Origin of the sequence: Proteiniphilum sp. UBA5463 (assembly GCF_002427225.1) — a bacterium.
Lineage (GTDB): Bacteria > Bacteroidota > Bacteroidia > Bacteroidales > Dysgonomonadaceae > Proteiniphilum > Proteiniphilum propionicum.
Genome location: NZ_DIQL01000062.1, coordinates 8,735 through 66,405 on the forward strand (window position 1 = coordinate 8,735; position 57,671 = coordinate 66,405).

The window sequence follows — 57,671 nt, forward strand, 5'->3', positions numbered from 1 at the left end:
ATCTTCTCTTCTCCCTTACCGGTTGTATTTGTTATTTTGCTCAACTCATCGAGTTCAAGGAAGTCAAGGCCGTATCCAGTAGCTCCCAGTGTATTGCCGAAGCCACTGCGGGTTTCCGCAAGACCGAAAAGGTTGATTTTGTGTTTGTCAAACATTTTATCGTATGTGAAACTGGATTGTGTTACTATATTAGTGGAACTATGTGCACTTTCACTTAGGGTGGTGTTTCCCGAATTATTCTCAAACGGCACGTAGCCGATCGTCTCGGTTGAAGTGCTTGGTAGTGCTCCAATCAGTGTCTGAAAGGGTATGGTGAGCGTCTTGTTAAACTGAAAAAACCTGTCATATGCTCCCATAAACTTCATGCTGAGCCCCTCCATCCAAGGTGCATCATAATTGAGTGAAAAGTTGGTTTGGATGGTTGTGTTTCTGGGCCTGCTGTATCCAGACTCATAGATTGCTGCAATGGGGCTAACAGGCGATGAAGCGGTACGCGTGGAGGTATAGTACTCCTTCCCGTCTTCGTCTGTTATTTTCATTGGCAGATAGGGAAGTGCACGCACAGCCTGCTGGGGAATGTTGTGCCAATCATTGGGGTTCGCTGAATAGCTGGGTCTGTTATGTTCGTCCAGGCGTCCGGCAACATTCATCACCATTGTGATGTTGCTTGTAAGTTTTGCATCAATGTTAGCCCTCAGGTTATAACGGGTATAATTGAATTCATCCACATTCCCTTTTTGCTGAAATGCACTGATAGCTGAGAAGAATCTTACTTTCTCGGTGCCTCCTGTTGCACTTACATTGTGATTCATTGTTGACCCGATGCCGAATACTTCATCGTACCAGTTAGTATTACCCCATCCATCAATACCGGACTTCATTTTTTCAACCTGAGCTGAAGTAAATACAGGCTCATCGCCATCCATTTCCCTAGCCATGTTGTACCAGTAGGCATATCCCGGCCCGTCGAGCCACTTGATCTGATTGGCATTTTGACTAACTCCGTATGAACCGTTGTATCCTATACCCAGTTTCCCTTCTTTTCCCCGTTTGGTTGTGACAATAACTACGGAGGTTGCATTCAAACCATATACAGAGGCTGATGTGGCATCCTTAAGAATCGAGATAGACTCAATTTCATTGGGATCAATTTCATTGATGCTTCTTATCACGCCGTCCACTATGTAAGTGGCGCCTTCTCCCCTTACAAGCAGAGATGCTGCGTCCTGTCCAGGTTGTCCTGACTGTTGCAGCATGGTTACACCGGCTACTCTGGCACCAAGCACGTTTGTAACCCCCACAACCGGAGCCTTTATGAGCTCGGTATTGGATAAAGTGGAAACTGCACCCGTTACGCTTGTTCTCTTTTGTGTTCCGTAGCCCACAACAATTATTTCGTCCAGCAGCTCAATGTCTTGTTCCATGGTGACGGAAAGATAGTTTCTTCCGTTCAACGGGACCTCTATTTCTCTAAAACCCACGTAAGAGAAGACAAGGGTGCTGTTGGATGAGGGTGCAGATATAGTGAACTCTCCGGCCATGTCTGTAACGGTTCCCTGACGTGTATCTTTTAATACTACATTCACGCCAATCAAGGTTTCCCCTGTCGCATCAACAACCTTTCCTTTCACAGTCACCTGTGCATAGGATATGACAGCTGAGAAAAAGTAGAGAGATAAAAACAGAAATCGCAAGGATCTGTTTTTCTCCTTTAGAGATCGTTTTTTACTTTCCATTTGCTTCTTTTTTTAAGTTATTACTGTTTAATTAGTTTTGAAATGATGTCGTTTTTTGTGAAATATTTTTTTGCCGATGATACGCGCAAAGAGCGATTAAATCTGTTTTTCTGCCTTTGAGAAACTTCCTTAGAAGACTTTTTACTCCCTGGCTGTTTTTCGTTGCATTAATGACTTTTTTCGTTTCATACATAGGGGCGATCCTTGTGATCCCAGAGGTAACTTCCCCGTTTTTTTCTATTAAGATCCAAAGACGTCTTGTCCTGTGGTGGTTGAGACGGAGAAGGGCGGATTTTCGAATAATTTGCCCCCGCATTAACGAAAAGTATTGTTAAAATTAGTCATATTTATATTATTATAATTGGTGTTGAGAGTTGGATGAAACCAAAAAATTGTATAAATACATACAAATAAAATAACAAATAATTTAATATGCAAATTATAAGTAAATAAATTTATTATATAATCAACAATTAACAATGTTTAACGGCCGCAGCTTTAATGATTGATAAGGATTATTGTTAAAATATACAAGCCAAAACTTAATTAGATATTATAGACAATCGGTCTGAAGCCAATCGACGAATTGGTAGTTTAATGTTATTCTCTATAAAATATAGTGTTCAGGTTGTTGGTTAGAAACAGCTCAATTATTTTACAGTGTGTTGGAAATTACATTGCAATATTGATTCAGGTATCCAAATCGATTGACGCATCATTGTTTGATGTGCTAAACAGTTAATTGCAGCATTGGGATTACAGTAATAGGCTTTCAGCCTCTTCCGGGGAGCCCGGCTTGCCCACGTCTATCATCTTAAGGTTTACAGGTGTGTAACCGGCCACTCTTACCTTACTGCATATCGACAGGTAGAAATCTATGATTGAGAATTTATCCGGAAAATGTTGCATATAGCTGAGAATAGAGGTATTAAGAATATGAATCCCCGAAAAAGCAAGTTTATTGTAATTATCCGGGTTGATATCTGGAAAATGAGATTTCGTCTCCCCGTTAGTTTTATTGAGCCACCCTTTCAGTTGTAAGCTGTCGTCAAAGAGCAGATAACGTGATGTGGGGCGATCGCTGACCACTAAGGTGGCCTCTGAATTGTTCAGTTCATGTATTTTGTAGAGGCTTCGCAAATCTATATTGGAAAGGATGTCAACATTGTGAATCAGAAAAGGCTTATGATCATCAAAAAACCAGGAGGCTTTTTTGACCCCTCCTCCTGTATCGAGCAATCTATCACGTTCATCGGAAAATTCAATGCGGATATCAAAATAATCATTTGATTCCACAAAATCGATTATTTGATCAGCAAAATGGTGAATGTTGATGATGATCTCATCGAAACCGGAACCTTTTAATTTCTCGATCACATGCTGAAGCAGTGGCTTCCCTCCGACCCTGACCAAAGCTTTTGGCATGGTGTCCGTCAGGGGCTTAAGCCGTGTTCCGAGCCCTGCAGCGAAAATCATTGCTTTCATTATTTTTGAAGTTTGATGTTTGAATTTTGTGATTTAATCATATTAAAATCGTTCTGATTGGTGTTAATATATCAACAATACTGGTTAATTTCAACTCCCTATAAATCGTATTGCTCTCGTAGTTCTCTTAACGGTTAATTGATTCCTTGATAATGTCCCCACTTCTCATACGCCATCTTATCTTTTTCTGAACTCCTGCTCCAGGTTCTGTTCACGATGTACAAGTGAAACTTTTATGCCCCACGTTTTAGCAATATGCTCCGCCATATGCTGCGCTGCGTAAACCGAACGGTGTTGCCCGCCTGTACAGCCGAAGGATATCATCAGGCTGGTGAAGCTCCGTTCGATATAGCGCTTTACGTGTCTGTCCACTATAGGGTAAATATTGTTTAGAAAGTCTACAATCTCACCATCCTCTTCCAGAAATTTAATTACAGGCTCATCAAGGCCGGTTACATTATTATACCGTTCGTATTTGCCCGGGTTGTTAATGGCACGGCAATCGAACACATATCCCCCGCCGTTGCCCGACACATCGTTCGGTATCCCTTTTTTATAGGCGAAGCTGAAAATGCGCACTTCCAGTTCGTGTTTTTGAGTATCGGCAAACTGTTTCAGGTCAACCATCTCATTCAACATGCCACAGAGATATGGATATTCATCAAATCCCTCTTTCAGAAGTTCGCGCAGGTTATTCAGAGCGAACGGTACACTCTGGATAAAATGGGGCTTTTTCTCGAAATATCCTCTGAATCCGTAAGCTCCAAGCACCTGCAATGTGCGGAAAAGGACAAACTGACGTAGCTGTTTCGTGAAATCGGCTTCATTCACCGGGAAGTATTTGTTCAGAGATTTAATATATGTTTGGATAAGCTCATCTCTTAATTCATCCGGGAAACTGGCTTTTGCCTGCCATAGGAATGAAGCAACATCATAATAGACAGGACCTTTTCGACCACCCTGGAAATCGATAAAGTATGGATTCCCATTCACCAGCATCACGTTTCGTGACTGGAAATCACGATACATAAAGGTATCTGTTTCGTTTTTGAGAAGTGTATCGGCAAGCTTTTCAAAATCGTTCTCCAGCAGATCCTCCAGAAAATCCATGCCAGTTGTTTTCAAAAAGTTATATTTGAAGTAGTTCAGATCCCACATTACCGACCTGCGGTTAAATTCTGGGAGGGGGTAGCAAATATCGAAGTCGAGTCCCTGAGCTCCTTTGACCTGAAAATCGGCAAGCATGGCGATTGTTTTGTGCAGCAGCTCCTTCTCTTCGTGACTGAAAACACCCGTAAGCCTCCCCCCTTTAATGGCATCGAACAGAATATCATCGCCCAAGTCCTGTTGAATGTAGAACATTTCATCATTGGAAACAGCATGTACTTCGGGAGTATTCAACTTTTGCCTGCGAAAATGACGCGATAATTCAATAAACGCACGGTTCTCTTCTTTCGATTGCCCTGCAACACCAATTAGAGAAACGTCACCCTGTTTTAAGCGGTAGTATCTTCTGTTAGATCCTGATGATGGGAGAGGTTCTATTTCCGGATTGTATCTTCCCGTATGATCTCCGAATAACTTTACTAACTCTTTCATTACTATTATATTAGTTTTCCAGTTCTTCCAGCCAGGTATTTGCTTCTGCATCGCTTGGCATGCGCCAGTCTCCTCTGGGTGAAAGATTCACCGAGCCCACTTTAGGGCCGTCGGGCATGCAGGAGCGTTTGAACTGCTGGGAAAAAAAGCGCTTGAAGAACAGTTTCAGCCATTTAGATATTTCTTCTGAGCTGTAACTGGTGGCAAAAGCCTGATTTGCCATAAACAGTATACGTTTGGGTGAATCACCGTAACGCAGGATGCGATGCAGGAAAAAGTCATGCAGCTCATAAGGCCCCACGAACTGTTCAGTTTTCTGTGCTATTTTGCCTTCACTGTCAGCCGGCAGCAGCTCGGGACTGAATGGCGTATCAATTACGTCCCGCAGGATTTTTCCTGTCCGGTCGTCCATCCCTGTTTCAACGATCCATTCCACAAGCGTGGATACGAGCGTTTTCGGTACGCTTGCATTTACAGCATACATCGACATGTGATCACCGTTATAGGTTGCCCAGCCGAGTGCAAGCTCCGACATGTTCCCGGTTCCTACAACCAATCCGCCTATCTTGTTCGCATAATCCATCAATATTTGTGTCCGTTCGCGTGCCTGGCTGTTTTCATATGTCACATCGTGATCATCTATATCTTGTCCTATATCACGAAAATGCTGAGTAACCGCATCTTTGACCGGGATTTCCTTTACGGTTACACCTGTCGATCTCATCAGTTCAATTGCGTTGCCATAGGTGCGGCCGGTAGTTCCGAATCCGGGCATAGTGATACCAACAATATTCTCGCGTGGCAGACCCAGGATATCGAATGTTTTGATGGTAACCAGCAAGGCGAGTGTTGAGTCCAGTCCACCCGAAACGCCGATGGTTGCCTTTTTTATCCCCGTATGAAGCAACCGCTTCGCCAGCCCGTGTGTTTGAATATTAAAAACCTCTGAAAGGCTCTCATATCTCTTCTCTTCCGAGGGAACAAAAGGATGCGGGTTGAAAACTCGATACATCCTGCCCGGGAAAACAGGGGATATATTACAGTCGATCTCGGTGACACTATCTATGTTTGACATGGCGAAGTTGCTGTTTTTCATCCGGTCGTGCCGAAGTGCCCCGATGTCGATATCAGCGATAATCAGTTCACTCTCCGGAGAAAACCGTTTCGACTCCGCCAGCATGGTGCCGTTTTCGGTGATGAAGCAGGCGCCTGAAAAAACCATGTCGGTGGTAGATTCACCCCAGGTGGCTGAGGCATATATATATGCTGCATTACATCTGGCCGACTGTTGCAGTACAAGCGACTTCCGGTATCTGTTTTTACCTACCAGCTCGTTGCTCGCTGAGAGATTGAAAATCAGCTCGGCCCCCTGCATAGATAATTTTGATGAGGGAGGGGCAGGCATCCATAAATCTTCGCAAATCTCTATCCCGAAAGCAGCGAAAGGAGTCCTGAAAACTACCCCGGAAGAAGCTAGGGGTATATTTTTATAATCAATTTTTACTGAGGAAAGATGCAAATCTCCTGCCGGGGCAAACCATCTCTTTTCGTAAAATTCATTTTTGTCGGGAATAAATGTTTTTGGGATAATACCTATCACCCCTTCTTGCGACAATACCGCAGCAACATTGTAAAGCATGCTCCCTATCCTCATGGGGAGCCCGACAATGACGACTAGCGACGGCCTCTCTTTCATAAAAAGCGTCAAATCGCTTAATGATTCAAGTGCTTTCTGCTGCAATACCGTCTGAAAGAAGAGGTCGCCACAACTGTAGGCTGTGATACAGAGTTCGGGGAAGCAGAGAATCTGCACATTTTCCTTTCCGGCACGTTCTATCACCGATTTTATTTCGGCTGTGTTGTAACCGCAGTCCGCTACTTTAAGTTTTGGTGATGCGGCCGCTACCCTTATAAATCCGAAATCATTTATATTCATAATTTAACTAATTTAAATTAGAATGGCATGTACAATTACTTTTTCATAAGTTGTTTAATCCTTATCCTCTTCTTCGACAAATATTGCACGTCACTCTGTTTTATCTTCCATTGAGTTAATCTATTATTACAACAAAGATAAATAAAATGATAGATATTAGTCTAAATATTTTACATTCTTGTTATAGAGGCACTCATCGATATAGATTCCTCAAGCCTGATTAAATATTGTATTTACAGCATTAAGAATTCCCGGGAACTCCTGAAGCAATTTTTGCATGGAGCCGAAGACTAGTGAAGCGCCTGCGTCGGTCAGCACGGAGTCGGGTAGAGGCCCCGTATTTACAGCGATTGTAAAAATCCCCGCTTTCACGGCTGCTTCTATACCTAAGGGAGCATTTTCTATGACTATAGCCTGGTTGGGTGATAGGTTGCCTCCTTTCTTCAGTCCCAGGAGAAATGGCTCCGGATGAGGTTTCCCGTTAACTACATCGAATGCCGTGACCATTGTCTTACGAGAGAAGATACCGGGAAAATGAGTATCCAGACGCCCTAACAGGGCCGGCTGTCCTGAACCTGTAACCAGAATAGGCAGCAATCCTGCAGCTTTCACATATTCGAGCACCTCTTTTGCTCCCGTCATGGTTGCCCCGCTGTTATATTGTTGGAACAGTTCCGATTTACGGGCGTAAATTCTCTTCTCTTCCTCCTCTGTTGCATCACGCTGCAGGTTCCTTTGAAAAATGATGTCGATGGTTGATTTCCCAATTCTTCCTTCATGAAGATAAAATTCATTAGGCTCGTGTCTTAGATTCAGCTCATCCATCGTTTGCTGCCACGACTTATCGTGTGCGGGCATGGAATCGTATAACACTCCATCCATATCGAAGATTACAGCTTTCATATCGAACCTGCTGTAATGATGGCTTTCAAGATAATCTTTTATAATTTTTTCAATCATAATAAATAAAAAAACCGCGAGGCCGCTTGAATGCGGCCAGGCGGTTTTCAAATGGGTTATTGAATTATAGTTTCGATTTTATTGCTTTGGTTTCAGCTTCATAGCCCGGCTTCTCCAGCAGAGCGAACATATTCTTTTTGTAAGCTTCCACTCCAGGCTGATTGAATGGGTTGATACCCAGTAGATAACCACTTATGCCGCATGCTTTCTCAAAGAAGTAGATAAGTTGTCCTATATACTTTTCGTTCAATTCGGGTATCTCGATCAGCAAGTTTGGAACATCCCCGTCCACGTGAGCAATACGGGTCCCCAGTTCTGCCATTTTGTTCACTTCGTCCACCCCTTTTCCTTCCAGGTAGTTAAGCCCGTCGAGGTTGATGTCGTCGTGAGGAATCAGCACTTTTGAATTCGGTTTTTTTATAGAAATCACAGTCTCGAATATAGTACGTTCACCTTCCTGAATCCATTGTCCCATTGAGTGCAGGTCGGTAGTGAAATCCACGGCAGCTGGGAAAATACCCAGATTCTCCTTGCCTTCACTTTCACCGAAAAGCTGTTTCCACCATTCGGAGAGAAAATGCAGTTTAGAATGATAGTTCACCAGGATCTCAATTTTTTTGCCCCGTTTGTACAGTTCATTACGTATAACCGCGTAAATGGCAGGAAGATTAAAGTCGAAAGAGGTGGCTGGCCCCGTAGCATTCTCAATATCAGTGGCACCATCAACAAGTTCCCGTATATTAATCCCTGCAACGGCTATCGGCAGCAATCCCACAGGGGTCAGCACAGAGTAACGCCCCCCCACATTGTCGGGAATGACAAAAGTTTTATATCCTTCAGTATCGGCTAATGTGCGCAGTGCACCTTTGGACGCATCAGTTATTGCAACAATACGTTTTTTAGCTTCTTCCTTTCCTGCTTTTTTCTCCAGCAGATCCTTAAGAAGCCTGAAGGCGATTGCCGGTTCGGTGGTAGTCCCCGATTTGGAAATATTTATAATGCCGAACTGTTTATCATCAAGCCATGTCATCAACTCAGCCAGATAATCTTCACTTATATTATTACCCGCGTATAGAATAACCGGGCTTTTGCGCTTCTCTTTTTCCAAAAGCCAGTCGAGTGAGCACGATAGAGCATCGATCACTGCGCGGGCTCCCAAATAGCTCCCTCCTATGCCGACTACCACAACAGCTTCGCAATGGCTGCGCAGAACGGCAGCTGTATCTTCAATCTCTTTTAACACCTCGTCAGTAATGGAGGTGGGGAGAGTAACCCATCCCAGAAAATCGCTTCCTTCCCGTGAACCGTCATAAAGAGCCTGATTGGCGGCAGATGCACGGTTTGCATGTTTCAGGATATCTTCTTCAGAAAGATAATTGGACACATGCTTAATGTTTAATTGAATAATATCCATAACAGATCTGTTTAATAATATTGTAAACTGTATCGTCAAATTCTGGTTATTACGATTATAGTGTTAGTGAACTAAATCGATTAACTCCCGTGAAATTGTCCGATGAACTCCTACCAATAACGCTGTTGAATAAAAAATCAGAAATAGTCGATCAGTTTTTTAATGGCTGCCTGGGGCTGGAGCTTCTCGTACAGGATCTGGTAAACTGTCCTGGCAATAGGCATATCAATCTTAAAGCGGTCATTCAGTTCATAAATACATTTAGCCCCGTAATAGCCTTCTGCTATCATCTCCATCTCCAGCTGAGCCGTTTTCACTGAATAGCCTTTTCCTATCATTGTGCCGAGTGTCCTGTTCCGGCTGAATTGAGAGTAGCCGGTCACAAGCATGTCACCCAGATAATGCTGCTCGGTAATATTCCGTTCAATGGGCACAACACCGTCGAGAAATCGCGACATCTCCTTTGCACAGTTACTCATAAGTACTGCCTGGAAATTATCGCCGTAAAGAAGTCCCTGGCAGATGCCGGCCGCAATGGCGTAGATATTTTTCAGTACGGAAGCCAGCTCAATACCGACCACATCATTAGATATTCGCGCTTTCAGTATCCTTGAAGAGATGGCTTCGGAGAGCAGTGTTGCTTTAGTCTCATCCTTGCTTGCTACAGTAAGAAACGACAAACGTTCCAGAGCAACCTCTTCTGCGTGACAGGGGCCAGAAAGAACTCCTATATTTTCAAATGGAATTTTATAATTATCAGCAAGGAATTCGCTCATCACCATATTGTCGTTCGGTATAATTCCTTTTAATGCCGAAACCATAAACTTACCCCGGAAGGTGCTGTTCCATATCCTACGAAAATATTGTTTCACGTAGGGCGATGGGATTGCAATGATGATTGTATCAGAATCTTTGATAGCCTTCTCGAAATTGGAGTAGAATGTAATATGCGCCAGATTGAACTTTACATTTGTCAGGTAATTGGGATTATGTCCCAGCTTGTAAAATCCTTCAATCTGATCGTCACGGCGTATGAACCAGTTCATTTGCTTTTGGTTCATCAATACAATTTTGGCTAGTGCTGTTCCCCAAGTACCGCCTCCCAAGATGCAGATTTTGCCGATAGAATCCATGATGTATTTTTTTTCAGTATGTCAGGCATTAAAGTCCAGATGCTTTTGCTATCCAACTTTTCACCTCATCGGGTGTTGGATTATCTAATCCCATTTTGAACTTTTTATTCATCCCGCATAAATCCTGGTGTAGCTTGTTGGGATTGACCTCTTTCAGGCTTTTAGCTTGAAGGTAACCTGCTTTTTGAACCACAGCCACCCACTCTTCAGGAATGCCGAGATCAGTAAATATGGAGGAGCTGTCTCTCTTGACAGTCTTTTCAGGACGCATCATAGGGAATAGAAGCACTTCCTGGATGGCAGTCTGTCCGGTAAGCAACATGGTGAGCCTGTCCATTCCTATACCCATTCCCGATGTAGGTGGCATGCCATATTCCAGTGCACGAATAAAATCCTGATCGATGAACATTGCCTCATCATCACCCTTTTCAGATAATCGAAGTTGTTCTTCAAACCGTTCACGCTGGTCAATAGGGTCGTTCAATTCGGTATAGGCATTTGCCAGCTCTTTCCCGTTGACCATCAACTCAAACCGTTCGGTCAACTCGGGATTTTCCCTGTGCCGTTTACAAAGAGGGGACATCTCTATGGGATAATCGATGATGAAGGTAGGTTGAATATACTTCCCTTCGGCTTTCTCGCCAAATATTTCATCGATCAGCTTGCCTTTTCCCATTGTTTCATCCTGCTCCACACCAAGTTTTTTGCATACATCACGGAGCTGGTTCTCGTCCATCCCGCTGATATCAATCCCGGTATGCTCCCTGATGGCATCTATCATTGTAACACGCTTATATGGTGCTTTAAAATCAATTTCGGCATCACCTACATTCACCTTGGTGGTCCCCAGCACTTTAAGGGTGACACTCTCCAGCATTTGTTCTGTAAACTCCATCATCCACTTATAGTCCTTGTAGGCGACATATATTTCCATGGCGGTGAACTCAGGATTGTGAGTGCGGTCCATGCCCTCGTTGCGGAAGTTTCTGGAGAACTCGTACACCCCCTCAAATCCTCCCACGATAAGCCTTTTCAGATACAACTCATTGGCTATTCTGAGATAGAGATCTATATCGAGTGCATTCATATGGGTAGTGAATGGCCGTGCAGCTGCTCCGCCGGGGATGCTTTGCAGTACGGGAGTGTCAACCTCCAGATAGCCCCGCTGATTGAAAAACTCACGCATAGCATCGAACAGAAGAGTCCGTTTCACGAATATCTCCTTTACATTGTCGTTAACCAGCAGGTCAACATATCTCTGACGGTAGCGTAACTCCGGATCGGAGAACTTATCATATACCACACCGTCTTTCATTTTTACAATGGGAAGTGGCTTCAGAGACTTCGATAACACCGTGAACGTTTCAGCATGTACCGAGATCTCACCAGTCTGCGTTCGGAAGACAAATCCTGTAATGCCCACTATATCACCTATGTCGGTGAGTTTCTTGAATATGGTATTGTATAGGTCCTTGTTTTCTCCCGGGCAGATATCGTCTCTGGTTATATACACCTGGATACGACCTTTCGAGTCCATCAGTTCAATGAAAGATGCTTTACCCATGATGCGGCGGGTCATTATACGCCCCGCGATACTTACCTGACGGCGAACGTCTTCGTCTCTGAACTTATTTTTAATATCTGTGGAATAGGCGTTCACATCATACAAGGCGGCGGGATAAGGTTCCACTCCCAGCTGTCTTAATTCATCCAGACTCTGCCGGCGTATGATTTCCTGTTCGCTTAGTTCTAAATTTTGCATGTTCTGATTGAATGGTTTGTGCAGCAATGCCCAAATTTTTCACAAAAGTACAAAATTATTCACTAATACACATCTTTTATTGCAACTACATAAATATCTGCACAAATTTGTTTCTGTTAAAAATTTGGATATTTGTACAATCTCCTACTCTTTCTCGCGACAACATAATACGAACGAATTACTATTCTGTGTATCACTTAACGAAAAAAATGCTCGCCGCAGCATAGTTCAGGCTGGCAGGAAACGGCAGATATTCATGGTGGTTATATCTTATTTGGGATTCGTGGAAATTGTCAGAAAATAATTAAAGAAAAATTTCTTTAATTCAATTGTGTTTATTACATTTGCTGGAGGAAACAATATGGATTAACACAGAAAGCGTCAATTCAATATTGCTGCCTGTTTCATTGTTTATACATTTTAAAAATATGTCTTATGGAAACGCTTACCAATACTTCTGTTTCCGGAAAAGCCCTCGATGAGATCATTGAAAAATACCGGGGAAAACCCGGCATGTTGCTTTCTGCCCTGGAAGAGATACAAGAGAAAAACGAACTGAAATTTCTTCCAGGTGAAACGTTGGCTGAAATATCAAGTAAATTGAATATACCCTATACGCAGGTATATAGTGTAGCCACATTTTACTCCTACTTCAATCTCAAGCCTCAGGGCAAACACTCTGTTGTTGTCTGTAGAGGTACAGCTTGTCATACTAAAGGGTCGAAAGCACTTTTGGATGATGTAGCAGCCATTTTGGGTTTCAGGAGAGATGTGGATGGTGCTGACTCTAAATACACCACTCCCGACAATATGTTTACGGTAAAAACTGTAGCTTGCTTTGGACAGTGCGCTCAATCGCCAGTTGTTGAGGTGGATGGGGCTATTTACAGTAATGTGAATTCTCAGAAGTTGCTGAAAATCCTGAAAAGGGTAAAAAGGGAAAAACTGACAAATACAGGCAAGCCATATGAAACCGTATGAAATAAAAATATTGCAAGATCAAAACAGGGAGAGAATTCTTCCTCTCGAACCAATGATTCTGATAGGGATGGGTACCTGCGGTATAGGCAACGGAGCCGATACTGTTTATCGTCATTTAATCAATCAGATAGAAAGTGAAGGTGTCGATTGTAAGCTCAAACAGACGGGATGTTTCGGTTTCTGTTCACAAGAGCCGCTGGTAATGCTATACAAGCCGGGTAAACCGATGCTGGCCTACTGCAAAGTACACGAAAAGGATATAAAACGTATCATCGAAAGCATTAAGAGTGATAAGATCTGCCGGAATAAGCTTTTGTGCAGAATAGACCTATGGGATTTTCTCACTTCAAAGGTGGAATTCGGAAGAGGATACGAAGATGTGCCTCATTGGGATGAGATCCCGTTTTTCAAGGGACAGGTAAAGGTGGTGCTGCGCCACGCAGGGTTTATCGACCCTGAGGAGATCCTCGACTATATTGCAGTAGGAGGATATAGCGCCCTTGCCAATGTGCTCTCGGGTATTGAACCTGAAGAGGTGATAAGCGAGGTTGTGAAATCGAAGCTTCGCGGACGGGGGGGCGCCGGATTCCCTACAGGGTTAAAATGGTCGATCATGCAAAAGCAGGAATCAGCCGGTAAATATATTATCTGTAATGCCGATGAAGGCGATCCGGGTGCTTATATGAACCGAAATGAAATTGAAAGTGACCCGCACATGCTAATAGAAGGAATGCTTATTGGTGCATACGCAATGGGAGCCGATAGAGGCATTGCATACGTCAGAGCTGAATACCCTCTCGCCGTGAAACGATTAAAAAAAGCTATTGAACAGGCAGAGAAACTTGGCCTGATAGGTGAAAATATCCTTGATTCAGGCTTTAGTTTCAGAATGGACGTCGTTGAGGGCGCAGGAGCGTTTGTTTGCGGTGAAGAGACGGCGTTGATTGCATCTATTGAAGGAAACGCCGGACGCCCGTTGCCCCGTCCTCCATACCCTGCGGAAAAGGGTCTGTATGGGAAACCGACCAACATAAACAATGTGGAGACGTGGTGTAATGTGCCGGTCATAATTGAGAAAGGAAGCGATTGGTTCAGAGGTATCGGGACTGAGAAAAGTACAGGTACAAAAGTATTTTCGCTGGTCGGCAAGGTGAAGAATACCGGATTGGTGGAGCTCCCGTTAGGCTCCAGTCTGGAGCAGTTCGTATTCAGTATCGGAGAAGGGACAGGCACCACCAAAAGAGTGAAAGCAGTACAGATAGGAGGCCCTTCAGGAGGCTGCATACCACTGGAATATTTTTCTACGCCCGTAGATTACGAATCGCTGAACAGCATAGGTGCTATAATGGGCTCGGGAGGCATGGTTGTGATGGATCAGGACAACTGTATGGTTGATGTTGCACGCTATTTCCTTGAATTCAATTCAGGGGAGTCGTGCGGAAAATGTACACCCTGCAGGGAGGGGCTGGCTCAGGCTCTCGCCATTCTTACCCGCATCACGGCGGGACATGGCACTGAAGCGGATTTGGCTATGCTTGAGCTGCTTGGTGGTGTTATAAAGGATTCATCACTTTGCGCACTCGGGCAGACCGCCCCAAATCCCATAATGACCACTTTGAAATACTTCAGGCATGAATATGAGGAGCATATAAGGGAAAAACGTTGCCATGCAGGTACATGTGAATCGTTGTTTATGGCGCTTTGCGAAAACAGCTGCCCCCTACATATGAATATTCCTGGATATATAGAACTTATAAAAGAGGGCAGGTGGGAGGATGCTTTTGAACTTACACTGCGAGATAATCCACTGCCTGGCACCTTAGGAAGGATATGTCACTTTCACTGTCAGATGCGATGCCGCCGTGAGATGCTTGATCAGCCTGTTTCACAGGGCGAGATTCACCGCTATCTTGCTGATACCATATACCAGCTAGGTAAAGAGGGGGAGATATACCGGAATCTGGCCAAAGAGAAACTGCCATCTACCAGGAAAAGGATTGCCATTATTGGCGCAGGCCCCGCAGGTCTTACAGCTGCATTTTATCTTGTGCGACTTGGCCATGAAGTCACTATTTACGATGCCATGCCAGAGGCAGGTGGAATACTGCGCTACGGTATTCCGCAGTACCGTTTACCTAAAGAGCTGCTGCAAAAAGAGATAAAAGTGGTCAGAAAACTGGGTGTTCAGTTTAAAATGAACCGGAGGTTGGGAGAGAATCTCTCACTTGAGGAGTTGAAAAAAGAGTTCGACGCTGTTTTTATAGCTATAGGAGCGTGGAAAGATGTTAAAATAAATATTCCGGGGGTAAATGCGAAGGGGGTATTTGCCGGGACCGAAATACTGAAAAGCATGGCAATGGGTGAAATTCCACAAGCCGGGCAGCATATTGTGATCATCGGTGCGGGAAACGTGGCTTTAGATGCTGCCCGCTCTCTCCTGCGACTGGGTAAAGATGTAACAATTGTATACCGTCGGGAAAAGAACGATATGCCTGCAAATGCCATTGAAATACTGGAATCGGAAGAGGAAAAGATAGGTTATTGTTTTCTCTCTTCACCTATAGAAATTATTACCGGCCAATCAGGGCAGGTGTGTGCACTTCGTATTGAAAGAATGAAACCGGGAGGTGTCGACCGGTCAGGAAGACGAATGTCTGTAGCTACGGGTATATTTGAAGAGATACCCTGCGATTCGGTTATACTTGCAATCGGTGAACGGGTTGGTTCCGAGAGTTTGGCGGACTCTTTGGAGGTGGGCAATGATGGCAGAATAAACGTCAACCGGTTTAGTTTTCAAACTTCCGATCCTAAAATATACGCTGGCGGTGATGCTGTCAGCGGCCCAGCTACTGCCGCCGAAGCAATGGGTATGGCAAAGATGGCTGCTGCTGCTATAGACAGAGTGTTGATGAACGAAGATAGATTTCACCTTCTGTCACGCAAGTTCGACTATGGAGATAAAGTGCCTGTGAATCCCAGGCCGTGTACCGGGAATGTTGCCAGAAAGCTCTCTGTAAGAGACCGGGTGAACAATTTTAATGAGATTTCATTCGGGTTTACAGGTGAACAGGCACGTAATGAAGTGGAGAGATGCCTCAGATGCGATGTAAGATGTCAATAGAAAAAAAGCATACTATGGAAGTAAGAATAAATAATCAGGTAGTTCAGGTAGCCGATGGTAGTACCATATGGCAGGCATGCAGCTCTGTAGGTATTCATGTGCCTTCGTTATGTTATCTGAAAGATGTATCACAAAACGCTTCCTGCGGCGTGTGCGTAGTTGAGGTGAAAGGGGCGAAGTCTTTGTTGCGCTCCTGTATCACAAAAGTCACTGAAGGGATGGAGATATTGACTGATAGCCCGCGTGCTATGGAAGCTCGGAAAATGAACGTTGAACTGTTGCTGGCCAACCATCCGCAGGATTGTTTGGTTTGCAGCCGAAACGGAAACTGTGAACTGCAGCAGTTGACCTTTACTTTGGGAATCAACACAAGGCGATTTGAGCGAACTCGTAAAGAACACCTTGCTAAAGACGAGTCATCTTTATCGTTGGTGCGGGATCCGGAAAAGTGTATTCTTTGCGGACGATGTGTGGCTGTCTGCAGCAACATGCAGAATGTGAGGGTTATAGATTTTGTGGGGCGAGGGCTTAAGACAAAGATATCAACTTTTCTTGACCGGGGCTTAGGCTTGGTAGCATGTACAAACTGTGGCCAATGCTCATTAGTATGTCCTACGGGTGCTATCACTGAAAAAAGCTATGTCAGCGACGTGAGGGCTGTATTGCAGGATCCGGGGAAAGTGGTACTGGTGCAAACAGCACCCGCCGTACGCGTGGGTATCGGGGAGGCCATGGGAATGCCTTATGGAAGCCTGGTAACGGGGCAGATGGTTGCCGGGTTGAGACGTCTTGGTTTTTCGAGGGTCTTTGATACCGATTTTGCGGCAGACCTTACCATTGTTGAAGAGGGTAATGAGTTGCTTCAACGCATAAGAAACGGTGGCGTCTTGCCAATGATAACATCCTGTTCACCGGGATGGATAAAGTTTATTGAACATTTTTATCCACAGCTGCTGGAACATTTGTCTACATGTAAATCTCCACAACAGATGTTTGGTGCGGTAGCCAAAACCTATTACGCCGAAAAAACAGGTACCGACCCGAGAGATATAGTTGTAGTTTCTGTTATGCCCTGCACCGCCAAGAAATATGAGGCCCGAAGGCCCGAAATGGATGGTGCATTCCAATACTGGAAAGAGAGAATGAGCCTTACGGAGGAGGAACGATTCTTTGATGTAGATTATTCTCTAACCACAAGGGAACTGGCTCGTATGTTTCGTGAATCGGGTATTGAATTCACGCAGCTTCCGGATGAAGAGTTCGACAGCCCACTGGGCGAATCGACAGGTGCGGCAGTGTTGTTCGGATCCACGGGTGGTGTTATGGAAGCAGCGTTAAGGACTGCTTATGAGCTTTATACCGGGAGAAACCTGAAGAGTTTAGATTTCAAGTCGGTCCGGGGATTACAGGGGATAAGAGAAGCCGATATAGATATGAACGGAACAACTTTGAAAGTTGCTGTTGGCAACACGCTGAAAAATGCTGCTTTGTTGCTCGATCAGATAAAAAATGGCACATCACCTTACGCATTTATCGAGGTAATGACCTGCCCGGGAGGCTGCCTGGGCGGAGGAGGCCAGCCTATACCGACCAATGCCGAAATACGGGAAAAGCGTGCTGAATCAATCTATTTTGAAGATGAACACAAAACGATACGTAAATCTCATGAAAACCCCGAAATTGTAAGGATTTATGAGGATTTTCTCATGTGCCCCATGAGTGATAGATCGCATCATCTGTTGCATACGCACTATGTGAAAAGGTCGGTTTAAGCGGTTTTACATACCGATTATCAGCATGAGTCCCCTCCTGAAAGTCTCTTTCATTACAATCGGATAAAACAGATATTAATATTCAATACATTATAAAAAACCATTTTTGATATTCCCGATTTTTTGGAGCAGACTCAAATAATTATTTTTTAATTTATTTTGGCTTTGTTAGCAGACTTAAGCATTTAATAACAGAGTGGTTTATGCAGGACTCAGGAGGAGTATGAAAGATTAGTTAAGCATTTATTAAATGGTTGTGTGATTGTCTGTTTAGACTGATTTTCAAGAGAGCTGCCTGGTTGTTTGCTTATATCGGCATCACGGAAAATTTGATAAATTATTGAATTTAATTACCGAAAAATTTCTTTAATTTGAAAAAAATGGTTTACTTTGTAGTATAAAGTAGTAAAAACATTTTAATTACCTAATATTCAGATTGTTGAAAAGGTGTTTTTAGCTCTGCAATGTTACCTTTGTCAAGACATATTTGATAAAACAACCACAATATGATACAAATTGTTGCAAAGTAACACATCATAAAAACACAAAGAAAGCTATTTTTCGTACATTGTTTGAAATAAAAAATGAATTTACAAAGGGTAAACGAGATTATCGACGGAACAATACAACTCGATTGTAACACTCTTCACAATTACACAAATGCTTTTGCTTCTGATTTGATGAGTGATGTATTGCGATTTCAGATGGAGAACACCATCCTTATTACGGGTTTGTGCACAGTGCAAGCTATCCGTACTGCAGAGATCATCAATATTTCCTGCATAATTTTCGGCAGGGGCAAACAGGTTACGGATGAAATGTTGGCTTTGGCAAAGGAACATAATATATCAATTGTTGCAACAGATTCAACAGTTTTTGAGATTTCAGGGAAACTCTATCAAAATGGGTTGAAACCGGTTTCCCTATGAAGATGCATTACAACATAGAGGGGGGAAATTTCAGCGCGGCAGGACGGGCAAGCTCTGAGGTGAAAAAAACTCTTAAACAGTTCAATATATCGCCTATTATTGTGCGAAGGATAGCCGTGGCGCTCTACGAAGCCGAAGTAAACGTTGTGGCACACGCTTGGAAAGGGATAATGAGTGTGGATATCACGCCGGAGGGAATCGATGTGGTTGTTGAGGATGAGGGGCCTGGAATTGAAGATATTGACAAAGCGATGGAAGAGGGCTTTTCTACTGCTACTGATGAGGTTCGTCAAATGGGATTTGGAGCCGGGATGGGACTGCCTAATATCAAAAGAAACTGTGATGAGATGTATTTGTCATCTACACCCGGGACAGGAACAAGGCTTGAGATAAAAGTTTTTTTCAACGGCTAGCCGGCTTATTGGAATAGTATCCGGATACTTTTAGGTACAAAATGAAAGACAGGAACTATACACATTCAATTCAGATTGATACAAATAAATGTATCGGTTGCTCGCATTGTATGCGTGTTTGTTCTACACAGGCTATCCGTATTGTGGAGGGGTATGCGCGCATTCAACCGGAAAGATGTATCGACTGCGGCGAATGTTACCGTGTTTGTCCTCAACGGGCCATTTACGCTAAGGATGACGGTTTCATTTCCATAGAGAGGGACGGATACCGGATTGCACTGGTGCCCTCTGTCTTTATTGGCCAATTTCCTTCAGAATATTCGGCCACACAGGTACTTGATGCGGTAAAACAGTTGGGCTTTGATGAGGTATATGAGGTGGAGCAGGCAGTGGATTTCATGAAAGAAGCCTATGAATCTGTTGCGAAAGAGGAACTGCCTCATCCGCTTATCAGTTCGTTTTGTCCTGCAATAGTCCGCCTTATTCAGGTTCAATACCCTTCGCTTACAGAGCTGATTTTGTTGCTGAAAGCACCTCACGATGTAGTTGCTCTCTATCTCAGAAAATTGAAGGAGAGGGAGGGTATGGACCCGGGGAAATTGTTCATATATTATATTACCCCGTGCGCTGCGAAAATTGTTGCAGCCCGTGCACCCGTAGGTGAGCTGCAATCGCCTATCGATGCTACAATAAATATGACCGAGATCTATAACAAGGTTTCAAAAATACTGCATGGAAAGAAAAATCCCGGGTTACACAAAAAATTTGCAAATATGAGCCCCGATTCGGTCAACTGGTCGTTGTCGGGGACCGAAAAGAAATATTTTCCTGGTAGAAGCTTGGCTATTGACGGGATAGATAATGTGATTGAGTTTCTTGAAAAGCTGGAATCGGGACATATCGCCGAAATAGATTTTCTAGAGATGCGTGCCTGTGACCAGGGGTGTGCCGGGGGCATCCTTTGTCCCGGTAACAGATTCCTTACAGTGGAACGATTGGAACATAGGCATAAAAGATTGCAAAAGCTGAAAAAGGCCGACAAAGGAGTTGTGAGAAATCCACTTATGGAGTATAAGGAGGTGCTTCATGCACTTTCCAGTGTCGATCCGGTTTATCCACGCGATGGACTGCTGTTGGATGAAGATATGGAGAAGGCGTTGATTAAGCTGCAGCGAATTGAGCGGCTTATGACCTACTTTCCCGGTTTCGATTGCGGTGCCTGCGGTGCACCGGGCTGCAGGAATCTGGCCGAAGATATTGTAAGAGGCAAAGCGAGCATATCTCATTGTGTTTTTGTGCAGCGTGTTATGGAGAAAAATTACAAACTGAGCCCTGATCAGGCCTTTGTGGTTATAGAAAAGATATGGGGCAGGAACAGGCTCAATAAATACAGAGATTCACATGGAAAAGAATCTTAAACAGCTTACAGAAGAGCTGAATTTTGAATGTCTTACGGGTAACTCTCTGTTAGAGAGAGCGGTGCAGTCGGCTTATGTGTCTGATTTGCTGAGTGATGTGATGGGTAAAGCACAACCTAAAATGCTTTGGGTTACATCGCAGGTACATAAAAATATTGTGGCGGTTGCTTCGCTTAAAGAGTTAAGTGCAGTAATAGTGGTCAATGAGCGGATTGTTGCTCAGGAGGTATTGGATCATGCCGAAGCTGAGGAGGTAGTTATACTAACATCCGGGATGCCTGCTTTTGAAACTGCCGGAATACTGTATGAGTGGTTGAAGGAGGTTGATTGAGCACGTGGCATGAGCGACGCGCAACTGACAACAAAGTTGAATAAAGCGAAAAAGAGAGGAGTTAAATGAACTGTTTCAATGCCGATTTGCACATTCACACCTGTTTGTCACCGTGCGGCAGCCTTGATATGAGCCCGGGGAATATTATCCGTACGGCGAAGGCGAAGGGGCTGCATATGATAGCAATCACCGACCACAACACCACCCGGAATGTACGTGTTTGCGTGGAAATTGGCAGCAGGGAAGGCGTTTATGTTATACCCGGGTGTGAGGTGAACACAAGGGAAGAGGTCCACTGCCTATGTTATTTCCCTCATTTGCAGGCATTGGAGGAGTTTCAGAACTATCTGGAAGAGAGAATGACCGATGTGAAAAACGATCCTCGCCGCATGGGATACCAGGTAGCTGTAGATGAGAATGATCTGATAGTGTATGAAGAAGAGCGCTCTTTATTTATGAGTATTGATGATGAGATAGAGGGCGTGGCAGGAGAGGTACACAGGCTGGACGGAATTTTCGTGCCGGCTCATATCGACAGGCCGAAAAACAGCCTGTTCAGTCAGCTGGGTTTTATACCTTTCGATCTTGAGTATGATGCGCTTGAGGTGTCAAAAGCTACAACGCCGGAAGAGTTTGTAAAAAAACACCAGGGTCTTAAAGGTAAACGGTTCCTCCAAAACTCCGATGCCCATTATCCGGAAGATATTGCTTCAGTGTATAATCGCTTCAATATGGAGAGGCCAGATTGGGAATGTTTTAGAACATTTTTTGCTGAAAACCGGAATAAGGGATCTGAAATATATTGCACTAATGGTTGATATGGCGATGCATATGATGGATATAGTACAGAATTCCATTCGGGCGGAAGCGAAGAAAATCTGTATATCTTTTAATGAGGATAGTATAGGAAACAGGCTAATATTCAGGGTAGAAGATGATGGAATAGGAATGAGCGGAGAGGCAGTGAAAAAACTGGCCGACCCTTTTTATTCTACTCGAACCACCAGAAGAGTTGGGTTAGGCGTTCCTTTTTTAAAAATGACTTGCGAGCAGGCCGGAGGTTCGCTGGAGGTACTATCTGAAGAGGGTAAAGGGACAACAGTTGAAGCGGTTTACCGTACTGATAACCCCGACTGTCTACCGCTGGGAGATATTGCGGGATATCTGGCTTTGTTGTTGAAAGCTAATCCGGGGATTCATTTTAGGTTTGCCTATAAGGTAGATGGGAAGCTATTTGAAATTGATTCCAATGAAATGAAGTTGCAGGGGATAGATTTGCAATACCCGCAGATGTTGCCGGCAGTAAAAGAGTTTATAAACGAAAACCTGAAAGAGATATTCAAAATGAGGCCTTTGAATAGCTTTCTATGCAGGTAGCAGTGGGGGTGGAAACAGCTACAATAAATAACTTATAACTATTAATATATGAATAATATGAATGGAATAAAAACACTTGCCGACCTGAAAAAGAAACAGGAAGAGGTAAAATCCATCCTCGACTTAAGGAACAGGGCTGAGAACCCCGAGTCAATTGTTCAGGTGAAGGTGGCTATGGCCACATGCGGAATAGCCTCTGGAGCTAAAGAGGTGATGGAGTACTTCGTGGAAGAGCTCGATAAGAGAAGAATAGATGCGGTAGTAACACAGACAGGATGCATGGGTTACTGCTTTGCCGAACCTACCGTGGAAATAACCATGCCGGGAAAAGAACCGATGGTTTTCGGATATGTAAATCCTAAAAAAGCCGACGAGATAATAGAACGCTATATCAAAGATGGCGAACTTGTCGACGGTATAATACCACAAAATTATAATACTATCTAAAATACAACTAAATATGAGTCAATACAAAATGCACCTTCTCGTATGCGCAGGGACCGGATGCAATTCATCGGAAAGCAGCCTGGTTTACGAAATGTTACGCGATGAGGTTGAGAGAAAAGAATTGAAAGAGGATGTACAGATTATCCGTACCGGCTGTTTTGGTTTTTGCGAAAAGGGGCCAATAGTGAAAGTCTTGCCAGATAACACGTTCTACACCCAGGTAAGGCCTTCTGACGCAAAAGAGATTATTGATGAACATGTTATCAAGGGGCGAAAGGTAAATCGTCTGCTTTATACAGATCCCGAGACCGAGGAACATATACTCGATTCAAAACATATGGGCTTCTATAAGAAGCAGTTGCGTATAGCGCTTCGTAACTGTGGAACCATCGATCCCGAGAATATTGATGAATCGATTGCCCGAGATGCATACCAGGCATTAGGTAAAGTTCTTACAGATTACTCTCCGCAGGAGGCCATTGATGTGATCAAGAAATCGGGATTGCGTGGCCGTGGCGGTGCGGGATTCCCTACAGGCCTGAAATGGGAGATTGCTAGCAGGAACGAAGCCGATCAGAAGTATGTGGTCTGTAATGCCGATGAAGGCGATCCGGGGGCTTTCATGGATCGCTCCATCCTTGAGGGTGACCCCCACTCTGTACTTGAAGCTATGATTATTTGCGGCTATTGCATAGGCGCAACCAAAGGATTGATATATATAAGGGCAGAATATCCGCTGGCTATAAAACGACTGAAGATTGCAATAGCGCAGGCAAGGGAGTACGGATTGCTGGGTGATAATATTTTCGATGCCGGCTTCAACTTCGATATAAGCCTTAAATATGGTGCAGGTGCTTTCGTCTGCGGTGAAGAGACAGCACTCATAAACTCTATGGAAGGGAAAAGGGGTGAACCGTCCAACAAACCTCCATTTCCGGCACAGAGCGGATATATGGGAAAACCTACGAACGTTAACAATGTGGAGACTCTTGCCAATATACCTGTGATTATTCAAAGAGGGGCCGAATGGTTCTCTTCAATCGGAACCGAAAAGTCGAAGGGGACTAAAGTGTTTGCACTTGCAGGAAAGATAAATAATGTGGGATTGATTGAGGTGCCAATGGGTATTACGCTTAGAGAGATTATTTACGAGATTGGCGGCGGAATAAAAAACGGCAAGAAATTCAAGGCGGTGCAAACAGGAGGGCCTTCAGGAGGATGCCTTACAGAGAAGCACCTTGATACGCCGATAGATTATGAAAGTCTTACTGCTGCAGGCTCAATGATGGGTTCAGGAGGCATGATTGTGCTTGATGAGGATGACTGCATGGTATCGGTAGCCAAGTTCTACCTGGGTTTTATTGTGGAAGAGTCCTGCGGAAAATGTGCACCCTGCCGCATCGGCAACAAACGGCTTTATGAAGCCCTCGAAAGAATCACCGATGGCAAAGGCAAACAGGAAGATATAGAAAAGCTGAGAAACTTAAGCAGTGTCATTAAAGATACTTCGTTGTGCGGATTAGGACAAACTGCTCCCAACCCGGTACTCTCAACACTCAACAACTTCATGGATGAGTACAAGGAGCATGTGCATGATAAAAAATGCCGTTCCGGCCAGTGTCGTAACCTCCTATACTATGTGATTTCTGAAGAAGATTGTATCGGATGTATGGCATGTAAGCGGGTTTGTCCTACACATGCAATCAGTGGAGAAAAGAAAGAGCCACATGTTATCAATCAGGAGATATGTATTAAATGCGGCGCCTGCATGGAGAAATGTCAGTTTGAAGCAATCAGCCTGAAAAGTGATTATAAGGTTAGTGTAATGGCCAATTAAACAGGAATTATCAATAACATCGAGCAATAGTTGAGGGAGATATTAAAATAGTCCTGGCAATTGCTCCGTAAACCTAAAAAAATAATGATAGAACTCACTATAGACAAGAAAAAAGTAAGGGTAGAAAAAGGGACTACCATCTTAAAGGCTGCACAGCAGGTGGGAGTGGAAATTCCGACACTGTGCCATTTTGAGTTGTGCGACCTGGATATTGAAAATAAACCCGGAGGATGCCGTATTTGTGTTGTGGAGGTGGAGGGGCGCAGGAATCTTGCTCCATCGTGTATGACCGAAGCTCAAGATGGCATGGTGATAAATACACACAGTATCAGGGTGCTTAACGCCAGGACAACAGTATTGAAACTCATTATCTCAGACCACCCGTTCGACTGCCTGGTATGTGCTAAATCGGGCCATTGCGAACTGCAGAGCCTTGCAACACAGTTTGGAATACGCAGCCTCCCGTATGAAGGAGAGCAGTCGCATTACAGGAAGGATACTTCACCCTCAATAATACGTGATGTAGATAAATGTATTATGTGCCGACGCTGTGAAATGATGTGCAACGAGGTGCAGACAGTGGGTGCTCTTGCAGCAGTAAACCGCGGCTTTATGTCGGTTGTGGCACCCGCTTTCGAGATGAACCTTGAAGACTCTCCATGTACCTATTGCGGACAGTGTGTATCGGTATGCCCGACAGGCGCTCTTACCGAAGTGGATCACACCAACGACATTATAAGAGCTTTGAATGATCCCGCCAAAACTGTTGTAGTACAGACAGCACCAGCTGTTCGCGCCGCTTTAGGAGAAGAGTTCGGACTGGAAGCGGGAACGCTCGTTACTGGTCGGATGGTGGCGGCGTTGCGGGAGCTGGGATTCGACTATGTTTTTGATACCGACTTTAGTGCCGACCTTACCATTATGGAGGAGGGGACGGAGTTGCTGCAGCGCATTCAGGGCCATCTGGCCGGAGACACTTCTGTCCGTCTGCCTATACTCACGTCGTGCTGCCCTGGATGGGTTAACTTCTTTGAACACAACTTTTCTGATCTTTTGGATGTGCCATCTACTTCAAAGTCGCCACAGCAGATGTTCGGAGCGATAGCAAAATCATGGTTTGCAGACAAGATCGGAGTCAACAGGAAAGATCTGGTAGTGGTATCCATTATGCCATGCCTGGCAAAGAAGTATGAATGTCAGCGCGATGAGTTCAGTGTAGCCGGTAATGCCGATGTCGATTTTTCCATCTCTACTAGAGAGCTGGCAGCATTTATAAAACAGGCTAACATCGATTTTCTGAATCTTCCCGATGAAGATTTCGATGACCCGCTGGGTGAGTCGTCAGGAGCAGCTGTAATTTTCGGTAACACCGGTGGAGTAATTGAAGCTGCTTGTCGTACTGCATACGAGCTGCATACTGGTAAAACTCTTGAAGAGGTTGAATTTCACGAGCTGCGCGGAGTAGAGGGTATCCGGTCTGCCACCATAGATTTCGACGGGTTAAAGCTAAATATAGGAATAGCTCATGGGTTGGGGAACGCTCGCAAATTGCTGGATGAAGTGAGAGCTGGAACTTCGCAATATCATGCTATTGAGATTATGGCATGCCCCGGAGGCTGCATTGGCGGAGGTGGACAGCCTTATCATCATGGTAACAGCAGAATCCTTGCCAAACGTGCTGCCGCTATCTACACCGAGGATGAGCGCAAAACCATCCGCAAGTCGCACGAGAACCCTTCAATTATAAGGCTCTACCGTGAATTCCTGGGCGAACCGGGGAGCCATAAAGCCCACAGTTTGCTGCATACTGAGTATTTTCCTAAAAGCAATGAGGTTTCAATTCATTTAAATGGTCCGAATAGTAAGTAAAAAAGCAGAGAAGATATGAATAAAAAATTTAGTATATCGCCCGAAGTATTCGCTTGTATGGAAAAAGTGGCAGGTACCGACGGCATAGAGGTAAAGGTGAACCTTTCCAGAGAGAAAATAGAGAAGATTAATAATATATGTGACTCATACGGCAACGATCCCGGAGAGCTTATAAACGTGCTGCATGAAACACAGCATGAGTTCGGCTATCTGCCGGCAGAGGTGCAGGATGTGATTGCCCATAACCTTCATCTCTCCGTTGCTCATGTTTATGGTGTGGTGACTTTTTATTCGTTTTTCACGATGATCCCTAAAGGTGAACACCCAATATCGGTCTGTACCGGGACAGCATGTTATGTAAGAGGTGCCGAGATGGTACTGGAGGAGTTCAAGAAAGTACTGAACATTAAGGTAGGGGAGACTACTCCCGATGGCAAGTTCTCCATCAACTGCCTGCGATGCGTGGGGGCGTGCGGACTGGCTCCTGTAGTGCTTGTGGGAGAGAAAGTGTATGGGCGTGTATCTCCAGATGGCGTAAAAAATATTTTGAATGAGTACAGAAAATAGTCTACTTTAATTTATTCAATCCCTGTTCAAGGTCGGCAATGATATCTTCTGAATTCTCCAATCCTACAGACAGGCGGATAAGCCCGTCGCTTATGTTGCCGGCAAACCGTTCTTTGGGTGAATAGGAGGAGTGGGTCATGCTGGCGGGATGCTGAATAAGGGTTTCGGCATCCCCCAAGCTTACCGAAATAGACAAAAGCTGCAGGTTGTTGAGAAGTTTTTTTCCTGCCTCTACCCCTCCTTTTACTTCAAAAGAGATGATAGCCCCCGGCAGCAACATTTGTTTTTTTGCCAATGCAAACTGAGGAAACGATGCCAATCCGGGAAACAAGACAGTTTCAACAGAAGCGTGCTTTTCTAGAAACTCGGCCACTTTTTGTGCGTTACTGCAGTGTTTTTCCATTCTTATTTCCAGAGTTTTGAGCCCGCGTGCAATCAGAAAAGCTTCGAAAGGGCTCAGGCTGGCTCCTGTCATGTCCTTAATACCTACATACCGCACTCTGTCAATATATTCTTTCTTTCCCACAACAAATCCTGCTATAACATCGCCGTGTCCGTTAAGGTATTTTGTTGCCGAATGAATAACTACATCAGCACCCCTTTCTATAGGACGTGTGATATAGGGAGTGGAAAAAGTGTTATCGACCATAAAAATACAGTCGGGTTTCCGATGGACTATTTCTGCAATTGACGATAAATCTGCTATGTAAAGTGTAGGATTTGCCGGCGTTTCCAGATAAACCAGCCTGGTATTGGGACGCATGGCCGATTCAATGTTCCCCGGATCACGAATATCCACAAACGATACATCAATTCCGTATCTGCTGACTCCATGGTTAAGATAGGCGAAAGTGCATCCATAAAGCGTTTTTGAGGCGATAATATGATCGCCCTGTTCAACACACGCCCAAATGGCCGATGTGATAGCACCCATCCCCGAAGCGGCAGAAACACATGCTTCACCGCCTTCCAGTAACCGGACTTTTTCTTCCGCCTCTGTACAGGTAGGATTACCTAAACGACTGTAAATATAGCCTTCTTCTTCCAGTGTAAAACGACGTCCTCCTTGTTCTGCTGTTTCAAAAGTAAATGCCGATGTTTGATAAATGGGATCGCAAAGGGAACCGAATTGATTTTTCTGACGGCCTCCGTGTATGGCTTTGGTGGCGAACCCGGCTTGGTTAATTGGGTAGTCGTGCATAATCGAAAAGTATTTAGATAATCAAAATTACACAAATATATTACAAATTGGTTATATTACGGTAAAAAGTAGCTATTAATTTATTGCTGTTACATCATTAAGTCAGAACACGGGGTTCGGAAGTAAGAAAGTCTCAGAAGCTAAAACACATAAATATGTGAATGTAGCGCATATATTACTTCAATCATCAGGCTCTGGAAAGTATCTCCCTGAGGTATTAGGGCTATCAAAGGAGAGTATTAATAACAGTGATACCGCGCGGGGTTGTATCTATCGAGGCGGGCCCTTATAATGCAGAGAGTTGCCCTGGAGAAAGTACCCTATCTCATGTCCTGTCGCCTGCAGGCGTTGCTCCAGGAAAAAAAGCTCGTCTTCGTCGCTGTTGGCAGAGAGGGGCTTGTTCTCATACAGGAAGTAGTCGTTACGGTACTGTCTTGGAGTAATGTTAGGCATCAATACGTTGGCACCCACTCTGATAGCCTGTTCGCGTCCGCCCTTTTCAATAGCCTGCAGTGCGGTGGTGGCAGCAATGTTAATGTCAGGCATCAGTATGCGAAGCAATGATACCATTTTAAGGCTCAGTGCAAGCCTCTCGGCAAGCGGAGGAAGCTGTGCCCTGTACTGGTACAGCGGAGTATTGGTGTGTTCAATATAAGGGCCCATGCCGCACATATCTATATCGTGTTGTTTCATGAACAGCAGATCGTTTGCCAGGTGCTCTCCGGTCTGAAACGGCAGCCCTATCATAACGCCTGTGCCCACCTGGTAGCCATTCTTACGCAGTGCTTCCAGTGCATTTATCCTTTTACCGTAACTGTGAATCTCATCGTTGGGGTGTAATCTCCCGTAAAGCTCTTCCGAGGATGCTTCAATCCGGAGCAGATAGCGGTCGGCACCACTTTCGAACCAGCGGCGGTAGGTCTCTTCTGATTGTTCTCCACACGAAAGGGTGATACCTATCTCACCGTTGGTTACACTTTTGGACTCTGACACTATCTTGTCAATTTTATTGACAAACGCTTTAGAAGATGTTTCTCCTGACTGTATCGCCACGGAACCGTACCCTTTTTCATAGGCATTCTTAACTGCCTTCATCACTTCATCGTGGCTGAGAATATAACGGTGCGTATTGCTGTTAGACCGTCTGATGCCACAATAGTAACAATCCTTTTCGCAAATATTGGAGAGCTCTATCAATCCGCGTAAAAAAACCTTGTTCCCTACATTTTGCAGTTTTATTTTAGCCGAATAGCTGAACAGCTGCTGCTTCTCTTCATCCTGCAGGGAGAGAAGTGTTACGATATCGTCTTTCGACAGGATACTTTTTTTTAATATGTCAAACATATGATGACAGTTGTCAGCCGGCCGTTATTTTGTCGAAAACTACCGTCGCTCTTTTAAAAATGCCATTCAGATAAGCCAGTGTCATTCCATAGTTTGTAACAGGTATACCTGCTTCAATAAATGGTTTCAGCCGATTATGCAACTGCTTTCGTGTAATCATACAGCCGCCGCATTGTATTACAAGTGAAAAGTCTTTTACCTTTCGTGGAACCTCCGAGAGGCCTGAAACGACTGTAAAATTAAGCTTTTTCCCGGTGAACTGCTGCAGCATACCAGGTATTTTTACACGTCCTATGTCGTCGCAGCTGGTCTGGTGTGTACAACTCTCCAGAATAAGGACGGAGTTTCCTTCTTCAAGCTTAGAGATGTGTGGCGTCCCTTTGATGAATGCATCAAAGTTACCCTTAAGGCGGGAAAAAAGGATGCTGAAGCTGGTCAATGGAATATTTTCCGGAAGTATTTCTGCTACAATACCGAACACCGAACTGTCGGTAATTGCCAAAGCAGGGGTGATGCCAATTTTAAGAAAGTCGGAGAGCTCGGTCTCTTTCAATACAACTGTGATACACCGGTTATCAAGTGCGTCGCGGATGGTTTGATTCTGCGGGAGTATTATCCGTCCTTCCGGTGCTTCCCTGTCAATGGGGGTTATCAGCAAAACCACATCCTTTGGTTGTACCAGGTCGCCGATTAGCGAATTTTTCTGAAAGGCAATTTCAGGTACTATCCTTTTCAGTGCGGAAACGAGTCTGTTCTTATCTGCCGGGTTGATAGTGCTGAAGTCGATAATTTCTGATTTGGAGTACTGTTTAATGGCTGTCTTGGTGATAGCGGCTATTTTGTCTATATCGCTTTTGTTGTGGGCAATGAGGTAAGGGACATCATATCTTTTAAACTGTTCAATCAGCCGCACTTCATAATCGCCAAACTGATTACCGGCAATAAGAAGAATAGCACAATCAACTCTTCGTATAACTTCCTGCGATTTCCGTATCTTTTTTGATCCTATCTCCCCTAAGTCATCTATTCCGGCGGTGTCTATCAGAATTGCCGGGCCAATATCCAGGATTTCCACCGATTTTTTCACCGGATCTGTTGTTGTACCCGGGAAACTTGATACAATAGAAATATCCTGTCCGGTGATCATATTTATCAGCGAACTTTTTCCTGTATTTCTTCGTCCGAATATGCCAATATGGAGGTTATTCATACTTATTCTTTCTGATTCGGAACTGATCTTTACAATCGTTTCCTCATGGCAGGCCAGGCAGTTATCAAAGAATAAATATTCACTATGTTCATCAGGCTCGTCATGGCGACTAATAAAACCATCACAATTGCAGAATAAATATCCAGTATTTTAATCAGGCCCTTTTCCCGGGATAGCAGTTTAAAAATACAAATCCCGTTCCCCTTCTTTAATTTTTGCAATCCTTTCCCGCACCTCTGCCTGCACCTTTTCATTCAGGCTGCCCATATTCTTCTCAATCACTTCCCAGCCCTTTTCAGAAGTCTCCTCCGGCGCGTAATCAACAAGGTACTCAGCCAGTGTGAGAATAGCATTGGGAGTACAGAACCGTTTGATGAATCCCGGTACTGAAAACTCCATAAAGTGCTCGCCAGTTCTTCCAAGCCGGTAACAGGCAGTGCAGAACGATGGCAGCATCTCCTGGTGCAGAAGTTCGTCGATGATCTCGTTTAGTGAGCGGTCGTCGTTGATACGGAACTGTCCCCTGTTAAGGTCGTGATCCTTCTCCTTAGTCAAATAACCGCCAAGCTCTATCTTTGTTCCACCATCTATCTGCGACACCCCGTATTGTATAAGTTCGTTACGCAACCCTGCCGGCTCACGTGCCGTGAGTATCATGCCGGTATATGGTACGGCAAGGCGAAGGATAGCTACTAACCTGGCGAAATCTTCGTCTGAGGCAAAATAGCGGTTGCCCATCTGCAGCATCGAAGCATCTTTTATTCTCGGGAACGATATGGTATGCGGCCCCACGTTGTAACAAGCCTCAAGGTGGTTGGTGTGTCGCACCAGACCCATCACCTCAAAGCGCCAGTCGTAAAGTCCTATCAGAGCTCCTATGCCCACATCATCGAGCCCGGCTTCCTGTGCCCTGTCGAGAGATGTAAGGCGGTAATCAAAATTAGCTTTTTTCCCACGCAGGTGATAGGTCTTGTAAGCTTCTCTATGATAGGTTTCCTGAAATACCTGGAAAGTCCCTATTCCCGCTTCTTTCACAATACGGAACCCTTCTATGTCTAACGGAGCAGCATTAATGTTTACTCTTCTTATCTCCCCGTTCCCTTTCTTCACACTGTATGCTGTTCTTACGGTGTCGGCAATAAATTCAGGGCTGTACTGCGCATGTTCTCCATACACCAGTATCAACCTCTTCTGGCCGCTATCCTCCAATGCTTCAATCTCCTTCATTAGCTCTTCATGGGTAAGGGTTTTACGCACCTGCTCAGTGTTTGAAGCCCTGAATCCGCAATAAGTGCAGTTGTTGGAACACTTGTTGCCTACATAAAGTGGGGCAAAAAGTACGATCCTGTTGCCGTAAATCCTCTTTTTCAGTTCTCTGGCACCCTCTTTGATTAGTTGAATTGATTCTTGGTCCGATGCATTGATTAGCGTTGCCGTCTCCTCCAGGTTTAATCTTTTTTTGGAAAGCGATTTGTCAATTATCTCTCTTACCTTCTCAGGAGTTGGCACTGCACTATTCAGATACTCCCAAATTTCATCCGTATCGATAAACGGCTGCATGGGAACATCGGGAATTCTATATTTTTCAGGTGTAAATTGCATACGTTTTATAAAATCTCACTTTATTACAAAGATAACATTTACCAAGCAATTTTGCACCATTAAAAATGAATAAATTTTGACTATCATGCAGTTCTGTTCTCTTTTTATATTATCCGGGTCACTCCTTTTTCAATTTCAGAATCAATTTGCTACCGGATTTATCAGAGTGATTAAACAGATTTGTATTTCCTCCCAACATTTTAGACGGCGCATGACAGAGAGGGGCTTTTTTTGCCAGTTTTCAGCTTCTGTATTTTGCCGCTTCCCTGCTTCTGCTTTTTTCTGTGATAATTATAGACATCAGGATTGATGCAATCAATATGGTAATTATGACTATCAGTGAGAACCATGAATGTTGAGCAAAAAAATTACTTATTCCCCCAAAAGCGCTTGAAATCATTTTTGCTCCGATAAAAAGGAGTATGACGCTTACGCCAGTTTTCAAATACCTGAACATACTCATAACCCCTTTCAGGGCAAAGAACAGTGAGACCAGGCCCATCACGGCAAAAAGATTTGAGGAGATGGCAATAAAATTCTCTTCAGAGGGAGTTAGTATGCTGTTTGACCCCTCTTTTATTACGCCAATAATGGCAGGAATGGAATCTACAGCAAAAAGGATATCTGTTGACCCGATGACTAGCAATGTTAGAAAAAGGTTTGTAATCAGAATTTTATCATCTTTTCTTGTAAAGAAATGCGGAGAATGGACATTGGGATCGACCGGAAAAAGCTTTGATGCACTCTTATAGAGAATATTCGACTCCGGATTCACGCTCTCCTCCTCTTTGGAGAATGCCATTTTATAGGCTGTCCAAATAAGCAGCAGCCCAAAAATGTAGATTAACCAGTGGAACTTTTCCACCAGTTCCATCCCGGCAATAATAAACAGTACGCGCAAAGCAATTGAAATGAGGATGCCAAGTTTCAGAAGTTTAGGCTGATTGTCCGCTTTAATCCCCATCATTGAAAAAATGAGGATAAAGACAAAAAGATTATCTACCGATAGTGAGTATTCAGTGAAATAACCAGCAATAAATTTTGACGCCATTACAGGCCCTGTACGTACAGCACTTCCGGAATCCAGTGGGAAAAGTAAAGCGAGCGACAGGCCGAAAAGCAGTGCAACGGATACCCATACGGCAGTCCAGCTTAATGAAGACCTTAAACTTAAGGTACTACCTTTAAGAGATGTTAAGGACAGGTCGATAGCGTAAACAACGGCAAAAATTGCTATAAACGCAAGCCAGTAAATTGTTATTGAACTCATCTTGTGACGATTTATAATACAATGTTTATAAGGGACTCGCGACTGTTGAAGGGTATTTCTGCCGGTCAAAAATCACTCAAAAATATCACTTATTTTAATCAGTTGTACCCGGGAAGATGTAATTTATGTTAAATACACATGTTTTTTTGATCTAAATCTCTCTTGTCAAGTTTTTTTAGAACGATGTTGCCCTGTTTTTTTTAAAAATATGTACCTTTGTGTTTCGGAAACAATTTATCCGGAAAATGGGCATTCCGTTAATAAACTGCAGGAAAAAACTATCATTTCATGTCAAAAATAACATTCAGAGGTTTGGGAGTAGCACTTATTACCCCCTTCTGTGAAGACGGCTCTGTGGATTTTGAGGCGCTTTCGCGGTTAATAAGATACCATTTGGAGAATGGTACAGATTATATTGTGGCTTTAGGGACTACAGCTGAAACACCTACGCTCTCGAAAAAAGAGAGAGAGGAAGTGGTCAAGTTCATTGTTGAAAAGGTAAATGGCAAGATTCCCGTTGTAATGGGTGTGGGGGGCAACAATACCGCCGAATTAACAGAGGAGCTTAGGAGTAGCGATTTCTACGGAATAAGTGGAGTGCTTTCAGTAACACCTTATTACAACAAGCCCACTCAGGAAGGGCTTTATCAGCACTATTGCGCTCTATCAAAAGCCTCTCCGGTACCTATCATACTATATAATGTGCCCGGGAGGACCGGGGTGAACATGACGGCCGAAACAACACTACGCATTGCGCGTGACTGTAAAAATATTGTAGCCGTGAAAGAAGCATCGGGCAACCTGGAACAGATAAAAACCATAATAGACGGAGCACCGGAGGGGTTTTACGTTATTTCGGGTGATGATGCCATTACTACCGATGTGATACAACTTGGCGGAATAGGGGTAATCTCGGTATTCGGCAACGCCTTCCCGAAAGAGATGGCCTGGCTGGTAAAAAATGCTCTTGAAGGCGATGCATCAGAAATCCGCAGGAAGATGAATGAAGATTTTGATACACTTTTCCATCTTATGTTCGTTGAGGGTAATCCTGCAGGAGTAAAGTGTCTCCTTTATCTGAAAGGTATGATAAAAAACAGGCTTCGCCTGCCATTAGTGCCTGTGAGTGAAAAAACTCTTCAACAAATTAAAAAAGAACTGGCTAAGTTCAGCTGATTGAAAATTCTTTCGGAATATTTTTGTACTTTTGTATTTGCAAAACAAATCAATCATGTTTAAAATGAAGAGAGTTTTATTTTCATCAATACTATTGTCAGCAATGATCACCTCAGGTTGTACTCAGAAAAAGACGACATATGCCCAGGGGGGGCTTGACCTCTCAAATATCGATACATCAGCCTTATACGGCGAAAGTTTTTATAAATATGCTACCGGGGGCTGGCAGGAGGCCAACCCCATTCCCGATGAACATGCCCGTTACGGCTCGTTCGACAAGCTGCGCGAAGAGAATCAGGTGCAGATACAATCGCTGATAGAAGAGCTTGGAAAAACTGATAATCCCGCCGGGTCAAACGCTCAGAAGGTGGGTGATCTCTATATGATGGGTCTTGACAGCGTTAAGCTAAACAGCGATGGCGCAACTCCCATTATTCCACAACTTGAAGAAATAGCAGCTGCAAAGGGAAAAAAAGATATCATACGTCTGATGGCAAAAATCAGCCGTTTTGCTTCGAATCCGTTTTTCGGGTTTTCAGTAGGGCCCGACGATAAAAATAGCGGGATGAATATCGCCCATATTTACCAGTCCGGTATCAGCATGGGTGATAGAGATTACTACCTGTCAGAGGATAGCCACTCCAAAATGATACGCGAAGAGTATAACAAGCTTATAAATGCTCAATTCCGTAATGCTGGCTATTCTGAAGATGCTGCCCTGAGGGCTGCTGAGAACGTTATGAAAATTGAAACGGAACTTGCCGGCGCTCACATCACAAAAGAGATGAGGCGTCAGCCCGAACTGAATTATCATAAAATAGCGGTTGCATCACTCAATAAAACGATTGCTCCGTTTGAATGGGATTTATATTTTAAAGAGGTGGGAGCCGAAGGGATTGATAGCTTAAACGTGTCGCAGACAGAGCCAGTTAAAAGATCCATCGCAATTATTGAAAGGGAGCCGGTGGATGTTTTGCAGGATTACCTTAGCTGGAAGGTAATCAATTCAGCAGCTGGATATCTGAGTGACGATTTCGTGAATGCAAATTTCGAATTTTACGGGAGAACCTTGAGCGGGAGACAGGAACTTCGCTCTCGCTGGAGAAGGAGCATCGATGCCGTTAACGGGACAATGGGAGAAGCTGTGGGACAGCTTTATGTGAAGAAATATTTTCCTCCTGAAGCCAAGGAGCGAATGCTCAATCTGGTAAATAACCTTAAAACGGCATTGAGTGAACGTATCAATCAGCTTGAATGGATGAGCGAAGTCACTAAAGTGAAAGCACAGGAGAAGCTGGGTACGTTCATTATTAAGATAGGCTATCCCGATAAGTGGAAAGATTATTCCACCCTCGAGATCAAAGCTGACTCCTACTGGCAGAACATAGTGCGGGCTTCTGAGTTTGCATATGCCGAGATGATTGACGACTTGGGCAAACCGGTTGACAGGACAAGGTGGTATATGTCGCCCCAGACAGTAAATGCATATTATAACCCCACGTCAAATGAGATTTGCTTCCCCGCTGGAATACTTCAGCCTCCTTTCTTTTATATTGATGGCGATGATGCTATAAACTACGGTGGCATAGGTGTGGTAATCGGGCATGAGATGACGCATGGGTTCGACGACCAGGGCCGGAAATTTGATAAAGACGGAAACCTGGCCGACTGGTGGACAGCGGAGGATGCTCAACGTTTCGAGGAGAGAGCCAAAGTGCTGACCGATTATTTTGATAATATTGTTGTACTTGATACCGTTCATGCCAACGGCAAGTTCACGCTTGGTGAAAATATTGCCGACCATGGGGGGCTGCAAGTTGCACATCATGCTTTCCAAAGCACTGCTCAGGCACAGACTGGAGAGACTATTGACGGTTTTATGCCCTCTCAGCGGTTTTTCCTTAGTTATGCCAATCTCTGGGCAGGGAATATACGTGATGCCGAAATTTTGCGGTTGACAAAAATTGACCCGCATTCCCTCGGTCGATGGCGTGTTGACGGAGCACTACCACATATCGATGCATGGTACGAAGCATTCGGTATTGAACCCTCCGACCCAATGTACCTGCCCGCCGAAGAGCGTGCTTCTATCTGGTAAAAATAGTTTTGTGAATTACAGTTAATTATCAAATATTCAATATTAAGATGTTTTCAGGAATAGTAGAAGAGGCCGCAACAGTTGTAGCGCTTAGCAAGGAGAAAGGAAATCTGCACATTACCCTTACATGTTCCTTTACCGGAGAGCTGAGAGTAGATCAGAGCGTGTCGCATAACGGAGTGTGCCTCACCGTGGTTGAAATAGATGGCGACAGATATACGGTGACTGCCATCCGGGAGACTCTGGAGAAGTCGAATCTAGGCCTTCTGGAGATAGGAAGCAAGGTGAACCTTGAACGCAGTATGCCTATGAATGGACGCCTTGATGGACATATTGTTCAAGGGCATGTCGATCAAACGGCTGTTTGCAAGAATGTTGTGGAGGCAGATGGCAGCTGGTACTACACTTTTGAGTACAAGTTTGACAGGGATATGGCAAAGAAAGGGTATTTGACTGTGGACAAAGGCTCAGTAACAGTAAACGGGGTTAGCCTAACAGTTGTGGACCCTGAGGAGAACAGCTTTAAGGTGGCAATAATACCCTATACTTATGAGTTTACCAATTTTCACCAAATACAAAAGGGAACAGTAGTGAACCTTGAATTTGATATAATAGGTAAATATATAAGCCGTATAGTGGCACTGAACTATTTAGATATACCGGGTGAGTAGAAAGGTAAACATGATTCCACTACACTATGGAGTGAACTTTTTCTTTAACCTGAAAAGAGTAAATATGTTTATTTTTGCGGTTGCGGGAAAAGTTCGAAAAAGTTTGACATTAGTGAACGGATAACGTATAATATGGATTTTCTTGAATTTGTATCCAATCGCCAGAGCGATCGTGCATTCGACCCTGATCGAATGGTGGAGAGAGAAAAAATAGAGCGGATAGTTGAAGTGGCTCGTCTTGCCCCTTCAGCATGTAACGCCCAGCCATGGCATATTATAGTTGTAGATGATTTTGAATTGAAGAACAGGGTGGCCGAAGCTACCTCAGCTCGTTCTTTGGGCATGAATCATTTTACAAAACAGGCCCCTGTTCATATTGTGCTGGTTGAGGAGAAGGTGAACTTATCTTCAGGAGTCGGGGGCTGGGTAAAGCAAAAAGACTACGCTCAGATGGATCTTGGCATAATTGCCGCCCATATTGTTCTGGCTGCTCATGCCGAGGGGCTTGGCTCCTGCATACTGGGCTGGTTTGATGAACCTGGTATGAGAAGGCTATTGTCAATTCCTGAATCCAGGAGGGTGTGGTTAGATATAGCCGTTGGGTATAGCGTGCAGCCTCTAAGGCCAAAAAAACGTAAGCCGCTGGAAGATGTGGTTTCGTACAATGGCTACAAGAACAACATTAAATAATAGATTATTAAAAAAAGCAGATTGGCCGGAATGAATAGTTTATAAAGATTAAACTTTAATCTTTTTAACAAGATGTTTGTGAAGTTTTGTTGGTGACATCGTAAAAATATGTCATCTTTGTATTTTCAAAACATTTATGAAACAAGGTGGCTTAGAGCTGGTTTATATACCGAAACAGATGATTATTAGGAAAAAACGTTTCTCTTTGTTGATCGCTTTTCTTACGGTTGCCGCTGTTGTTTTTGCACAACATGTGGGCTCCAATTCTCCCTATAGCAGATATGGGTATGGACTTCTGTCTAACCCGGCGTTCGGCGCTTCCGAGGCTATGGGCGGAATCAGTTACGGGTTGCGCAGAAGCCAACAGGTAAACCCCGGCAACCCTGCATCCTATTCAGAGATTGATTCACTAACATTTATCTTTGATATGGGGGTATCGGGACATTTGGCACATATGGATGACGGTACAAACAGGCGTGATTTCTATAATGGCAATCTTGATTATATAGCCATACAGTTTCCGCTTTTCCGAAATGTTGGTGCCGGCATAGGGCTTCTTCCCTACTCAAAGATGGGATATGAATATGGTGCATCACGTTCATTGCCCGACTCACACTATATTGAAGCCTACAGGGGATCTGGGGGGTTAAGTCGCGTTTTCAGCGGGTTTGCATGGGAGCCAATACAAAATTTATCTGTGGGGGCAAATTTTTCCTATCTGTTTGGCAATTTTTCACGCAGCAGTGTGGTTACCCCCACATCTGCATCTGCACTGGTGAGCGAAACAAAATATATGTACACTATACGTGATTTGAAATATGATTTTGGTATTCAGTTCACCTATCCGTTAGGCAAGTCGCGGGAATTGACATTCGGGGCAGTATATTCTCCCGAAATAAATACAAAAGCCGATGTTAATCCCTCCAAGATGCTTTATACCGGAGATCCTTATCAGAATCCCTGGTTATCACCTTCTCAGGTATTGGCCACAGATACGTTGCGAAAAGCAAACTTTCAGTTGCCTCATACTTTTGGTGCAGGTGTTACATACAGAAGAGGGAACCTATTGGTTGGGCTTGACGGAACCTACCAGTTATGGAAAAATACAAAATATCCTGATCTGCTAGATGATATGGCTGAAAAAGACCGTTTCAACAACTCATACCGTTTTAATGCCGGCCTGGAGTACGTGAAAGATCCTATGAGCCCAAATTTTTTTCATCGTATACGTTTTAGAGGAGGGGTCTCTTACGAAAATTCCTATACCAACTTCAACATTAACGAGCCTGTTAGCGGTAAAGATGTAGGTATGGGAACCTTCAGCGAGTATGGTGTAAATGTGGGGGTTGGATTGCCCTTTCTCGACTATATGTCCGGCCGCACCTCAATGCTGAACATTGGGTTTGGCTACACAAGGCAGCAGCCAGATGCTGATTTTATGATCTCTCAGGATATGTTTAAGATATCAATAAATGTTAATATTAATGAGCTATGGTTCTTTAAACGGCAGTTTAATTAAATAATCTATCAGCTTGAAAATGAAGAAAAGTATCTAAATGATTAAACTTTTCTTTTAACATTTTGTCAAAACCTCAACAGAGAAATGAAGGAAACAATTTAAAACATTAAGTAATATGAAAAAATTATTATTATCTGGTTTCGTGGCTATCATAACGATAGTTGGCGCTGGCGCCCAGAAAGCAGGATACGATCCTGTAAAAGCACCTTTCGGACACGGACAGGATAGTATTGACTGTCGTCAGAATTTAAGCCTAATGCAAACATCAGCCAAAGCTGAGGCCTATGAGGGTGCTTTGAAGCCATGGGCTTCAGTATATGAAAAATGCCCCGGGTCGAGTAAAAATATCTACATCTACGGCCCTCGCATTTTCAAGTCTCTCTACGAGAGTGAGGCTAATGAAGCAAAGAAAAAAGAATATCTGGATAAGGTTATGGAGATTTATGATACACGGATTAAATACTTTGGAGAAGAAGATGCCAAAGGAACCATCCTTGCATTCAAGACATATGACTATCTAGAGATGATGGGATCCAAGGCCGATCAGGGAGTTGTTTACGATTGGTTAGGAGAGGCAATAGGTGAAATGAAAGGCAAAATGTATCCCCTTGATGCATATTCATACTATATGGTGGCTTCTCTAAGCGAATACCTGAACGATAATTCGAAAAAAGACCGTTTCATAAAAGACTATTTCATGGTAATGGGATACGTTGATCAGGCTATTGCCGATGCAAATGCAGCTGATGATAAGGCTAACGCCGATTATCTAGGAATGGTTAAAGATGGAATAGTTAAAGCATTTGTGGGTAGTGGCGCGGGAGACTGCAAGACACTCACCGAATATTATGCCGATAAGGTAGAGCCAAACAAAACAGACAAAGTGTTCCTCAACGAAGTGCTTAATGCACTGGGATCTGTAGGTTGTTCTGAAACCGATCTCTATTTTTCCACTTCAGAGTATTTGTACGAGCTTGAGCCTTCTGCTGGTGCTGCCATAGGGCTTGCCAACAAGAGCCTGAGGGACAAAGATTACGATACTGCTTTGAAATATTACGAGGATGCAGCCAGGATGGAGACCGATAAAAATAAGTCTTCCGATTACATGATGCAGCTTGCCGGTATATTTTCTAACCAGAGAAATTTCGCCAAAGCAAGGCAAGCAGCATATGATGCGTTGGAATATAATCCCAACAACGGTGAAGCATATATTCTGATCGCTCAGTTGTATGCCAGCTCAGCTAACAATATATTCTCCGAACCTGAAAAAGCTGGTTTGGTTTATCTTGCTGCTGTTGATAAGCTTCAAAAAGCGAGAGCTGTTGATCCCAGCGTAGCTTCTAAGGCAAACAGCCTTATCAACAGGTATTCAGCTGCTTTCATGGATGCCGAGACGGCCTTTATGATGGGAATAAAAGCTGGTGAATCTATATTTATCCCTGGTTGGATTGGTGAAACCACAACCGTACGGTTGAGATAATAATGAAAACAAACAGGAAAAGTGTTGAATAAACAACACAATATAAGATACAAACGGCTCATAACAACCACCTTTATTGTGGTTGTTATGTCGCTTTATTTTATATCTTGTAAAGACAAGAACGAAGATCTTGTGGCATTTGATTACAACTCTGAGCTTGTTCCCACAATGGTCACTGACACTATCTCAACACTTATTTCCGACTCCGGCATTACCCGTTATAAACTGGTTGCTGATGTATGGATGGTATTCGACAAGGCAAAGGAACCTTACTGGTTTTTCCCCGAAGGGCTCTATCTGGAGCAGTTTGCACCCGATTTTGAAATTGAGGCAACGATAGAAGCAGATACCGCATGGTATTACAGCACCAAAGATATGTGGAGGCTGAAGAAAAACGTCCATGTTGAAAACATGAAGGGAGAGCAATTCGACAGTGATGAACTTTTCTGGGATAAAGAAAGTGCTAAAGTTTATTCAGATGCATATATTGAGATAAAGAGTGGCGAAAAGGAGATAAAGGGCTATGGATTTGAATCTAACCAGTCGATGACAGAATATCGAATATTCCGTCCCCACGACGGTATATTCCTGTTTTCAGATAACCCACCCTCAGACACGTTAGAGTCCGGAGCACTAATTGAACCGGATGTAGAACCTGTATTGTCAGACAAAGTGCAACAGGTTGATAAAAACAGATAAAAAACATAACAAATGCCGGATTCTTTGCTAATAGGGTGGTGGATTGCATTTATTATTCTTTCCCTGTTCTTTTCAGGCATTGAAGAGGCATTCACTTCCTCAGACAAGCTTAGATATGCTGTAGGAAACCAATCTGCAGGCTTTTACAACTACTTGCTTAATGCTATTTACCGCCATCCGAGAAAGTTCCTTACATCGCTAATGACAGGGAAGGTGATCGCGCTGGTGTTTTTTGTATATTTCACAATCCTCATCTCTCACCATAAGCTTGATGGCATAGTGCAAAGCTCCCTGTTACGACTGTTGCTAGTCATTATATGTGTAACAATCATTACTTTGCTTACCGGTGAATATATTCCACGCATCCTGTTCAGGAGTAACCCCAATTTTTGGGTGAACCTTCTTATTATTCCTGCTTTTATTTTTTACATACTATTGTATCCATTCGCGTCATTTTTCGTACTGCTTTCACGACTGGTATTGAAACTGTTTGGCATCCGCCCGCCTGAATCGAATCAGAAAGCATTCACCAGGGTTGACTTCGATACCTATCTGAAGAAGAGTATCGACGATATGGGAAAAGAGAGAGATGTTGACTCCGAGGTTAAAATTTTCCGTAACGCGCTTGAGTTCTCTACCATGAAAATAAGGGATTGTATGATTCCGAGGGCAGATATCGTGGGGGTTAGCTTAGATACAGACCTGAATACGCTGAAAGAAAAATTTATTGAGACAGGTATCTCCAGAATTCTTGTCTTTAAAGAAGATATAGACAATATTGTAGGTTACATTCACATGTGGGAGATTTTTAATAACCCTAAGGACTGGACAAACAATGTGGCTACAATCTCCTTTGTTCCCGAAAGCATGCCGGCAAACCGGCTTATGAGCGATCTGATGCAACAGCATAAAAGCATAGCAGTGGTAGTGGATGAGTTTGGCAGCACATCGGGCATTGTGACCATGGAAGATCTGGTGGAAGAGATTTTCGGGGATATTGAAGATGAATACGATGTGGAATCGAAATTCGTGAAACAGGAGGGAGAGAACGAATTTATTTTATCGGGCCGTGTAGAGATCGACCACCTTAACGATGTGTATAATCTTGATATTCCGGAATCTGACGAATACTCAACCATAGCAGGATATCTTCTGCATCACACTCAACGTTTTCCAAAGACTTATGAGAAAATAACCATTGGGAAACTGACTTTCAAAATACTGAAAGTTACAGCACGTAAAATTGAGGTAGTGCGATTAACAACAGTAAACGACAGAGACGACAAAATAACATTTTAATGCGATTCATGCTCATATTTCTTAAAAAAAATATCTTTATCTGCTTTATTTTTACTAACTTCGTGCCCTCATTTGAGTCAGTATTTTTAATGTTTAAAAAGTTATAAAAGATAGTTAAATGGCTACTTTACAAAAGATCAGAGATAAAGGTGCACTTCTGGTAATAGTTATTGGCGTTGCGCTTCTTGCGTTTGTTTTGGGAGACCTGTTCACATCAGGATCGACTTTTTTAGGAAAAGTGCGCGACAAGGCGTTCCTGGTTAACGGAGAGGTTATATCTACACAGAAATATGCCGATAAGATCACGGAGTTCGAGGAGTTTCAAAAGATGGTCAGCGGTCAGACATCACTCGATGAGAATATCTCTTCCCAGATCCGTGAGGCAGTGTATCAGCAAATGGTCCGTGAACGTCTTCTTGCTCATCAAACAAAAAAATTAGGTCTCACAGTTACAAAAAAAGAGATCAACGACCTGGTACACGGAGAATTTATTTCACCTGTATTGCAGCAGCTGCCTTTTTTCATTGATCCGCAAACAGGAATATTCAGTCGTCAGGCACTCGTCGATTTTATAAATACCATAAACATGCCAAGCCCCAATCCTCAGGAGCAGGCTTTAGTGAACAGATACAAATCATTGTGGCTCTTCATAGAAGAGATGGTAAGAACACAGCGGCTTGAGGAGAAGTACATTTCATTGTTGTCTAATGTAGTTATTGTGAACGAAATGGAGGCAAAGACCTCTTTCGAACTCTCACAGCAAAACGCAGACATAGAGTATGTAATGCAGAGCTACTTTACTATTCCCGATTCGGCTGTAACAGTTACCGATAGCGATATAAAGGCATTTTACGATAAGCATAAAAAATCGTTCAGGCTTGAGACTCCACTTGTTAAACTCTCTTACTTCACTAAGGAGATTGTTCCTAGTGAGGAGGATTATGCAGAGGTGGGGGCCGAGTCTGAAAAAGCTTACACGGAATTACAGAACAGTGCAAACCCTGCTGCCATAGTAGCCGACTATTCAGACACCCCTTACAGGGATGTGTTTGTAAGCGAAATAATGCTAACCCCTGATCAGATAGAATTTGTACGTTCGGCAGAGATAGGCGAGATGTTCGGGCCTGCACGCGATGGAGATTCCTATCAGGTTTATAAGCTGATAGACAGAACAACAGCATCCGATTCTGTTCACCTCAGAATGATGGCTATACCCGATGCATCCGTTGTAGGGCAGGATTCGGCTGTGACAAACTTCACAGACAGCATATACGGATTATTGCGCGACGGGCATACTTTTGCCGATGTTGCAAACAGCCTCAATCCTTCCTCCAATGGCGGTGATGTTGGTTGGGCAAGAGAAATAGATCTTGTAACATTTGGTTCTGATTTCGTGAAAACGGTTTTTAACTCTCCGGTAGGCCAGCCGTTAAAGCTAGTGGTTCCCGGGCAGCAGCTTATTGTTCAGGTTGAAGAGAAAACCCGTCCTGTAAATAAATATAAGGTTGCGATAATCAATATGCCTGTCCCTGCAAGCGAGAAGACCTCAAACAATGTTGACAACGAATTAAATCAGTTTGTCTCAACACCAGGTGTAGGAGAAAAATTCAATGAACTGGCCTCTGAAAGAGGGTACATGGTTATGCCTAATGTCACTGTTTCTGCAAGCGATCACTCGCTTGCTCAGTTGCCTGGCTCTCGCCAGATTATTACGTGGGCAGCTAATGAAAAAAAACAGGGTACTGTTAAGAAGTTCGATCTTACCAATTTGAGGGTCATAGCCCGGGTTGAACAGGTGGTCCCTGCCGGCACAACACCTTTGTCCGAGGTCTCCTCAGGTATCCGCATGCAGCTGGTAAACAAGAAGAAAGCCGAGAAGATTATTGCCGGCTTGCAGTCAAAAAGCCTTTCATCAATAGATGACTATGCCTCCGGGATGAACTCAAGTGCCGACACCGTGCGTTTTGTAAACTTCAATACCCGCAATATTACAGGATTGGGTTTTGAGCCCGTGCTGAATGCAGTATCTGCTTTTGCGCCGCTTAATAAAATCATTGGCCCTATGGAAGGCAATATGGGTGTTTACGTAACAAAGGTTACCGGTCGTACCCAGGGTACTGAGGAATATAATGCCGAAGGACAGAAAAACATTATTATGAGTAATAATGCTTATCGCCTTCAGATGCAGTCTTTTGAAGTGTTGAAAAGAAAACTGGGGGTTGAAGATAATCGGCACAAATTCTTCTGATTCATTCCATTTTTATATTCACACTTCCGTAACAGACAATAAAAAAGGGGCGTCTTATGCAAGACGCCCCTTTTTTTAATATTCCATTTAATTTACTGTTCTGTAACTACTGTATCTCAATTTTGCCGGTTTGTTCCAGCTGCATTGTCTTACTCGGTTGATCGCATACTTCAGCAGGCCCGAAGTACTGTATAGGGCCCGGATATACATAGTCGGTAGCTTCAGCCCACTTGTCCCTCTGGCTTTTAAAGTATTTGAAAGGCGCTCCTTCCAGATCAACCAATGCTTTCTGAATAACCGGTTTTAATTCTCCGTTGCGGTGTTCCATATTCATCATCATGGTAATTGGTATTCCGCCTGCTATCCATTCGCTGGCCGGAGCAGTGGTATTACGTACTGATGACATGTACCCGGTCTTTCCTGCGGCAATAAGCATTGATGCCGTGTACCCGAGTGAATAACAGTAGTCGGCATCATAGTTAGAAGGTGCTGCACAACGTCCTTCATACCCAAAGAAGTGAGTGATGCTCGCGAATTTGCCATTATATTTTCCCTCTCCTTTCCATGTATCGAGGCGTTTTTTCACCATTTCAGCCAAAAGCTTCTCGGTCTCTATCAGCGAAACCTGCACATTACCGTGAGGGTCGCGATCAAGTGTAAGCTGGCGTGCAACCGTTTCCGGCAGGCTGGCATAGATCTCTGCATTCTCAGGCGACAGCTTGCTGATTATATAGTCGCGTTTTCCTGAGCGGCGAACCAGATCAAACTCTTCCTGGTTATCAGCAAGGAAATCATTCAGTTCCCTGATCAATTTTTTCATTGCCGGTATAAACTCTATCAAACCTTCAGGAATTACCACAGTCCCAAAATTCAACCCTGCCTCGGCTCGTTTTGCTATTACCCCGGCAATATAGTCAATTATATCATCCAGAGATTGCTTTTTTGATTCAACCTCTTCCGAGACGATGCATATATTTGGATGTGTTTGCAGTGCGCACTCCAGGGCAATATGCGAAGCAGACCGGCCCATTACCTTTATAAAGTGCCAGTATTTTCGTGCCGAGTTGCAATCGCGTTGAATGTTCCCAATCAATTCGGAATATACTTTGCATGCCGTATCGAATCCGAAAGAGGTCTCAATCTGTTCGTTCTTGAGGTCGCCATCAATGGTTTTAGGGCATCCTATAACCTGTACTCCTGCGTTTATTGATTCATAGTATTCTGCCAGTACACAGGCGTTTGTGTTTGAGTCATCTCCTCCAATTATTACCAATGCTTTTATATTCAGCTTTTTCAGTATCTCTAAACCCTTGTCGAATTGTTCTTCTGTTTCCAGCTTAGTACGTCCGGAACCAATTATATCGAATCCTCCCGTGTTGCGGTACTCATCAATTATACCGGATGTAAGTTCCTTATATTCGTGGTTTATCAGGCCTGCGGGACCAAGAATAAAACCATATAGTTTACTGTCAGGATGCAATCTTTTTATTCCATCGAAAAGTCCAGCAATCACATTGTGTCCACCCGGAGCCTGTCCGCCCGAGAGAATTACACCGACATTCACCGGTTCATCCATTCCCGGTTTACCGGTTGTCCTGATGAATTTTACGATTGGCATTCCATAGGTGTGAGGGAAAAGTTGCTCTATTTCTTTCTGATCGTTTACCGAATCAGTAGCGGCACCCTCTTCAATTGTCACATTGTCCATTAATCCTTCAGGCATTTTGGGCTCATAGCTTGCCCGTGCAATTTGTAAAGCGCTTTTTGTCATTGAAATGAATTTTATGATTATTTTCTAACTTTAAATGCAGTTCGTTCGAATCGAACCCCAAAAATACTATTTTTTCCTCAAAATAGTGAATATTTTCGATAAGTTAATAGAGCAGAAGTCAAGTAAAAATCAAAATTTCCAACTTCAGTGAACAATTTCGCCTTATTTGCTATTATTATGATAATACATGATTAAGGCAAAGTAAGTGAGAAGTTACTGCCCATGGCTATTTATCGCTGTTTGTGGTCCCAACAATGGTAAATTTCGCGAATTTAAGCAACAGCTGTTTTCTCCCTGCAGAATCGAACTCCACAAAGGCACGTCGGTCGTTGCCACTCATCTCGATAGATGTAACCACGCCGCGGCCGAATCTTTCATGTTCAATTATATGGCCTACAGCCAACTCTTTAGCCTCTTCCGATAATGGTATATTTGAAGGCCTGTCATGCACGGGGACAAATTTTCTTTGAGAAGTTACCCGGGAAGCGGGAGCGTTTTTTTTCTGAAACCGGCTCTCTCGTCCCAGCCGTTCTTCACGCATCGTACCCCAGAAATCATCCGATGGTGCAGAACGTGTAGCACCGGAGGCAGCAGAACTTTCCATGGAGATAAACGACCTGTCAATATCATTCAGGAACCTGCTCTCCTTAGCCTGGTTGATAACCCCGTTTTTAAACCTGCTTTTTGCGTAGGTGATGGTACATGTTTTCTTTGCCCTGGTAATTGCCACGTAAAACAGGCGGCGCTCCTCTTCCAGCCCCCGTATTTCTGATTTTGCCATTGCCGAAGGGAACAGATCTTCCTCCATACCCACTACGAAAACATGATTAAATTCAAGCCCCTTCGCTGAATGGACTGTCATAAGGGTCACCTTTTCATTATCAGCTTCCTTGTCTGTATCCAGGTCTGTCAGAAGTGACACTTCCGAAAGAAAATCGGCCAGCTGAACTTTCTCCTCACCCTCCTCCAGCCTGGAGGTAACAAACTCGTTTATTGCGTTGAGCAGCTCCTGAATATTTTGCATGCGGCTCATCCCCTCGGGTGTCATATCATCGTATGCATCCTTAGCAATTCCGCTGTCTTTAATCACTTCCTGCGCCAGCTCATAAGCGTTGAGCGCATCATTTTTATTGATAAAATCGCTGATAAGTTGATGGAAACCAGCCAGTTTTTTTGCTGTTCCAGTGTTCACATCCAGATTATAATCCAATGGTGAAGCCACTATGCTCCAAAGGCTAGTGTTATGAAGTTGTGCTGCCGAAGAGATCTTACCAAGCGTTACATCGCCTATTCCCCGTGAAGGATATTTGATGACGCGACGAAAAGCATCTTCGTCATTGGGATTCACAATTAGGCGGAAGTAGCTGATTACATCTTTTATCTCTTTACGCTGATAGAACGATAATCCGCCGTAAATTCGGTAAGGTATATTGTTCTTTCTCAACGCCTCCTCAAAGATACGTGACTGGGCGTTTGTACGGTACAGAATGGCAAAATCACTGAAAGCATCATGATCTTCAAGCCTCCTCCGGGCTATTTTGTTTGAGACAATGAGGCCCTCTTCGAAATCGGAAAAAGCACTTTTGATTTCAATTTTCTCCCCCTTTTCGTTTTCAGAGAACACCTCTTTGTAAATCTGTTCTGTGTTCTTTTTTATAAGGCTGTTCGCTGCATTCACTATATTTTGTGTAGAGCGGTAGTTCCGTTCAAGTTTAAAAGTCCGTGTTTCAGGGAAGTTGGATTTGAAATTCAGGATATTATCGATTTTTGCACCTCGAAACGAATAGATACTCTGCGCATCATCACCCACCACACATACTCTGTGGTGCACATCGGCAAGCTGTTTTACAATAAGATGCTGTGCAAAGTTGGTGTCCTGATATTCATCCACCAGAATATATTGAAACTGATTGCGGTATTTCTCCAGCACATCCTTATGGTCGCGGAATAAAATATTTGTGTACATCAGCAAGTCGTCAAAATCCATGCTGTTCCCCGTTCTAAGCCTGTTCTGGTACTGCTGGTATATCTCAAAGAGCATTGGGCGCCCGGACTTGCGGTCGAACTGCATTATCTCAGCGTTGGTTTCGTACATGGCAGGGGTTATAAGGCTGTTTTTGGCCCGCGATATCTGTCCATGTACCGGCCCCGGCCTGTATATTTTGTCATCAAGGCCCATATCCTTTATGATAAGCCTTATCAGGTTGTTTGAGTCAGATGAATCGAATATGGTGAAATTCGACTGGAATCCAATGGCTTCTGCCTCATTGCGCAAAATGCGCGAAAAGATTGAGTGGAAGGTGCCCATCCAGAGGCTGCGTGCTCTTTTTTCGCCTACCAGTCCAGAGATACGCGATTTCATTTCGCGTGCGGCTTTATTGGTAAATGTGAGGGCAAGTATGTAGTATGGAGGGAGGCCCTGTTCAAGCAGATAGGCTATCTTATATGTAAGCATACGTGTTTTCCCGGATCCTGCACCCGCTATCACGAGTGACGGTCCGTCGCAAAACTCTACGGCTGCCCGTTGCGCATCGTTCAGTTGATTAAGCAACTCTGAATATGAATTCTTTTTGGTTTTGTACATAACCACAAAAGTACGAATTTTAGGTGTAACATAATAAAAAAACCGCTCCCTGCTGAGAGCGGTTTTTATGATGATTATCAATAACCGTTACATATTTTATTTGAATATGTAGCGCAGGCTTAGAGCGAAACCGCTGAACCAGTAATCGTTATAGTCGTTGGTAAAGTTAAACGACGGTTTCCAGTCGAGTGAAACATTGAATGGAGCACCCGGGAATTTGTATTCAAGCCCGCCAATCAGATCAGCTCCAATAAGAAATGAGTTACTGTAACGATCCTTGTCATAGTGTATTCCCCCAAGATGTGCACCAAGTCCCACATACCAATCCAGTCCCGGTGCATCAGGAACCGGTTGATGGTATTCGTATAATCCTGTCAACTGGAAATATCGGGGAGATGCCGAGAGAATAAACTCACCAGCACTTGCCGGTGCAATAAAGTGTTTCAGTGATAAACCACTATCGTATCCTAATCTGACACCAAATGCAGTTTGATAACTCTGAGCGTTGAGTGTGGTGGCAAAAGCCGTAATCAAAAGCCCGGCTATAAATAGTTTTCTTAGTTTCATAAGTTAATGTTTAAATTAATACCAATTCTATTTGTATCTTTATTCGTTTTGGTTTGTAAGTATGATAACAAATTAACGGTTGATTTGTTTTGTGGCTATTGAATTTATCCCTGTCTCACTTCCCCTTTACAATCTTCTTTATCTCGTTAAGCTTATTCAATGCTTCAATTGGCGTTAAATTATTTACGTCTAAGTTCATGATTTCATCACGTACCTGGCTCAGTATAGGGTCGTCAAGCTGGAAAAAGCTTAGCTGATAACCTTCCCGTTTTTTTATAAAGTCGTTGATCGGTTTTTTTATGCCATCTTTTCTGTTTGCCGTCTCCATCTCACCCAGGATAGCATCTGCACGTTTGGTTATGCTTTGCGGCATTCCGGCCATTTTTGCGACATGAATCCCAAAGCTGTGTTCGCTTCCTCCCGGAACAAGCTTCCTTAGGAAGATCACTTTCTTGTCTATCTCTTTTACGGCCACATTGTAGTTTTTTATCCGTTTAAACGTTTTCTCCATCTCGTTAAGCTCGTGGTAATGCGTGGCGAAAAGTGTTTTTGCCCGTGCCTTTGGGTTTTCGTGTATATATTCCACTATGGCCCATGCAATAGATATCCCATCGTAGGTGCTTGTACCCCTCCCCAGCTCGTCGAACAGGATAAGGCTTCTGTCCGAAAGGTTGTTAAGGATGTTAGCGGCTTCGTTCATCTCAACCATGAATGTTGATTCTCCCAGTGAGATGTTGTCTGATGCGCCCACACGTGTAAAAATTTTATCTACCAGCCCTATCTTCGCTGATTCAGCAGGAACAAAACTGCCAGTTTGTGCCATAAGCGTTATAAGTGCCGTCTGTCTCAGCAGGGCCGATTTCCCTGCCATATTAGGCCCAGTAATAATAATAATCTGTTGTGAGTCTCTGTCCAGATATACATCGTTCGCAATAAATGGCTCGTCCGGTGGGAGCTGCCTTTCGATTACAGGGTGGCGCCCTTCTTTAATATCAATGACGTCTGTTTCGTTTATTTCAGGGCGCATATAGCGGTTTTGCTGTGCCACATTTGCATATGACAGCAGGCAGTCGGCACGTGCAATAATACCTGCGTTTGCCTGGATAGCCGGAATATACTCTATCAGGCTTTCCGTCAGTGAAGCATAGATTTGATTTTCGAGTGAAATAATTTTCTCTTCCGCACCCAGAATCTTCTCTTCATAGACTTTCAATTCTTCAGTTATATATCTTTCCGCGCTTACCAGTGTCTGTTTGCGGGTCCAGTCTGCAGGAACCTTATCTTTGTGTGTGTTGCGCACCTCAATGTAATATCCGAACACGTTGTTGAAGGCCACCTTCAGTGAAGGTATACCTGTCTTTTCACTCTCGCGCTGCTGGAGTTGCATCAGGTAATCTTTCCCTGAATAGGCTATATCCCTGAGTTCGTCCAGTTCTTTGTTTACGTTTTTTCTTATATACCCTCCCTTGTTAAGCAGTGCAGGCGGATCGGGAACAATCTCTTTCTCAATTCGGTCGCGGATATCGGGACAAGGATCCAGTTTTTCACCCATTTCCCGCAGGCTGTTGTCGGCAGATGCCATAAATGCCTCTTTGATGGGCCCTACAGCCGTGAGTGCCACTTTAAGTTGTATCACCTCGCGGGGTGTAATTCTGCCTACCGCTGCTTTCGATACTATTCTTTCCAGATCGCCAATAAGTGAGAGTTGTTGAGCAAGAATCTTTTTCAGCTCCGGTTCTCGGAAAAAATACTCCACCACGTTCAGTCTCGCTTCAATCTGTTTTACATCTTTCAGTGGAAAAACAATCCAACGCCTCAGCAGTCGCGATCCCATGGGAGATATGGTTTTGTCCAGCACCTCAAGAAGGCTTTTCCCTCCCTCATTCATCGGTGAAATAAGTTCAAGATTACGTACCGTGAACTTGTCCAGCCTCACGAAACGTTCCTCCTCTATCCTGTTCAGGGTATTAATATGTTCAATCTGTGTGTGCTGTGTAATATCAAGGTATTGCATTATAGCTCCCGAAGCAATAATGCCCTGAGTGAGATTCTCCACACCGAAACCCTTCAGGTTTCTGGTTTGAAAGTGGGACTGGAGCCTTTCCCTTGCAGCATCTTCTGTGAAAATCCAGTCGTCCAGTTCAAATATAAGCCAGTTGGGGCCAAACGCCTCTTCAATTTTTTTCTTGTTACCCCTTTCAATCAGTACCTCTTTTGGGGTAAAGTTTGACAACAATTTGTCGATATCGTCTCGGGTACCTTCAGATGTAAGAAATTCGCCAGTAGAGATATCTAGAAAAGCAATTCCGAACAGGTTGTTTTTGGCAATATGAAGTGCGCACAAGAAATTATTTTCCTTGTGGTTCAGAATCGTGTCACTTATTGATACACCTGGAGTAACCAGTTCTGTAATACCCCGTTTTACCAGTTTTTTTGTCAGCTTCGGGTCCTCCAACTGATCACATATTGCAACGCGTTTCCCGGCGCGCACCAATTTAGGCAGATAGGTATCGAGTGCGTGGTGCGGAAATCCTGCCAGCTCAACAAACTGTGCTGCACCATTTGCCCTTCTCGTGAGCGTGATACCCAATATCTCCGATGCTGATATTGCATCATCAGAGAATGTCTCATAAAAATCTCCAACGCGAAACAGCAGAATAGCATCGGGATGCTGTTCCTTTATCTCGATGTACTGTTTCATCATTGGTGTTTCTGCAATTTTCTTTCCCACTAATTTTTCTCCTTGATAGGTTTTTCAAACAGCGAAATTACAAAAAAAACAGGACTATCGAAAAGCGTTTTCAATCCGTGATATTTCCGGTAAGTTAAAATGAAAAACAAATGGTCTCCGGTTTATTTTAATTCCTTTTCTTCAGGTTAGTCAAGAAGCAGCTGTTTTAACTCCTCTACCCCTTCCGATGCCCCTTTTTGAATATGATGAATATCATAGCGCCTTGTTTGCACATCTTTCGGATCAATCAGGTAAACCGGTATGTTTCTTTTAACGTAGTCAAGCAATCCCGCTGCCGGATAAACATTCATTGATGTTCCAATAATTACGAATATATCTGCCTGTCGGCACAACAGTTCCGCTTCCTGTATCATAGGAACCGCTTCTCCAAACCAAACAATATGCGGGCGCAGCTGGAATCCTTTTTCACACTTGTCACCCAGGTGAATGTCGCATTTCCCCGGTTCAATATCATATATCAGCGATTCATCGCCGGTAGATCGTACTTTCATCAGTTCCCCGTGCAGATGAAGCACCTTTTTACTTCCTGCTCTTTCATGCAGATTGTCGATGTTTTGGGTAATAATATGTACATCAAAATCTTTCTCAAGGGCTGCCAAACCATAGTGACCGCCGTTTGGTTCCGCTTTTAGCAGTTCTCTGCGTCGCATATTGTAAAAGTTCAAGACCAATTCCGGGTCTGTTTCAAACCCTTCAGGCGTAGCTACCTGTTCCACCGGATACTGTTCCCACAGTCCTCCTGAATCTCTGAAAGTAGCTATTCCGCTTTCGGCACTCATGCCTGCACCTGTTAATACAATCAATTTTTTTCGCATAAGATTTCACTTTTATCTTCAAATTTAGTTTTTTATGCCTAAAAACAAAATTATTTCATATTAAAATCGTACTTTTGTGTTTAAAAATCGAAAAAAGAAAAAAGTTGATGAATAAATTAAGCTACGCGCTGGGGATGAGTATGGCTTCCAACCTTATGAACTCGGGGCTCCGTGAACTAGATGTAGATTCTTTTGTTAAGGCATTTACAGATGTCATGAACAACACAAACCTCTCTATGAGCCCTCAGGAAGCAAATGAGGTAATACAGTCTTATTTCAGAAAAAAAGAAGATGAGATGCTTGTTGGTAATCTGAAGAAAGGAGAAGCTTTTCTGGAGGAAAACAAGAAAAGGGAGAATGTAATAACTCTTTCCAGCGGGCTGCAGTACAAAGTACTTACCAATGGGAACGGGGCTAAGCCCAAAGCTACCGACAGGGTAAAATGTCATTATCATGGCACACTTATCAACGGCAAGGTTTTTGACAGCTCTGTCGAAAGAGGCCAACCTGCAGTATTCGGGGTAAACCAGGTGATCAAAGGCTGGGTAGAAGCTTTGCAGCTTATGTCTGTTGGTTCTAAATGGAGATTATTTATTCCCTCTCATCTTGCATATGGAGAACAGGGAGCCGGGAACTCCATCGAACCCAACTCGACACTTATCTTCGATGTGGAATTATTAGGAATAGTATAAACAACATATTAAATATCAAAAGAACAATGAAAGGGAAAAATTTATTTTCAATTGCCGTTATGGCATTAGGCAGTGTCTTATTTATGTCCTGCAATACAGCATCAACCCCGAAAGCATCTTTGAATAACAGCATCGACAGTGTTTCTTACGCTTACGGTGTAAATCTTGCCGATCAGGGCGGATTAATCCAGTTCATGGAACAGATGGGTATTATTCAGAGTGCATCAAGTATTGAGTACGATTACCAGATGAGAATTGCTGCAGCTGACTCCTTGCAGAAGCAGACATTACAGAAAGAGATGAACGCTAAGATCGACTCTTTAAACAAGGTAAATGCACCTAAGTTAAACCAGTTTATCAAAGGTTTTCGTGAAGCAATGAGTGGCGGTGAAGAGAAAACTGCTTACATTCAAGGGTTAAGTATCGGTTCTCAGGTGTCTCAGCAGATGATACCACAGTTTAACCAGATGCTTTTCGGCGAAGATTCAACAAAGAAAATCAATAAAGATCAGCTGTTGTCAGGGCTTATTGGTACATTGAAAAACGAACAGCTTGCTATCTCAAAGATGGATGCAGGAGTGTTTGTCAATTCAGAAGTTGAAAAGGCTCAGGCCAGAGAAATGGCTCGGCAGGAGGAAGAGTTGAAGGTTCAGTACAAGGACAGCATTGCTGCAGGTGATGCATTTCTGGCAGAGAATGCCAAAAGAGAAGGTGTTGTAACGCTTCCCAGCGGATTGCAATATGAAATTCTTCGTGCCGGAACCGGAGCTGTTCCAACTGATACCGATAGAGTAAAGGTTAATTATCATGGTACGCTGATCAATGGAGTTGTGTTCGATAGCAGCGTCGACAGAGGAGAGCCTGCAACATTCGGCGTTACCCAGGTAATCCCCGGATGGACCGAAGCCCTCAAGCTGATGCCTGTCGGTTCTAAGTGGAGATTATATGTTCCCTACGATCTGGCTTATGGCGCACAAGACCGTGGCACCATCAAACCATTCTCCAATCTTGTTTTCGATGTGGAGTTACTGGGAATAGAGAAATAAGTTACTTCCTTAAGTATAAAACAAATATTAGGGGTGGCCGTCGGTCACCCTTTTTTTGTTAACTGTTTATGGATACTCTTCCTGCAAAAAGTAAATATAGTGAACCATAGGCTGTAAAAGTAAGGCGGAGTTAAGGTGAATAGCAGGCTGGAGAAAAGCCCGCTTTTTCTGCTAGTTATCTATATGTTTCAAAATTGCTGTTTGCATTGTTATTTTGATATAGATTGTCTCAAAATAGTATAAAAATAGCACGAAAACACTCTTTTGCTTGGATAATGTAGTTTAGGAATCATTATTCACAAATATTTTAATTTAATAGTTGCGACTATAAGAATATGTTAAAACATCAATTGCTCCATATTTTGTAACATTTAAAGAATAAATTAAGAAGTGTAAATTAAACACTATATCTAGTTTCAGTTTAATGTATTTTTAAAAAAAAAGTTGAAAAAATTATGTAATTCAAATAAATGATATATATTTGTAAAACGGTCTGAATTCTATATAAATGTTAATTGAAATCGAAATTATATAAATTAGAAAACGTGTGTGCAGCGAGAGCTGAAAAACAAGGAGTGTTAAGTTAAAACCACATTCATTAAATTAAAGTTTATAATAAAAAAAATTAGGAAAGTGTTTAATTTAAAAGTAGAGTTTATGAAAAAAAAACTATTTATGTTTTTAACCCTCTTCCTAGTAGGAATAGGGATTGTGCAGGCTCAGACACAAGTACGAGGTATTGTAGTGGATGAGAATGGAGACCCTGCGATTGGTGCAACCATACAAGTAAAAGGTACGACACAGGGAACTGTGACCAATGCTAATGGTAATTTTAATTTATCGGCACCGGCAGGTGGAACGCTGGTTGTTTCGTTTGTGGGATACGTAACGCAGGAAGTACCGGTTAGTACATACATAAGAGTAGCCTTGGTTACAGATTCAGAACTATTGGATGAAGTTATGGTTGTGGCATATGGTACAGCTAGGAAAAACACTTTTACAGGTTCTGCCAATGTTATTAAAAGCGATGTTATCGAAAAGCGTCAAGTTTCGAGTATAGGAAGTGCTCTATCTGGTGTTGCTCCTGGCATCCAAGTTTTTAATAACACTGCTCAACCGGGTGTAGATCCAGAAATACGTATTAGAGGGATTGGTTCATTAAATGCTTCTTCTGCTCCTCTTTGGGTTATTGATGATGTTCCCTATACAGGATTATTGAACAGTATTAACCCTGAAGACATTGAGACGATGACTATTCTGAAAGACGCTGCATCTGCGGCTTTGTATGGTTCTCGCGCAGCAAATGGTGTTATTATTGTTACAACTAAAAAAGGAAGAAGAAATCAAGCACCGGAAATTAATGTAAAATATACTATTGGCACAAGTGGACGTGCAATTTCTGAATACAAAAAATTAGGAGCTGCTCAATGGGCAGAAATGCAATGGGAAGCTTTGCGAAACAGAAGACCCGGAGGCGCGACAGATGCCGCAAATAACCAGTGGGCAACAGATAATTACGTGGCTCAGGTTGGAGGAATGGCTTATAACCCATTTTTCTTAAATGGCGCTGCGAACCCTAAACCAATAGGAACGGATGGTAAATTAGCTCCCGGAACAACTTTGATGTGGGATACAGATTGGTTTGATGCATTATCTCAAAGCCCCATTCGTCAAGAAACTCAATTTTCTTTAAGTGGTGGCACAAGTGGAACAAGATACCATGCATCTCTTAGTTATTTGGATGAAGATGCAATTACAATTGAATCAAATTTTAAAAGATATAGTGGCAGGTTATCAGTTGAGTCTGACATTAACAAATGGTTTAATACAAGCCTCAGTGTCGGCTTCAC

43 protein-coding genes (1 of these 43 cut by a window edge) are annotated in these 57,671 nt (G+C 43.4%); 25 read left to right on the plus strand and 18 right to left on the minus strand.

Annotated elements, in window-relative coordinates; genetic code table 11:
• From B3B27_RS11255 to lysS, 8 genes are all read right to left on the minus strand, one after another.
• The coding region (locus tag B3B27_RS11255; RefSeq protein WP_286847471.1) for a SusC/RagA family TonB-linked outer membrane protein at positions 1–1,736 on the minus strand (1,736 nt) is incomplete at its 3' end.
• A gap of 756 nt (positions 1,737–2,492) precedes the next feature.
• Positions 2,493–3,221 carry a nucleotidyltransferase family protein gene (locus B3B27_RS11260; protein ID WP_286833915.1) on the minus strand — a complete coding sequence of 243 codons (729 nt, stop codon included), beginning with the start codon at positions 3,219–3,221 and terminating at the stop codon, positions 2,493–2,495.
• A 177-nt stretch (positions 3,222–3,398) separates the two neighbouring features.
• Positions 3,399–4,826: a RapZ C-terminal domain-containing protein gene (locus B3B27_RS11265; RefSeq protein WP_286847505.1), complete on the minus strand. Its 1,428-nt coding sequence runs from the start codon at positions 4,824–4,826 to the stop codon at positions 3,399–3,401.
• A gap of 4 nt (positions 4,827–4,830) precedes the next feature.
• The gene (locus tag B3B27_RS11270) at positions 4,831–6,756 is read right to left on the minus strand and encodes an NAD(+) synthase (protein WP_286847473.1); all 1,926 of its coding nucleotides are present in this window, start codon (positions 6,754–6,756) and stop codon (positions 4,831–4,833) included.
• Positions 6,757–6,966: 210 nt separating this feature from the next.
• Positions 6,967–7,716: an HAD family hydrolase gene (locus B3B27_RS11275; protein WP_238868052.1), complete on the minus strand. Its 750-nt coding sequence runs from the start codon at positions 7,714–7,716 to the stop codon at positions 6,967–6,969.
• 64 nt (positions 7,717–7,780) lie between these two features.
• Entirely contained in the window at positions 7,781–9,124 is a 1,344-nt protein-coding gene (locus B3B27_RS11280; RefSeq protein ID WP_238869526.1) for a glucose-6-phosphate isomerase, read from the minus strand.
• A gap of 143 nt (positions 9,125–9,267) precedes the next feature.
• Positions 9,268–10,263 carry an NAD(P)H-dependent glycerol-3-phosphate dehydrogenase gene (locus B3B27_RS11285; protein WP_238868051.1) on the minus strand — a complete coding sequence of 332 codons (996 nt, stop codon included), beginning with the start codon at positions 10,261–10,263 and terminating at the stop codon, positions 9,268–9,270.
• A 28-nt stretch (positions 10,264–10,291) separates the two neighbouring features.
• Complete coding sequence (lysS, locus tag B3B27_RS11290; RefSeq protein WP_286833911.1) at positions 10,292–12,025, minus strand: lysine--tRNA ligase; 1,734 nt, start codon at positions 12,023–12,025, stop codon at positions 10,292–10,294.
• Positions 12,026–12,460: 435 nt separating this feature from the next.
• Here lysS and B3B27_RS11295 point away from each other — a divergent pair, with 435 nt between their 5' ends.
• The 13 genes from B3B27_RS11295 to nuoE all read left to right on the plus strand — a co-directional run bounded on the left by B3B27_RS11295 (position 12,461) and on the right by nuoE (position 27,087).
• A complete protein-coding gene (locus B3B27_RS11295; protein WP_238868049.1) occupies positions 12,461–13,006 on the plus strand; it encodes a complex I 24 kDa subunit family protein in 546 nt (181 codons plus the stop codon).
• The gene (locus tag B3B27_RS11300) at positions 12,993–16,127 is read left to right on the plus strand and encodes an FAD-dependent oxidoreductase (RefSeq protein ID WP_286847474.1); all 3,135 of its coding nucleotides are present in this window, start codon (positions 12,993–12,995) and stop codon (positions 16,125–16,127) included. Before B3B27_RS11295 ends, B3B27_RS11300 begins: the two co-directional genes overlap by 14 nt.
• Positions 16,128–16,141: 14 nt before the next feature.
• Positions 16,142–17,899 carry an NADH-dependent [FeFe] hydrogenase, group A6 gene (locus tag B3B27_RS11305; protein ID WP_238868047.1) on the plus strand — a complete coding sequence of 586 codons (1,758 nt, stop codon included), beginning with the start codon at positions 16,142–16,144 and terminating at the stop codon, positions 17,897–17,899.
• 584 nt (positions 17,900–18,483) lie between these two features.
• A complete protein-coding gene (locus tag B3B27_RS11310; protein WP_238868046.1) occupies positions 18,484–18,828 on the plus strand; it encodes a transcriptional regulator in 345 nt (114 codons plus the stop codon).
• Complete coding sequence (locus B3B27_RS11315; RefSeq protein ID WP_238868045.1) at positions 18,825–19,241, plus strand: ATP-binding protein; 417 nt, start codon at positions 18,825–18,827, stop codon at positions 19,239–19,241. The genes B3B27_RS11310 and B3B27_RS11315 overlap by 4 nt, the downstream gene beginning before the upstream one ends.
• A gap of 41 nt (positions 19,242–19,282) precedes the next feature.
• Positions 19,283–20,659: a [Fe-Fe] hydrogenase large subunit C-terminal domain-containing protein gene (locus tag B3B27_RS11320; RefSeq protein WP_238868044.1), complete on the plus strand. Its 1,377-nt coding sequence runs from the start codon at positions 19,283–19,285 to the stop codon at positions 20,657–20,659.
• Positions 20,643–20,990 carry a serine kinase gene (locus tag B3B27_RS11325; RefSeq protein WP_238868043.1) on the plus strand — a complete coding sequence of 116 codons (348 nt, stop codon included), beginning with the start codon at positions 20,643–20,645 and terminating at the stop codon, positions 20,988–20,990. The genes B3B27_RS11320 and B3B27_RS11325 overlap by 17 nt, the downstream gene beginning before the upstream one ends.
• Before the next feature lie 65 nt (positions 20,991–21,055).
• Complete coding sequence (locus B3B27_RS11330) at positions 21,056–21,808, plus strand: PHP domain-containing protein (RefSeq protein ID WP_238868042.1); 753 nt, start codon at positions 21,056–21,058, stop codon at positions 21,806–21,808.
• Positions 21,809–21,821: 13 nt separating this feature from the next.
• Positions 21,822–22,367: an ATP-binding protein gene (locus tag B3B27_RS11335; protein ID WP_238868041.1), complete on the plus strand. Its 546-nt coding sequence runs from the start codon at positions 21,822–21,824 to the stop codon at positions 22,365–22,367.
• Positions 22,368–22,424: 57 nt separating this feature from the next.
• Positions 22,425–22,814, plus strand: a complete 390-nt coding sequence (locus B3B27_RS11340; protein ID WP_238869524.1) for a (2Fe-2S) ferredoxin domain-containing protein — start codon at positions 22,425–22,427, stop codon at positions 22,812–22,814.
• A 13-nt stretch (positions 22,815–22,827) separates the two neighbouring features.
• Positions 22,828–24,651, plus strand: a complete 1,824-nt coding sequence (gene nuoF, locus B3B27_RS11345; protein WP_238868040.1) for an NADH-quinone oxidoreductase subunit NuoF — start codon at positions 22,828–22,830, stop codon at positions 24,649–24,651.
• 84 nt (positions 24,652–24,735) lie between these two features.
• Positions 24,736–26,520 (plus strand): NADH-dependent [FeFe] hydrogenase, group A6, encoded by a 1,785-nt coding sequence (locus B3B27_RS11350; protein ID WP_238868039.1) that lies wholly within the window; start codon positions 24,736–24,738, stop codon positions 26,518–26,520.
• A 15-nt stretch (positions 26,521–26,535) separates the two neighbouring features.
• A complete protein-coding gene (nuoE, locus tag B3B27_RS11355) occupies positions 26,536–27,087 on the plus strand; it encodes an NADH-quinone oxidoreductase subunit NuoE (RefSeq protein WP_407681776.1) in 552 nt (183 codons plus the stop codon).
• Between the two features lies 1 nt (position 27,088).
• Here the strand turns inward: nuoE and megL are convergent, their stop codons facing one another.
• The 5 genes from megL to B3B27_RS11380 form a co-directional block, all read right to left on the minus strand.
• Positions 27,089–28,288 carry a methionine gamma-lyase gene (megL, locus tag B3B27_RS11360; protein ID WP_238868038.1) on the minus strand — a complete coding sequence of 400 codons (1,200 nt, stop codon included), beginning with the start codon at positions 28,286–28,288 and terminating at the stop codon, positions 27,089–27,091.
• Between the two features lie 270 nt (positions 28,289–28,558).
• Entirely contained in the window at positions 28,559–29,632 is a 1,074-nt protein-coding gene (gene hydE / locus B3B27_RS11365; protein ID WP_286847475.1) for a [FeFe] hydrogenase H-cluster radical SAM maturase HydE, read from the minus strand.
• A gap of 13 nt (positions 29,633–29,645) precedes the next feature.
• Positions 29,646–30,842 (minus strand): [FeFe] hydrogenase H-cluster maturation GTPase HydF, encoded by a 1,197-nt coding sequence (gene hydF / locus B3B27_RS11370; protein ID WP_286844899.1) that lies wholly within the window; start codon positions 30,840–30,842, stop codon positions 29,646–29,648.
• A 180-nt stretch (positions 30,843–31,022) separates the two neighbouring features.
• Entirely contained in the window at positions 31,023–32,444 is a 1,422-nt protein-coding gene (hydG, locus tag B3B27_RS11375) for a [FeFe] hydrogenase H-cluster radical SAM maturase HydG (protein ID WP_238868035.1), read from the minus strand.
• Positions 32,445–32,685: 241 nt separating this feature from the next.
• Positions 32,686–33,714, minus strand: coding sequence for a TerC/Alx family metal homeostasis membrane protein (locus B3B27_RS11380; RefSeq protein WP_238868034.1), 1,029 nt, complete (start codon positions 33,712–33,714; stop codon positions 32,686–32,688).
• Between the two features lie 288 nt (positions 33,715–34,002).
• Between B3B27_RS11380 and dapA the strand changes: the two genes are divergently transcribed.
• The 9 genes from dapA to B3B27_RS11425 all read left to right on the plus strand — a co-directional run bounded on the left by dapA (position 34,003) and on the right by B3B27_RS11425 (position 45,594).
• Complete coding sequence (gene dapA, locus B3B27_RS11385) at positions 34,003–34,890, plus strand: 4-hydroxy-tetrahydrodipicolinate synthase (protein ID WP_238868033.1); 888 nt, start codon at positions 34,003–34,005, stop codon at positions 34,888–34,890.
• A gap of 64 nt (positions 34,891–34,954) precedes the next feature.
• Positions 34,955–36,988, plus strand: a complete 2,034-nt coding sequence (locus B3B27_RS11390; protein WP_238868032.1) for a M13 family metallopeptidase — start codon at positions 34,955–34,957, stop codon at positions 36,986–36,988.
• A 47-nt stretch (positions 36,989–37,035) separates the two neighbouring features.
• On the plus strand, positions 37,036–37,659 hold the full coding sequence (locus tag B3B27_RS11395) for a riboflavin synthase (protein ID WP_238868031.1): 624 nt from the start codon (positions 37,036–37,038) through the stop codon (positions 37,657–37,659).
• Between the two features lie 132 nt (positions 37,660–37,791).
• Positions 37,792–38,349, plus strand: coding sequence for a nitroreductase family protein (locus tag B3B27_RS11400; RefSeq protein WP_238868030.1), 558 nt, complete (start codon positions 37,792–37,794; stop codon positions 38,347–38,349).
• A 178-nt stretch (positions 38,350–38,527) separates the two neighbouring features.
• Positions 38,528–39,868: a hypothetical protein gene (locus B3B27_RS11405; protein ID WP_286847476.1), complete on the plus strand. Its 1,341-nt coding sequence runs from the start codon at positions 38,528–38,530 to the stop codon at positions 39,866–39,868.
• 115 nt (positions 39,869–39,983) lie between these two features.
• Complete coding sequence (locus B3B27_RS11410; RefSeq protein WP_238868028.1) at positions 39,984–41,348, plus strand: tetratricopeptide repeat protein; 1,365 nt, start codon at positions 39,984–39,986, stop codon at positions 41,346–41,348.
• A gap of 24 nt (positions 41,349–41,372) precedes the next feature.
• A complete protein-coding gene (gene lptC, locus B3B27_RS11415; RefSeq protein WP_286844900.1) occupies positions 41,373–42,047 on the plus strand; it encodes an LPS export ABC transporter periplasmic protein LptC in 675 nt (224 codons plus the stop codon).
• Between the two features lie 12 nt (positions 42,048–42,059).
• Positions 42,060–43,346, plus strand: a complete 1,287-nt coding sequence (locus tag B3B27_RS11420; RefSeq protein WP_286847477.1) for a hemolysin family protein — start codon at positions 42,060–42,062, stop codon at positions 43,344–43,346.
• 118 nt (positions 43,347–43,464) lie between these two features.
• Positions 43,465–45,594 carry a peptidylprolyl isomerase gene (locus B3B27_RS11425; protein WP_238868025.1) on the plus strand — a complete coding sequence of 710 codons (2,130 nt, stop codon included), beginning with the start codon at positions 43,465–43,467 and terminating at the stop codon, positions 45,592–45,594.
• A gap of 106 nt (positions 45,595–45,700) precedes the next feature.
• On the opposite strand, the gene B3B27_RS11430 is transcribed toward B3B27_RS11425, so the two are convergent.
• The 5 genes from B3B27_RS11430 to B3B27_RS11450 form a co-directional block, all read right to left on the minus strand.
• Positions 45,701–47,365, minus strand: a complete 1,665-nt coding sequence (locus B3B27_RS11430; protein WP_286833892.1) for a diphosphate--fructose-6-phosphate 1-phosphotransferase — start codon at positions 47,363–47,365, stop codon at positions 45,701–45,703.
• Positions 47,366–47,591: 226 nt separating this feature from the next.
• Complete coding sequence (locus B3B27_RS11435) at positions 47,592–49,949, minus strand: ATP-dependent helicase (RefSeq protein WP_286847478.1); 2,358 nt, start codon at positions 49,947–49,949, stop codon at positions 47,592–47,594.
• A 96-nt stretch (positions 49,950–50,045) separates the two neighbouring features.
• Positions 50,046–50,516, minus strand: a complete 471-nt coding sequence (locus tag B3B27_RS11440; RefSeq protein ID WP_238868022.1) for a hypothetical protein — start codon at positions 50,514–50,516, stop codon at positions 50,046–50,048.
• Between the two features lie 115 nt (positions 50,517–50,631).
• Complete coding sequence (gene mutS, locus B3B27_RS11445; RefSeq protein WP_238869522.1) at positions 50,632–53,220, minus strand: DNA mismatch repair protein MutS; 2,589 nt, start codon at positions 53,218–53,220, stop codon at positions 50,632–50,634.
• A 173-nt stretch (positions 53,221–53,393) separates the two neighbouring features.
• A complete protein-coding gene (locus B3B27_RS11450; protein ID WP_238868021.1) occupies positions 53,394–54,083 on the minus strand; it encodes an SIR2 family NAD-dependent protein deacylase in 690 nt (229 codons plus the stop codon).
• A 107-nt stretch (positions 54,084–54,190) separates the two neighbouring features.
• Here B3B27_RS11450 and B3B27_RS11455 point away from each other — a divergent pair, with 107 nt between their 5' ends.
• From B3B27_RS11455 to B3B27_RS11465, 3 genes are all read left to right on the plus strand, one after another.
• Positions 54,191–54,775 (plus strand): FKBP-type peptidyl-prolyl cis-trans isomerase, encoded by a 585-nt coding sequence (locus B3B27_RS11455; RefSeq protein WP_238868020.1) that lies wholly within the window; start codon positions 54,191–54,193, stop codon positions 54,773–54,775.
• Positions 54,776–54,801: 26 nt separating this feature from the next.
• A complete protein-coding gene (locus tag B3B27_RS11460) occupies positions 54,802–55,821 on the plus strand; it encodes an FKBP-type peptidyl-prolyl cis-trans isomerase (protein WP_238868019.1) in 1,020 nt (339 codons plus the stop codon).
• A 657-nt stretch (positions 55,822–56,478) separates the two neighbouring features.
• The coding region annotated (locus B3B27_RS11465; protein ID WP_286847480.1) for a SusC/RagA family TonB-linked outer membrane protein crosses the window boundary (this coding region is incomplete at its 3' end): on the plus strand, positions 56,479–57,671 show 1,193 of its 1,958 nt. Its footprint extends 765 nt past the window's final position.

Excerpts from the sequence above, each read along its gene's own strand:
- B3B27_RS11260 (WP_286833915.1), bottom strand. The coding sequence starts at position 3,221 with ATGAAAGCAATGATTTTCGCTGCAGGGCTCGGAACACGGCTTAAGCCC.
- B3B27_RS11270 (WP_286847473.1), bottom strand. The coding sequence starts at position 6,756 with ATGAATATAAATGATTTCGGATTTATAAGGGTAGCGGCCGCATCACCA.
- B3B27_RS11275 (WP_238868052.1), bottom strand. The coding sequence starts at position 7,716 with ATGATTGAAAAAATTATAAAAGATTATCTTGAAAGCCATCATTACAGC.
- B3B27_RS11285 (WP_238868051.1), bottom strand. The coding sequence starts at position 10,263 with ATGGATTCTATCGGCAAAATCTGCATCTTGGGAGGCGGTACTTGGGGA.
- lysS (WP_286833911.1), bottom strand. The coding sequence starts at position 12,025 with ATGCAAAATTTAGAACTAAGCGAACAGGAAATCATACGCCGGCAGAGT.
- B3B27_RS11295 (WP_238868049.1), top strand. The coding sequence starts at position 12,461 with ATGGAAACGCTTACCAATACTTCTGTTTCCGGAAAAGCCCTCGATGAG.
- B3B27_RS11300 (WP_286847474.1), top strand. The coding sequence starts at position 12,993 with ATGAAACCGTATGAAATAAAAATATTGCAAGATCAAAACAGGGAGAGA.
- B3B27_RS11305 (WP_238868047.1), top strand. The coding sequence starts at position 16,142 with ATGGAAGTAAGAATAAATAATCAGGTAGTTCAGGTAGCCGATGGTAGT.
- B3B27_RS11310 (WP_238868046.1), top strand. The coding sequence starts at position 18,484 with ATGAATTTACAAAGGGTAAACGAGATTATCGACGGAACAATACAACTC.
- B3B27_RS11315 (WP_238868045.1), top strand. The coding sequence starts at position 18,825 with ATGAAGATGCATTACAACATAGAGGGGGGAAATTTCAGCGCGGCAGGA.
- B3B27_RS11320 (WP_238868044.1), top strand. The coding sequence starts at position 19,283 with ATGAAAGACAGGAACTATACACATTCAATTCAGATTGATACAAATAAA.
- B3B27_RS11325 (WP_238868043.1), top strand. The coding sequence starts at position 20,643 with ATGGAAAAGAATCTTAAACAGCTTACAGAAGAGCTGAATTTTGAATGT.
- B3B27_RS11330 (WP_238868042.1), top strand. The coding sequence starts at position 21,056 with ATGAACTGTTTCAATGCCGATTTGCACATTCACACCTGTTTGTCACCG.
- B3B27_RS11335 (WP_238868041.1), top strand. The coding sequence starts at position 21,822 with ATGATGGATATAGTACAGAATTCCATTCGGGCGGAAGCGAAGAAAATC.
- B3B27_RS11340 (WP_238869524.1), top strand. The coding sequence starts at position 22,425 with ATGAATGGAATAAAAACACTTGCCGACCTGAAAAAGAAACAGGAAGAG.
- nuoF (WP_238868040.1), top strand. The coding sequence starts at position 22,828 with ATGAGTCAATACAAAATGCACCTTCTCGTATGCGCAGGGACCGGATGC.
- B3B27_RS11350 (WP_238868039.1), top strand. The coding sequence starts at position 24,736 with ATGATAGAACTCACTATAGACAAGAAAAAAGTAAGGGTAGAAAAAGGG.
- nuoE (WP_407681776.1), top strand. The coding sequence starts at position 26,536 with ATGAATAAAAAATTTAGTATATCGCCCGAAGTATTCGCTTGTATGGAA.
- megL (WP_238868038.1), bottom strand. The coding sequence starts at position 28,288 with ATGCACGACTACCCAATTAACCAAGCCGGGTTCGCCACCAAAGCCATA.
- hydE (WP_286847475.1), bottom strand. The coding sequence starts at position 29,632 with ATGTTTGACATATTAAAAAAAAGTATCCTGTCGAAAGACGATATCGTA.
- hydF (WP_286844899.1), bottom strand. The coding sequence starts at position 30,842 with ATGAATAACCTCCATATTGGCATATTCGGACGAAGAAATACAGGAAAA.
- hydG (WP_238868035.1), bottom strand. The coding sequence starts at position 32,444 with ATGCAATTTACACCTGAAAAATATAGAATTCCCGATGTTCCCATGCAG.
- B3B27_RS11380 (WP_238868034.1), bottom strand. The coding sequence starts at position 33,714 with ATGAGTTCAATAACAATTTACTGGCTTGCGTTTATAGCAATTTTTGCC.
- dapA (WP_238868033.1), top strand. The coding sequence starts at position 34,003 with ATGTCAAAAATAACATTCAGAGGTTTGGGAGTAGCACTTATTACCCCC.
- B3B27_RS11390 (WP_238868032.1), top strand. The coding sequence starts at position 34,955 with ATGAAGAGAGTTTTATTTTCATCAATACTATTGTCAGCAATGATCACC.
- B3B27_RS11395 (WP_238868031.1), top strand. The coding sequence starts at position 37,036 with ATGTTTTCAGGAATAGTAGAAGAGGCCGCAACAGTTGTAGCGCTTAGC.
- B3B27_RS11400 (WP_238868030.1), top strand. The coding sequence starts at position 37,792 with ATGGATTTTCTTGAATTTGTATCCAATCGCCAGAGCGATCGTGCATTC.
- B3B27_RS11405 (WP_286847476.1), top strand. The coding sequence starts at position 38,528 with ATGATTATTAGGAAAAAACGTTTCTCTTTGTTGATCGCTTTTCTTACG.
- B3B27_RS11410 (WP_238868028.1), top strand. The coding sequence starts at position 39,984 with ATGAAAAAATTATTATTATCTGGTTTCGTGGCTATCATAACGATAGTT.
- B3B27_RS11420 (WP_286847477.1), top strand. The coding sequence starts at position 42,060 with ATGCCGGATTCTTTGCTAATAGGGTGGTGGATTGCATTTATTATTCTT.
- B3B27_RS11425 (WP_238868025.1), top strand. The coding sequence starts at position 43,465 with ATGGCTACTTTACAAAAGATCAGAGATAAAGGTGCACTTCTGGTAATA.
- B3B27_RS11430 (WP_286833892.1), bottom strand. The coding sequence starts at position 47,365 with ATGACAAAAAGCGCTTTACAAATTGCACGGGCAAGCTATGAGCCCAAA.
- B3B27_RS11435 (WP_286847478.1), bottom strand. The coding sequence starts at position 49,949 with ATGTACAAAACCAAAAAGAATTCATATTCAGAGTTGCTTAATCAACTG.
- B3B27_RS11440 (WP_238868022.1), bottom strand. The coding sequence starts at position 50,516 with ATGAAACTAAGAAAACTATTTATAGCCGGGCTTTTGATTACGGCTTTT.
- mutS (WP_238869522.1), bottom strand. The coding sequence starts at position 53,220 with ATGATGAAACAGTACATCGAGATAAAGGAACAGCATCCCGATGCTATT.
- B3B27_RS11450 (WP_238868021.1), bottom strand. The coding sequence starts at position 54,083 with ATGCGAAAAAAATTGATTGTATTAACAGGTGCAGGCATGAGTGCCGAA.
- B3B27_RS11455 (WP_238868020.1), top strand. The coding sequence starts at position 54,191 with ATGAATAAATTAAGCTACGCGCTGGGGATGAGTATGGCTTCCAACCTT.
- B3B27_RS11460 (WP_238868019.1), top strand. The coding sequence starts at position 54,802 with ATGAAAGGGAAAAATTTATTTTCAATTGCCGTTATGGCATTAGGCAGT.